Origin of the sequence: Nonomuraea sp. NPDC001636, assembly GCF_040298265.1 — a bacterium.
Classification (GTDB): Bacteria; Actinomycetota; Actinomycetes; order Streptosporangiales; family Streptosporangiaceae; genus Nonomuraea.
On the sequence record NZ_JBEOZT010000003.1, the window covers coordinates 506985 to 562939 of the forward strand.

General features: G+C 70.0%; 56 protein-coding genes (2 of these 56 cut by a window edge). 27 read left to right on the top strand and 29 right to left on the bottom strand.

The window, feature by feature from the left end; translation table 11 throughout:
- The 4 genes in view from ABT158_RS09420 to ABT158_RS09435 are tightly spaced (at most 16 nt apart) and all read right to left on the bottom strand, a layout consistent with a single transcriptional unit that may run on beyond the window.
- On the bottom strand, nucleotides 1-847 hold the 5' portion of the coding sequence (locus ABT158_RS09420) for a sugar ABC transporter substrate-binding protein (protein ID WP_352352285.1). It extends 194 nt beyond the left edge of the window; 847 of the gene's 1041 nt are visible here — the first part of the coding sequence; it begins with the start codon at nucleotides 845-847; the stop codon falls past the left edge of the window.
- A gap of 16 nt (nucleotides 848-863) precedes the next feature.
- Nucleotides 864-1598 carry an SDR family NAD(P)-dependent oxidoreductase gene (locus ABT158_RS09425; protein WP_352352286.1) on the bottom strand — a complete coding sequence of 245 codons (735 nt, stop codon included), beginning with the start codon at nucleotides 1596-1598 and terminating at the stop codon, nucleotides 864-866.
- Complete coding sequence (locus ABT158_RS09430) at nucleotides 1595-2884, bottom strand: L-fuconate dehydratase (RefSeq protein ID WP_352352287.1); 1290 nt, start codon at nucleotides 2882-2884, stop codon at nucleotides 1595-1597. Before ABT158_RS09430 ends, ABT158_RS09425 begins: the two co-directional genes overlap by 4 nt.
- A complete protein-coding gene (locus ABT158_RS09435) occupies nucleotides 2884-3729 on the bottom strand; it encodes a fumarylacetoacetate hydrolase family protein (RefSeq protein ID WP_352352288.1) in 846 nt (281 codons plus the stop codon). Before ABT158_RS09435 ends, ABT158_RS09430 begins: the two co-directional genes overlap by 1 nt.
- A 790-nt stretch (nucleotides 3730-4519) precedes the next feature.
- Here ABT158_RS09435 and ABT158_RS09440 point away from each other — a divergent pair.
- Nucleotides 4520-5704, top strand: a complete 1185-nt coding sequence (locus tag ABT158_RS09440; RefSeq protein ID WP_352352289.1) for a cytochrome P450 — start codon at nucleotides 4520-4522, stop codon at nucleotides 5702-5704.
- Between the two features lie 35 nt (nucleotides 5705-5739).
- On the opposite strand, the gene ABT158_RS09445 is transcribed toward ABT158_RS09440, so the two are convergent.
- The 3 genes from ABT158_RS09445 to ABT158_RS09455 form a co-directional block, all read right to left on the bottom strand.
- Nucleotides 5740-6561 (bottom strand): type IV toxin-antitoxin system AbiEi family antitoxin, encoded by an 822-nt coding sequence (locus tag ABT158_RS09445; protein WP_352352290.1) that lies wholly within the window; start codon nucleotides 6559-6561, stop codon nucleotides 5740-5742.
- 78 nt (nucleotides 6562-6639) lie between these two features.
- Complete coding sequence (locus ABT158_RS09450) at nucleotides 6640-6822, bottom strand: hypothetical protein (protein WP_352352291.1); 183 nt, start codon at nucleotides 6820-6822, stop codon at nucleotides 6640-6642.
- Nucleotides 6823-6920: 98 nt separating this feature from the next.
- On the bottom strand, nucleotides 6921-7784 hold the full coding sequence (locus tag ABT158_RS09455) for an LLM class flavin-dependent oxidoreductase (RefSeq protein ID WP_352352292.1): 864 nt from the start codon (nucleotides 7782-7784) through the stop codon (nucleotides 6921-6923).
- Between the two features lie 76 nt (nucleotides 7785-7860).
- Between ABT158_RS09455 and ABT158_RS09460 the strand changes: the two genes are divergently transcribed.
- Nucleotides 7861-8352, top strand: a complete 492-nt coding sequence (locus tag ABT158_RS09460) for a MarR family winged helix-turn-helix transcriptional regulator (protein ID WP_352352293.1) — start codon at nucleotides 7861-7863, stop codon at nucleotides 8350-8352.
- A gap of 10 nt (nucleotides 8353-8362) precedes the next feature.
- Here the strand turns inward: ABT158_RS09460 and ABT158_RS09465 are convergent, their stop codons facing one another.
- From ABT158_RS09465 to ABT158_RS09475, 3 genes are all read right to left on the bottom strand, one after another.
- Nucleotides 8363-9199 carry an SRPBCC family protein gene (locus ABT158_RS09465; RefSeq protein ID WP_352352294.1) on the bottom strand — a complete coding sequence of 279 codons (837 nt, stop codon included), beginning with the start codon at nucleotides 9197-9199 and terminating at the stop codon, nucleotides 8363-8365.
- On the bottom strand, nucleotides 9192-9749 hold the full coding sequence (locus ABT158_RS09470; protein ID WP_352324016.1) for a helix-turn-helix domain-containing protein: 558 nt from the start codon (nucleotides 9747-9749) through the stop codon (nucleotides 9192-9194). The genes ABT158_RS09465 and ABT158_RS09470 overlap by 8 nt, the downstream gene beginning before the upstream one ends.
- Before the next feature lie 114 nt (nucleotides 9750-9863).
- Nucleotides 9864-10892, bottom strand: coding sequence for a GDP-mannose 4,6-dehydratase (locus ABT158_RS09475; RefSeq protein ID WP_352352295.1), 1029 nt, complete (start codon nucleotides 10890-10892; stop codon nucleotides 9864-9866).
- A 266-nt stretch (nucleotides 10893-11158) separates the two neighbouring features.
- On the opposite strand from ABT158_RS09475, the gene ABT158_RS09480 reads away from it, so the two are divergent.
- From ABT158_RS09480 to ABT158_RS09495, 4 genes are all read left to right on the top strand, one after another.
- A complete protein-coding gene (locus tag ABT158_RS09480; RefSeq protein WP_352352296.1) occupies nucleotides 11159-12430 on the top strand; it encodes a glycosyltransferase family 4 protein in 1272 nt (423 codons plus the stop codon).
- A gap of 46 nt (nucleotides 12431-12476) precedes the next feature.
- Complete coding sequence (locus ABT158_RS09485) at nucleotides 12477-13187, top strand: class I SAM-dependent methyltransferase (protein WP_352352297.1); 711 nt, start codon at nucleotides 12477-12479, stop codon at nucleotides 13185-13187.
- Complete coding sequence (locus ABT158_RS09490) at nucleotides 13184-14239, top strand: prenyltransferase (RefSeq protein WP_352352298.1); 1056 nt, start codon at nucleotides 13184-13186, stop codon at nucleotides 14237-14239. The genes ABT158_RS09485 and ABT158_RS09490 overlap by 4 nt, the downstream gene beginning before the upstream one ends.
- A 155-nt stretch (nucleotides 14240-14394) precedes the next feature.
- On the top strand, nucleotides 14395-15363 hold the full coding sequence (locus tag ABT158_RS09495; RefSeq protein ID WP_352352299.1) for a DUF1702 family protein: 969 nt from the start codon (nucleotides 14395-14397) through the stop codon (nucleotides 15361-15363).
- Here ABT158_RS09495 and ABT158_RS09500 read toward each other — a convergent pair.
- Nucleotides 15360-15989, bottom strand: a complete 630-nt coding sequence (locus ABT158_RS09500) for a class I SAM-dependent methyltransferase (RefSeq protein ID WP_352352352.1) — start codon at nucleotides 15987-15989, stop codon at nucleotides 15360-15362. The genes ABT158_RS09495 and ABT158_RS09500 overlap by 4 nt on opposite strands.
- An 85-nt stretch (nucleotides 15990-16074) precedes the next feature.
- Between ABT158_RS09500 and ABT158_RS09505 the strand changes: the two genes are divergently transcribed.
- The 4 genes from ABT158_RS09505 (at nucleotide 16075) to ABT158_RS09520 (ending at nucleotide 18296) form a co-directional block, all read left to right on the top strand.
- On the top strand, nucleotides 16075-16527 hold the full coding sequence (locus ABT158_RS09505; RefSeq protein WP_352352300.1) for a pyridoxamine 5'-phosphate oxidase family protein: 453 nt from the start codon (nucleotides 16075-16077) through the stop codon (nucleotides 16525-16527).
- A complete protein-coding gene (locus ABT158_RS09510; RefSeq protein ID WP_352324009.1) occupies nucleotides 16524-16715 on the top strand; it encodes a ferredoxin in 192 nt (63 codons plus the stop codon). The genes ABT158_RS09505 and ABT158_RS09510 overlap by 4 nt, the downstream gene beginning before the upstream one ends.
- Before the next feature lie 22 nt (nucleotides 16716-16737).
- On the top strand, nucleotides 16738-17826 hold the full coding sequence (locus ABT158_RS09515; protein WP_352352301.1) for a Zn-dependent alcohol dehydrogenase: 1089 nt from the start codon (nucleotides 16738-16740) through the stop codon (nucleotides 17824-17826).
- 149 nt (nucleotides 17827-17975) lie between these two features.
- Entirely contained in the window at nucleotides 17976-18296 is a 321-nt protein-coding gene (locus ABT158_RS09520; RefSeq protein WP_352352302.1) for a hypothetical protein, read from the top strand.
- A 49-nt stretch (nucleotides 18297-18345) separates the two neighbouring features.
- Here the strand turns inward: ABT158_RS09520 and ABT158_RS09525 are convergent, their stop codons facing one another.
- Nucleotides 18346-19569, bottom strand: coding sequence for an NAD(P)/FAD-dependent oxidoreductase (locus ABT158_RS09525; RefSeq protein ID WP_352352303.1), 1224 nt, complete (start codon nucleotides 19567-19569; stop codon nucleotides 18346-18348).
- A 231-nt stretch (nucleotides 19570-19800) separates the two neighbouring features.
- Here ABT158_RS09525 and ABT158_RS09530 point away from each other — a divergent pair, with 231 nt between their 5' ends.
- The gene (locus ABT158_RS09530) at nucleotides 19801-20298 is read left to right on the top strand and encodes a hypothetical protein (RefSeq protein ID WP_352352304.1); all 498 of its coding nucleotides are present in this window, start codon (nucleotides 19801-19803) and stop codon (nucleotides 20296-20298) included.
- Between the two features lie 32 nt (nucleotides 20299-20330).
- On the opposite strand, the gene ABT158_RS09535 is transcribed toward ABT158_RS09530, so the two are convergent.
- The 8 genes from ABT158_RS09535 to ABT158_RS09570 all read right to left on the bottom strand — a co-directional run bounded on the left by ABT158_RS09535 (nucleotide 20331) and on the right by ABT158_RS09570 (nucleotide 29367).
- Entirely contained in the window at nucleotides 20331-21335 is a 1005-nt protein-coding gene (locus ABT158_RS09535; protein WP_352352305.1) for a sugar phosphate isomerase/epimerase family protein, read from the bottom strand.
- Complete coding sequence (locus ABT158_RS09540; RefSeq protein WP_352352306.1) at nucleotides 21332-22486, bottom strand: Gfo/Idh/MocA family protein; 1155 nt, start codon at nucleotides 22484-22486, stop codon at nucleotides 21332-21334. Before ABT158_RS09540 ends, ABT158_RS09535 begins: the two co-directional genes overlap by 4 nt.
- 11 nt (nucleotides 22487-22497) lie before the next feature.
- Nucleotides 22498-23544, bottom strand: a complete 1047-nt coding sequence (locus ABT158_RS09545) for an ABC transporter substrate-binding protein (RefSeq protein WP_352352307.1) — start codon at nucleotides 23542-23544, stop codon at nucleotides 22498-22500.
- Nucleotides 23541-24548, bottom strand: coding sequence for an ABC transporter permease (locus tag ABT158_RS09550; RefSeq protein WP_352352308.1), 1008 nt, complete (start codon nucleotides 24546-24548; stop codon nucleotides 23541-23543). Before ABT158_RS09550 ends, ABT158_RS09545 begins: the two co-directional genes overlap by 4 nt.
- On the bottom strand, nucleotides 24548-26032 hold the full coding sequence (locus ABT158_RS09555) for a sugar ABC transporter ATP-binding protein (RefSeq protein ID WP_352352309.1): 1485 nt from the start codon (nucleotides 26030-26032) through the stop codon (nucleotides 24548-24550). The genes ABT158_RS09550 and ABT158_RS09555 overlap by 1 nt, the downstream gene beginning before the upstream one ends.
- A 12-nt stretch (nucleotides 26033-26044) precedes the next feature.
- Entirely contained in the window at nucleotides 26045-27202 is a 1158-nt protein-coding gene (locus ABT158_RS09560; protein ID WP_352352310.1) for an ROK family transcriptional regulator, read from the bottom strand.
- 178 nt (nucleotides 27203-27380) lie between these two features.
- Nucleotides 27381-28253, bottom strand: coding sequence for an SDR family oxidoreductase (locus tag ABT158_RS09565; RefSeq protein WP_352352311.1), 873 nt, complete (start codon nucleotides 28251-28253; stop codon nucleotides 27381-27383).
- A gap of 55 nt (nucleotides 28254-28308) precedes the next feature.
- Entirely contained in the window at nucleotides 28309-29367 is a 1059-nt protein-coding gene (locus tag ABT158_RS09570) for an MBL fold metallo-hydrolase (RefSeq protein ID WP_352352312.1), read from the bottom strand.
- 46 nt (nucleotides 29368-29413) lie between these two features.
- Here ABT158_RS09570 and ABT158_RS09575 point away from each other — a divergent pair, with 46 nt between their 5' ends.
- The gene (locus tag ABT158_RS09575; RefSeq protein WP_352352313.1) at nucleotides 29414-30259 is read left to right on the top strand and encodes a glutathione S-transferase family protein; all 846 of its coding nucleotides are present in this window, start codon (nucleotides 29414-29416) and stop codon (nucleotides 30257-30259) included.
- Here the strand turns inward: ABT158_RS09575 and ABT158_RS09580 are convergent.
- Nucleotides 30207-31496, bottom strand: coding sequence for an MFS transporter (locus ABT158_RS09580; protein WP_352352314.1), 1290 nt, complete (start codon nucleotides 31494-31496; stop codon nucleotides 30207-30209). The genes ABT158_RS09575 and ABT158_RS09580 overlap by 53 nt on opposite strands.
- On the bottom strand, nucleotides 31493-32071 hold the full coding sequence (locus tag ABT158_RS09585; RefSeq protein WP_352352315.1) for a winged helix-turn-helix domain-containing protein: 579 nt from the start codon (nucleotides 32069-32071) through the stop codon (nucleotides 31493-31495). Before ABT158_RS09585 ends, ABT158_RS09580 begins: the two co-directional genes overlap by 4 nt.
- Nucleotides 32072-32146: 75 nt before the next feature.
- Between ABT158_RS09585 and ABT158_RS09590 the strand changes: the two genes are divergently transcribed.
- From ABT158_RS09590 to ABT158_RS09610, 5 genes are all read left to right on the top strand, one after another.
- Nucleotides 32147-32791 (top strand): B3/B4 domain-containing protein, encoded by a 645-nt coding sequence (locus ABT158_RS09590; RefSeq protein WP_352352316.1) that lies wholly within the window; start codon nucleotides 32147-32149, stop codon nucleotides 32789-32791.
- 204 nt (nucleotides 32792-32995) lie between these two features.
- Entirely contained in the window at nucleotides 32996-36634 is a 3639-nt protein-coding gene (locus ABT158_RS09595; protein WP_352352317.1) for a multifunctional oxoglutarate decarboxylase/oxoglutarate dehydrogenase thiamine pyrophosphate-binding subunit/dihydrolipoyllysine-residue succinyltransferase subunit, read from the top strand.
- A 91-nt stretch (nucleotides 36635-36725) separates the two neighbouring features.
- A complete protein-coding gene (locus ABT158_RS09600) occupies nucleotides 36726-36905 on the top strand; it encodes a DUF6104 family protein (protein ID WP_352323532.1) in 180 nt (59 codons plus the stop codon).
- Between the two features lie 99 nt (nucleotides 36906-37004).
- On the top strand, nucleotides 37005-37808 hold the full coding sequence (locus ABT158_RS09605; RefSeq protein WP_352352318.1) for a DUF4097 family beta strand repeat-containing protein: 804 nt from the start codon (nucleotides 37005-37007) through the stop codon (nucleotides 37806-37808).
- The gene (locus ABT158_RS09610) at nucleotides 37805-38533 is read left to right on the top strand and encodes a PadR family transcriptional regulator (protein WP_352352319.1); all 729 of its coding nucleotides are present in this window, start codon (nucleotides 37805-37807) and stop codon (nucleotides 38531-38533) included. The genes ABT158_RS09605 and ABT158_RS09610 overlap by 4 nt, the downstream gene beginning before the upstream one ends.
- Before the next feature lie 61 nt (nucleotides 38534-38594).
- Here ABT158_RS09610 and ABT158_RS09615 read toward each other — a convergent pair whose 3' ends face one another.
- The 4 genes from ABT158_RS09615 to ABT158_RS09630 form a co-directional block, all read right to left on the bottom strand.
- A complete protein-coding gene (locus ABT158_RS09615) occupies nucleotides 38595-39452 on the bottom strand; it encodes an oxygenase MpaB family protein (protein WP_352352320.1) in 858 nt (285 codons plus the stop codon).
- A gap of 76 nt (nucleotides 39453-39528) precedes the next feature.
- Nucleotides 39529-40485: a zinc-binding dehydrogenase gene (locus tag ABT158_RS09620; protein ID WP_352352321.1), complete on the bottom strand. Its 957-nt coding sequence runs from the start codon at nucleotides 40483-40485 to the stop codon at nucleotides 39529-39531.
- 67 nt (nucleotides 40486-40552) lie between these two features.
- Complete coding sequence (locus ABT158_RS09625) at nucleotides 40553-41431, bottom strand: hypothetical protein (protein ID WP_352352322.1); 879 nt, start codon at nucleotides 41429-41431, stop codon at nucleotides 40553-40555.
- Between the two features lie 130 nt (nucleotides 41432-41561).
- Nucleotides 41562-43001, bottom strand: coding sequence for an acetyl-CoA synthetase (locus ABT158_RS09630; RefSeq protein ID WP_352352323.1), 1440 nt, complete (start codon nucleotides 42999-43001; stop codon nucleotides 41562-41564).
- A 283-nt stretch (nucleotides 43002-43284) separates the two neighbouring features.
- Here ABT158_RS09630 and ABT158_RS09635 point away from each other — a divergent pair, with 283 nt between their 5' ends.
- Nucleotides 43285-44424 (top strand): trypsin-like serine peptidase, encoded by a 1140-nt coding sequence (locus ABT158_RS09635; protein ID WP_352352324.1) that lies wholly within the window; start codon nucleotides 43285-43287, stop codon nucleotides 44422-44424.
- A gap of 148 nt (nucleotides 44425-44572) precedes the next feature.
- Here the strand turns inward: ABT158_RS09635 and ABT158_RS09640 are convergent, their stop codons facing one another.
- The gene (locus tag ABT158_RS09640; protein ID WP_352323540.1) at nucleotides 44573-44815 is read right to left on the bottom strand and encodes an SSI family serine proteinase inhibitor; all 243 of its coding nucleotides are present in this window, start codon (nucleotides 44813-44815) and stop codon (nucleotides 44573-44575) included.
- Between the two features lie 346 nt (nucleotides 44816-45161).
- Here ABT158_RS09640 and ABT158_RS09645 point away from each other — a divergent pair, with 346 nt between their 5' ends.
- The 3 genes from ABT158_RS09645 to ABT158_RS09655 all read left to right on the top strand — a co-directional run bounded on the left by ABT158_RS09645 (nucleotide 45162) and on the right by ABT158_RS09655 (nucleotide 48091).
- Nucleotides 45162-46259: a trypsin-like serine peptidase gene (locus tag ABT158_RS09645; protein ID WP_352352325.1), complete on the top strand. Its 1098-nt coding sequence runs from the start codon at nucleotides 45162-45164 to the stop codon at nucleotides 46257-46259.
- Between the two features lie 198 nt (nucleotides 46260-46457).
- Nucleotides 46458-47618, top strand: a complete 1161-nt coding sequence (locus tag ABT158_RS09650) for a trypsin-like serine peptidase (protein ID WP_352352326.1) — start codon at nucleotides 46458-46460, stop codon at nucleotides 47616-47618.
- A 278-nt stretch (nucleotides 47619-47896) separates the two neighbouring features.
- A complete protein-coding gene (locus ABT158_RS09655; protein ID WP_352352327.1) occupies nucleotides 47897-48091 on the top strand; it encodes a hypothetical protein in 195 nt (64 codons plus the stop codon).
- 47 nt (nucleotides 48092-48138) lie between these two features.
- Here ABT158_RS09655 and ABT158_RS09660 read toward each other — a convergent pair whose 3' ends face one another.
- Entirely contained in the window at nucleotides 48139-49113 is a 975-nt protein-coding gene (locus ABT158_RS09660; protein ID WP_352352328.1) for a 5'-nucleotidase C-terminal domain-containing protein, read from the bottom strand.
- Nucleotides 49114-49261: 148 nt separating this feature from the next.
- Entirely contained in the window at nucleotides 49262-49522 is a 261-nt protein-coding gene (locus ABT158_RS09665; protein ID WP_352352329.1) for a GntR family transcriptional regulator, read from the bottom strand.
- A gap of 140 nt (nucleotides 49523-49662) precedes the next feature.
- Between ABT158_RS09665 and ABT158_RS09670 the strand changes: the two genes are divergently transcribed.
- The 6 genes from ABT158_RS09670 to ABT158_RS09695 all read left to right on the top strand — a co-directional run.
- A complete protein-coding gene (locus tag ABT158_RS09670) occupies nucleotides 49663-49878 on the top strand; it encodes a DUF397 domain-containing protein (RefSeq protein ID WP_352352330.1) in 216 nt (71 codons plus the stop codon).
- An 89-nt stretch (nucleotides 49879-49967) separates the two neighbouring features.
- A complete protein-coding gene (locus ABT158_RS09675) occupies nucleotides 49968-50408 on the top strand; it encodes a hypothetical protein (RefSeq protein ID WP_352352331.1) in 441 nt (146 codons plus the stop codon).
- 10 nt (nucleotides 50409-50418) lie between these two features.
- Nucleotides 50419-51213 (top strand): inositol monophosphatase family protein, encoded by a 795-nt coding sequence (locus tag ABT158_RS09680; RefSeq protein WP_352352332.1) that lies wholly within the window; start codon nucleotides 50419-50421, stop codon nucleotides 51211-51213.
- Between the two features lie 494 nt (nucleotides 51214-51707).
- Nucleotides 51708-53231 carry a trypsin-like serine peptidase gene (locus tag ABT158_RS09685; protein ID WP_352352333.1) on the top strand — a complete coding sequence of 508 codons (1524 nt, stop codon included), beginning with the start codon at nucleotides 51708-51710 and terminating at the stop codon, nucleotides 53229-53231.
- A 439-nt stretch (nucleotides 53232-53670) separates the two neighbouring features.
- A complete protein-coding gene (locus tag ABT158_RS09690; protein WP_352352334.1) occupies nucleotides 53671-55185 on the top strand; it encodes a trypsin-like serine peptidase in 1515 nt (504 codons plus the stop codon).
- A 181-nt stretch (nucleotides 55186-55366) separates the two neighbouring features.
- Nucleotides 55367-55955: the 5' end (the start) of a trypsin-like serine peptidase gene (locus tag ABT158_RS09695; RefSeq protein ID WP_352352335.1), read on the top strand. The gene runs 902 nt beyond the window's last position; 589 of the gene's 1491 nt are visible here — the first part of the coding sequence; the start codon lies at nucleotides 55367-55369; its stop codon lies off the right edge, out of view.

Genomic DNA, 55955 nt, shown 5'->3' on the forward strand with positions numbered 1-55955 from the left:
CCGGCTGCGACACCGTGGCGTCGATGTTGCCCTTGCGGATCTCCTCGAACTCCTGCGGGATGCCGTCGTTGGAGACCACGAAGACGTGCTTGGGGTCGGTCGGCGGGACCAGCAGGTTCTTCTGCTTGAGCACCTGCAGCGTCGGGGCCAGGTGCACGCCGCCGGCATGCATGTAGATGCCCTTGATGTCCGGGTTCTGCTCCAGGCGGGTCTGCAGCATGGACGCCGCCTTGCTGCCCTCCCACTCGGTCGGCTCGCTGAACACCGTGATGCCGGGGAACTTGCTCTTCATGCACTCGTTGAACGCCTCGGACCGGTCGCGGCCGTTGATCGAGCTGAGCGCGCCCTCCAGCTGCACGACCTTGCCCTTGCCGCCGAGCTTCTCGCCGAGGAACTCGCACGCCTTGGTGCCGTACGCGCGGTTGTCGGCGCGTACGACCATGTAGACCTTGCCCTTGTCGGGCCGGGTGTCCACGGTGACCACGGGGATCTTCTTGTTCTCCAGCTGCTGGAGCGTGTTGGCGATGGCGCCGGTGTCCTGGGGGGCCATGACGATCGCCTTGGCGCCCTGGCCGACCAGCGCCTGCACGTTGTTGACCAGCTTGGAGACGTCGTTCTGGGAGTTCGTGGCGGGCATCAGGTCGGCCTTGAGCTCGGTCGCCATCTGCGGGACGTACTTCATGTAGGAGTTCCAGAAGTCGGAGTCGGCGCGCGGGTGGTCGATGCCCACCTTGCCGCCGCCTCCTCCTTCCGCCGTGGAGCCGCTGGTGCCGTTCGTGCCGCTGGAACCGCAGGCGGCGACGACCGCCAGCAGGGCCGCGCTCGCGACCACCGGACCGATCTTCATGGGGGGGTTACCTTCCTTAATTGGTTGGCCGGAGCCGTAGCCCCTGCATGCCGCCGTCGACCGCGAGCGCGGTGCCGGTGGTCGCGGCGGACTCGGGACCTGCCAGATAGGCGATCGCGGCGGCGACCTCCTCGGCGCTGACCAGGCGGCCCATCGGCTGCCTGGCGTTCAGCGCCGCTCGTTCGGCCTCGGGATCGTCGGCCGAGTCGAGCAGCCGCCCCACCCACGGGGTGTCGGCGGTGCCCGGGTTGACGCAGTTGACGCGGATGCCCTCGCGGACGTGGTCGGCGGCCATGGCGAGGGTCAGCGACAACACCGCGCCCTTGGTCGCACTGTAGAGCGCCCGGTGCGGCAGCCCCGCGGTGGCCGCGATCGAGCAGGTGTTGACGATGGCCGGGTGCTCCGACCTGCGCAGGTACGGCAGCGCCGCCCGGCTCACCCGGACGATGCCGAACACGTTGACCTCGAAGACCTTCCGCCACTCCTCGTCCGGATTGTCCTCGACCGTGCCCTGGGCGCCGACGCCCGCGTTGTTGACCACGATGTCGATGCCGCCGAGCCGTTCCGCGGCCTCGGCCACCGCCGCGCGCACGGACGCGTCGTCGGCCACGTCCGCCTTGATCCCCACGAATGGGTCGCCGGGCGGGGCGAGGTCGAGGCAGGCGACCTGCATGCCGCGCGCCGCGAGCAGGGTGGCGGTGGCCAGGCCGATGCCTGAACCGCCGCCGGTCACGATGGCCTTGAGCGTCATGACGTGGCCCTCCATACCTGGCCGTCGGGGAAGGTGTGGGCGGCGATCGACGCCGCGTGCATCTCGGCGCTGAAGCCGGGCGCCATGGGGGCGGTGTAGCGGCCGTTGTCGATGACGACCGGGTGCACGAAGTGCTCGTGGAGGTGGTCGACGTACTCGATCACGCGGCCGTCCATCGTGCCGGTGATCGCCACGTAGTCGAACATCGACAGGTGCTGCACCAGCTCGCACAGCCCGACGCCGCCCGCGTGCGGGCAGACCGGCACGCCGAACTTGGCCGCGAGCAGCAGGATCGCCAGGTTCTCGTTGACCCCGCCGACCCTGGCCGCGTCGATCTGCAGGTAGGAGATCGCGCCGGCCTGGAGGAGCTGCTTGAAGACGATGCGGTTCTGGACGTGCTCGCCGGTGGCGACCGGGACCGGCCTGATGCCCTCGGCGATGGCGGCGTGGCCGAGCACGTCGTCGGGGCTGGTCGGCTCCTCCACCCAGTGCGGCCGGTACGGGCTCAGCGCGCTCACCCACTCGATGGCCGAGGCGACGTCCCAGCGCTGGTTGGCGTCGATCGCGATCGGGTAGTCGGGGCCGCAGACCTCGCGGGCCACGCGGAAGCGGCGCAGGTCGTCGTCGAGGTCGGCGCCGACCTTGAGCTTGATCTGGCCGAAGCCCTGGTCGAGGGCCTCCTTGCAGAGGCGTCGCAGCTTGTCGTCGTCGTAGCCGAGCCAGCCGGGAGAAGTGGTGTAGGCGGGGTAGCCGGTCTCGATGAGCCGCTGGATCCGCTCTTCCTTCCCCTCTTCCGCATTTTTCAGGATCTGGAGGGCTTCGTCCTGGGTGAGCGCGTCGCTCAGGTAGCGGAAGTCGATCAGTCCGACGATCTCCTCGGGCGACATCTCCGACAGCAGCCGCCACACCGGCTTGCCCACCCGCCTGGCCTTCAGGTCCCACAGGGCGTTGACCACGGCGGAGATCGCCATGTGCATGACGCCCTTCTCCGGGCCCAGCCAGCGCAGCTGCGAGTCGTTGACCAGCTCCTTGTACAGCGCGCCGAGGTCTTCGACGTCCCGGCCGAGCACGTAGGGCTCAAGCGCCCGGATCGCTCCGGTCTGCACGTCGTTGCCGCGGCCGATGGTGAACGCGAACCCGTGCCCCTCGACCCCGTCGTCGGTCTTCAGCACCACGTAGGCGGCGGAGTAGTCGGGGTCGGGGTTCATCGCGTCCGAGCCGTCCAGCTCCCGCGACGTGGGGAAACGCACGTCGTACGTCTCCAGCGCGACGATCCTGTACGCCATCAGGCCTGCCCCACCGTCTGCCGCTGGCGGCCGAGCCCGTCGATCTCCAGCTCCATCACGTCGCCCGCCCGCAGGTACGGCTGGCCGGGCATGCCCATCGCGACCCCGGCCGGGGTGCCGGTGTTGATCACGTCGCCGGGTTCGAGCACCATGAACCGGCTCAGGTACCGCACGATCTCGGCCACGTCGAAGATCATGTCTTTGGTGCCGCCGTCCTGGCGCGGCTCGCCGTTCACCCAGAGGCGCAGCCCCAGGCTCTGCGGGTCGCCGACCTCGTCCGCCGTCACCAGCCAGGGACCCAGCGGGTTGAACGTCTCGCACGACTTGCCCTTGTCCCACTGGCCGCCGCGTTCGAGCTGGAACTCCCGCTCGGAGACGTCGTTGGAGATCGCGTACCCGGCGATCACGTCGAGGGCCTCGTCCCGGCTGTCGAGGTAGCGGGCCCGCCGGCCGATCACGACCGCCAGCTCCACCTCCCAGTCGGTCTTCACACTGCCACGCGGCACCAGCACCTCGTCGTACGGGCCGATCACGGTGTTGGCGGCCTTCATGAACACCACGGGCTCGGCGGGCGGCTCCGCGCCGGACTCGGCGGCGTGGTCGCGGTAGTTCAGCCCGATGCAGACCACCTTGCCCGGCCGGGCGATCGGCGCGCCCACCCGCAGCCCGGCGGCATCGAGGACGGGCAGGTCGCCGCGCTCCAGCGCCTCACGCACGCGCGCCACTCCCCCGGAGGCGAGAAAAGCCCCGTCGATCTCGGGCTCCCCGATGTCGCGCAGGGTGCCGGAGGCGTCCATCACCACCGGCCGCTCCTGTCCGACAGGTCCCACTCGCAGCAGCTTCACACCGCACCCTTCACTTATTCATCGGATGTCTGTGCCTCAGATGCTGCTGCGATGGGGCGGCGCCTGTCAAGGGCGTCCAGCCGGATACTTCCGATCCGTGACCCGCAACGACACCTCGAACCCCAACCCACCACCTCCCTCAGCCCTCACAGCTCCGAAGACTCCCCTCCTTTGCCGATCCGCACCACCTTCCAAAACATCGGAGGTACCTCACGCTCCCTTTCTCCACTCGCGCACTCCCGCTGTCCGCGCGTTCGGCGTGACGCCCTTGACGCCGACCGAGATGGGCGTCGGCACGGTTGCCGCCAAGAGCCGCGCTGATGCCGGACTTGGGGGCCGAGCCCTGGGGGCGGGCTCGGCCCCAGGGGACCGGGCTCGGGGACCGGGCTCGGGGACCGGGCTCGGGGACCGGTATCGGGGACCGGGCTCGGGGACCGGGCTCGGGGACCGGTATCGGGGACCGGTATCGGGGACCGGTATCGGGGACCGGTATCGGGGACCGGTATCGGGGACCGGTATCGGTGGGAGTCGGGTTGGCGGTGGTGAGCGCGGGGGGCGGCACCGCTGGGGTGCTCGGCCCCAGGGCGTGGGTGAAGAAGCGTCGGCGGGGAGGGTTGTCCGCTGCCGGGTTATGGCGGGCGGGGAAGGGGTGTGCGCTGCGGGGTTATGGCGGGGGTGGCTGGCGGGTGGGGATGGTGGCGGGGTGGGGTTACTTGACGGGCGTACAGTGGCGTAATAGAACACGTTTCAGTACGAATAAACCAAGCGCTTGATCAAGAGGTGACCGCGCGTGCATATCGACCTCGTAGACAGGGACCGTTACGCGACTTCCGGCCCACCCCACGAACAGCTCGCCTGGCTCCGCGCCAACTCCCCCGTCCACTGGCACGACGGCGAGCCCGGGTTCTGGGCGGTCACCCGCTACGAGGACGTCGTGCACGTGTCCCGCCACTCCGACCTGTTCTCCTCGGCCAAGAAGCTCGCCCTCTTCGACGAGATGCCCGAGGACCAGATCGCCCTCCAGCGGCTGATGATGCTCAACCAGGACCCGCCCGAGCACACCAGGCGGCGTTCCCTGGTCAACCGCGGCTTCACCCCCCGGACGATCGGTGCCCTCGAACAGCACATCCGCGACATCTGCGACGACCTGCTCGACAAGTGCTCCGGCGAGGTGGACTTCGTCACCGAGGTCTCCGCCCCCCTCCCCCTGTACGTGATCTGCGAGCTGCTCGGCGCTCCCGCGACCGACCGCGACAAGCTGTTCTCCTGGTCGAACCGCATGATCGGCGCCCAGGACCCCGACTACGCGGCGACCCCCGAGGAGGGCTCCGGCGCCGCCATGGAGGTGTACGCCTACGCCAACGAGCTCGCGGCGCAGCGCAGAGCCGCCCCCAAGGACGACATCATCACCAAGCTCCTCCAGCCCGACGACAAGGGCGAAACCCTCGGCGAGGACGAGTTCGACCTGTTCGTCCTGCTGCTGATCGTCGCGGGCAACGAGACCACCCGCAACGCGGCCTCCGGCGGCATGCTCGCCCTCTTCGACCACCCCGACCAGTGGGACCGCCTGGTGGCCGACCCCACGCTGGCCAGGACGGCGGCCGACGAGATCGTCCGGTGGGTGTCGCCGGTCAACCTGTTCCGGCGCACGTCGATGGCGGACCAGGTGCTCGGCGGGCAGCCCATCAAGGACGGCGACAAGGTCGTGGTCTTCTACTCCTCCGCCAACCGGGACGCCTCCGTCTTCCCGGACCCGGAGGTCTTCGACATCGGGCGCACCCCCAACACGCACATCGGGTTCGGCGGCGGCGGCGCGCACTTCTGCCTCGGCAACCACCTCGCCAAGCTGGAACTGCGGGTCCTGTTCGAGCAGCTGGCCAGGCGCCGGCCGCGCATCCGCCAGGCCGGCCCGGCCCGCCGCCTGCGCTCGAACTTCATCAACGGCATCAAGGAGCTGCCGGTCACGATCGCCTGACCTGGCCGAAGCCCTCCGAGCCGCCGGGGACGCCCTCACGAGAACCGCCGGTGCCGGGGTGAGCGAGCGGTTCTGCGGCGGGCCGCGCGGATCTGGCGGAGGACGCGGACCGTGCCCTCCGGGCCGGGTTGCCAGCCGCGCTCGATCAACGCGTCGGCGACGTGCCGGAGGAGGCCGGCGATCTGGCCGGGGATGACGTCGCGGCGTACGGCGATCACCCGCCAGCCCAGCCGCCGCAGCTCCTCGCGGCGGGCCGCGTCACGCCGCCGGTCCGCCGGCGAGGTGTGGTGCTCCTGGCCGTCGTACTCGACCCCCACCTGGTACGGCTCCCACCCCAGGTCGAGGTAGGCGCGCCGGCCGCCGCCCAGGGGCACGGCGAGCTGCGTGGCGGGCCTGGGGAGGCCGCCGTCGACGAGGACGACCCGCAGCCAGCTCTCCCTGGGCGAGGCGGCGCCCTTGTCGGCCAGGCTCAGCGTGTCGCGCAGCCGCCAGGAGTTGAGCGGACGACGCCACAGCGCCTCCATGTCGACGCCCCGCCGCGCGAACTGGTCGAGCGCCGCCACCGCCTCCGGCCGCGGCAACGACCGTGCGCAGTCGAGGGCCGTGCGCGCCATGGTGGTGAGCCGGACGCCCCGGTGGACGGTGACGTCGTCGGCGGGCGGTTCGCCCACGTACGTGACGCAGCCGGGGATCGCCAGGTGAGCGGGCGCGATCACCTCCACCGGCCAGTCGGCCTCGGGGACGGAGAGCACGCTCAGGCCCCAGACGTGTGCGGCCGTCTGCCGGCAGACGACGGCCTGCTGGCAGGACCGGGTGATGCGCTCGGCCCGGCCGAGCAACGAGAGTGCGGCGTTCACAGGGTCCAGGCTGACGGCCTCACCCCGGCCCCCGCAGACCCGAACCGCGTTCTGTGGACAACTCGGCGATCCCCGGGCTCATCGCGGCGGCTCGTCGGTCCAGGCGGCGGTCACCCACACGAAGTGTCCGCCCCACGACAGGCTCCCGTCGTAGATGTCGTGGAAATGGCGATCGTGCACGAGGGTGAACAGCTCGGGGTCGCGCCGGTACCGGGCGGCCAGCTCGGCGTCGGTCAGCTGTTCGCCCGCTTCGGCGATCACGTTGTCGTCTCCGTCATCAGGCTGCCTTCACGAAGTGGTGGACGGTCACCCATGCTTCGCCGCAGGCCCGGATCGCCTTCCCGGCAGGCCCCCGCCGGTCAGGAGGCCGCCGCGCGCAGGGCGGGCAGGACGTCCTCGGCCAGGCGTTCGGCCTGGGCGCGCGGGCCTGGGCCGAGTGGCGTGAAGTTCATCGACGTGAACCCCAGGTCCACGAACGCCGCCAGGCGGTCGGTCACCTCCGCCGCCGAGCCGGCGACCACACCGTCGCCCATGCCGGCGACCACGCCGTCGACCTCTGCGGGGGAACCGATGCGGAAGGTGACGTTGTAGACGCACTCGACGGCACGACCGGCCGACAGGATCCGCTCCCGCATGGCCGCCGCCCGCTCCGGCGGCGCGAACCCCAGGGACGGGATCCAGCCGTCCGCCAGCCGGCCGGTGGCGTCGAGGGCGCGCGGCCCGTACGTGCCCAGCCAGATCGGGATGGGGCTGAGGGGCTTGGGCTCGATGGTGGCCCGATCGGTGTGATAGCGGGAGCCTTCGTAGGTGAAGTCCGACTCCGACCACAGGCCGCGGATGATCTGAACGGCCTCGACCATGCCGTCCACCTTCTCGCGGGGCGTCGGCACGCCGAGCCCGAACGCGCGGAACTCCTCGTCGGAGTAGCCGCCGCCGAGGCCGAGGATCAGCCGGCCGCCGGAGAGCCGGTGCAGCGTCTCGGCCATCTTGGCGACCATCGCGGGCGGCCGGTACGGCACCCCCAGCACCCGCGTCGCCACCCTGATCCGCGAGGTGGCGGCGGCCACCCAGGTCAGCATCGTCCACAGCTCGTACGTGGGCTCGGCCCCGCACGGGTGGTCCGACGCCGAGACGAAGTCGAAGCCCAGCTCCTCGGCCGCGCGGGCGTCGCCCACGGGATCGGCCCCCGGCGCCGCCGACGTCGATATGCCCAGTCCGAACACGACCCGCCTCCTCCACTTTGGTTTACATGTAAACCTAGAGCGGAGGTCGGTTACACGTCAACTAAACTTGCGGGTCATGGAGCCCAACTGGCTGGACGACGCCGAGTTCCGGGCCTGGATCGGCTACCGCAGGATGCGCCTGCTGCTGGACGCCCAGGTCAGCCGCGACCTCGCGAGCGACTCGGGGCTGTCGGCCCCCGACTACGACGTCCTGTCGGCGCTGAGCTCCACGCCCGGCCACCGGTGGCGGCTCACCGCGCTGGCCGACCGCATGCTCTGGTCGAAGAGCCGCCTCTCCCGGCACATCTCGCGGATGGAGCAGCGGGGGCTGGTCACCCGCGAGGGGTTCGAGGGGGACGGGCGCGGGGCCGTGGTCGTGCTGACCGACGGAGGGTTGCGGGCCATCCAGGAGGCGGCGCCCGCCCATGTGGCGTCGGTGCGCAGGCACTTCATCGACCTGCTCTCGCGGGAGCAGATCGAGGTGCTCGCCACGATCGCCGAGACCGTCCTCGACCACCTGCCGGACGGCGGTCAGGACACACCAGGCCGACGCGGCCGACCAGGCTGACCCGGCGCGGTCAGGCGACCCACATCGGACGCCAGTCCGGCACCTCGTGGTAACGCCGCAGCTCCGCCACCCCGGACAACATCCCGCCCCAGGCCGCGTACGGCGGGCGCTCGGCGTCGAAGCCGCTCTGCACGAGCGTCAGCCGCGTCCGGCCGGCGGATCCGGCCAGCTCCCAGGAGCTCACCCCGGCGCCGCCCCAGTCGACGGAGAACCGGCGCTCCGGCTCCAGCTCCAGCACCTTGGCCGGCGACGGGTCGTTCGCGAAACCGCCCATGGCGAACCGGCCGCCGGCGTACGGCTCGATCTCGATCGGCATCCCGAACCACTCGCTCACCTTCTCCGAGTCGACCAGCGACTCGAAGACCTGGGCGGGCGGCGCGTCGATGGTGACCTCGGCGCGCAGCTCGCGCGCGGTGAAGTCGGCGCGCGGGGTGAGCGGGCGGCCCTCGACGTGCTCGGCCAGGCTGGCCAGCACCTGGAACCAGTACGTCTGCAGCACGCCCCGGATGCTGGCGCCGGTGACGACGTCCTGGAAGTCGAAGTGCGACTGCGTCACCGAGACGATCGTCGCCGAGTCGCCGTCCTCCTCGACCGCGAGTTCGGCGGTCGTCTCGACGCCGTCCAGCAGCCAGGCGAACCGCACGCCGCGCTCGTCGGCCGACAGGACCCGCTGGTGCGGCGCGTCGCCCTCCGGCGTCGTACGGCCCCAGAACTCGAACCGGTCCGGCAGGTCCACCTCGACGTGCTCGGCCAGCCAGACCCGGGCCGCGGCCGGATCGGTGAGCGCGTGCCACACCTCCTTGACCGGCGCCTGGACGCGGACCTTCGCGATCATCGGCTCACTCATGCTCTTCTCCCTTGGGGTAACAGGCGACGGCGAGCTTGAAGGCGTCACCCTCTGCGCCGCCGTAACGAGTGAAAAGCTCCTGCAGCATGCCCTGCAGGTCGTTCAGGAACTGCTGGCGGCTCTCCGGACGTACGTGGATCTCTCCGGACAGGCCGATGGACGGCAGCTCGGGCGCGTCCCGGTCGAGCGCGGCGATGTCGGCCTGGACCTCCTCCATGAGGTCGAGCAGGTAGCCCAGGCTCAGCTCGTCGCGCGCCTTACGCAGCCCGATCCGGCCCACCAGCCGCGGCGACAACCAGTACGACCGGGCCCCGGCCTGGTAGATGCCCTCGTGGACGCCGCGCACCTTACGCTCGGACACCAGCTCCACGAGACCGGCCTCGACCAGCCGTTTGACGTGGTAGTAGACCCGCTGCGGCGTCTGTCCGAGGCGTTCGGCGACCTCCGAGCACGTACGCGGCTCGGCCAGCTGCCTCAGCACCTCGACCCGTTGCGGCTTGAGCAGCGCCTCGGCCTGCTCGATCTGTTCCAGATACAGGACATCTCTCATCGCAAAAACAATCTTTTACGTAAAAATCCTCTTTGTCAATGAGACAGACCAAGAACAGCCGTGAGCAGCGAAAAGGCCCGCACCGGACGGGGCGGGCCAAGGAGGGAACCGGCTCTAGGGCCAGGAGCTGTCCTGGTCGGGGTCGCCGCCGGCGGACAGCAGGCGCAGGTCGCTCTCGACCATCATCGCGACCAGCTCGTCGAACGACACCCGCGGCTCCCACCCCAGCTGCGCCCGCGCCTTCTTCGGGTCGGCGCACAGCAGGTCCACCTCCGCCGGGCGGTGCAGCCCCTGGTCGACCACCACGTGCCGCTCCCAGTCCAGCCCCGCGGCCGTGAAGGCGGCCTCCACCAGCTCCCGCACCGACTTCATCCGCCCGGTGCCGATCACGTAGTCCTCGGGGTTGGCGGCCTGGAGCATCAGGTGCATCGCCTTGACGTAGTCGCCCGCGTAGCCCCAGTCGCGGCGCGCCTCCAGGTTGCCCAGCCGCAGCTCCGTGGCCAGGCCGAGCTTGATCCGGGCCACCCCGAGGGTGACCTTCCTGGTCACGAACTCCGCGCCGCGCCGCGGCGACTCGTGGTTGAACAGGATGCCCGACACCGCGTACATCCCGTACGACTCGCGGTAGTTCTGCGTGAGGAAGTGCCCGTACGCCTTGGCCACCCCGTACGGCGAGCGCGGATGGAAGGCGGTGCGCTCGTTCTGCGGGGTCTCGGTGACCTGCCCGAACATCTCCGAGGACGAGGCCTGGTAGAAGCGGATCTGCCCCGGGGACGACGATCCCCCGCCCCGCGACACGCCCGAACACACCCGGATGGCCTCAAGCATCCGCAGGACGCCCATACCGGTCACCTCGGCGGTCAGCTCGGCCTGCTCCCACGACATGGGCACGAACGAGATCGCCCCCAGGTTGTACACCTCGTCAGGCTGAACGCGTTCCACCGCGGAGATCAGCGACCCCTGGTCCAGCAGGTCGCCCCGCACCACCTGGACGTCGGCCAGCAGCTTGCGCATGCGCGAGACGCGCGGGTTCGCCTGCCCGCGGGCCAGCCCCCACACCTCGTACCCCTGGTCGAGCAGGTGCTCGGCCAAGTAGGAACCGTCCTGGCCGGTGATGCCGGTGATCAGAGCGCGCCTGGCCAAGGGGTCCTCCAACTATCACGTAGGTACGGTGGCCCGCACCGCGTCCCTTTGGGACGGGAATGTACAGCTAAGCGCCTGGACGCAGCACCAAAGCCAACTAGAACCTGTTCCACCGAACCACGCTCGGTTACCTTAATGTCGCAGTTCGCACGGCCTGTGGAGACTGTTGTGAACAATTCCAGGTGACCTACCGAATGGTAGCCTTCTCGGACTAAGGTCATCTTTCACGGTACACGCCCGCCTCTTGGGGCCTTACCGCAGAAAACATGGGCCTACCGGCGGAGAAAGGGGTGTCCGTGAGCGAGGCGCTGCGGATCGCGCTGCTGTCCTATCGCAGCAAGCCCACCTGCGGCGGGCAGGGCGTCTACCTCCGGCACCTGAGCCGTGAGCTGGTCGCGCTCGGCCACCACGTCGAGGTGTTCTCCGGACCGCCCTACCCCGAGCTGGACGAGGGCGTCGTCCTGCGCGAGGTGCCCAGCCTCGACCTCTACCGGGACGAGGACCCGTTCAGGACCCCCAAGCTGGCCGAGTACCGCGACTGGATCGACCTCCTGGAGGTCGGCACCATGTGGACGGCCGGCTTCCCCGAGCCGCTCACCTTCACCCTGCGCGCCTACCGCGAGCTGAAGAAGCGCGTCGGCGACTTCGACGTCGTCCAGGACAACCAGACCCTCGGCTACGGCCTGCTCGGAATCCAGAAGCTGTTCCCCGTGGTCGGGACGATCCACCACCCGATCAGCGTCGACCGGCGGATCGAGCTGGAGGCGGCCACGGGCTACAAGAAGCTCACCATGCGCCGCTGGTACGGGTTCGTGAAGATGCAGTCCCGCGTCGCCCCCAGGCTCAGCCCGATCCTCACCGTCAGCGAGTCGTCGCTGGCCGACATCCACCGGGACTTCAACGTCCCGCAGGCCAACATGCGGCTGATCCCGCTCGGCGTGGACACCCGCTACTTCCACCCGCGCCCGGACAAGCCCCGCCGCAAGGGCTCGATCGTCGCGGTGGCCAGCGCGGACTCGCCGATGAAGGGCGTGGCCACGCTGCTGCGCGCGGTCGCCAAGCTCGCCACCGAACGCGACGTGAACCTGACCGTGGTCAGCAAGCCGACCCCCGGCGGCCCGACCGAGCGGCTCGTCCAGGAGCTGTCGCTGCAGGACCGCGTGCGCTTCGTGCACGGCATCTCCGACGACGAGCTGGGCGAGCTGATCGCCACCTCCGAGATCTCCGTGGTCCCCTCGCTGTACGAGGGCTTCTCGCTGCCCGCCGTCGAGCACATGGCCTGCGGCACGCCCCTGGTGGCCAGCCGTACGGGCGCGCTGCCCGAGGTCGTGGGCGACGCGGCCGTCCAGGTCCCGCCGGGCGACGCCGAGGAGCTGGCGGCCGTGCTGCGCCGCCTGCACGACTCCCCCGAGGAGCGCGAGCGGGTGGGCAAGGCCGGCTACGACCGGGTCATGGAGCGCTACACCTGGCACGTCGTCGCCAAGCGGACGGTCGAGGCGTACCGCGAGGCGATGGCGGCGCACAAGGCCCGCCGCTGACCCCCGAACGCAAAGCCCCAAGAGCTGATCAAGGAGAAGCGACAAAGTGCTGACCGTGGACTTCGACCGGCTCCCCGTGGGCCCCGGCGTGCGCGTGCTCGACCTGGGCTGCGGCGGCGGCAGGCACGCCTTCGAGGTGCTGCGCCAGGGCGCCGACGTCGTCGCCTTCGACATGGACCAGGCCGAGCTGGACAACGTGGCGGCCATGTTCGTGGCGATGGACAAGGCGGGCGAGGTGCCGCTGGGCGCGACCGGCGAGACCGTCCAGGGCACGGCGCTGGACATGCCGTTCGAGGACGGCGGCTTCGACCGGGTCATCGCGGCCGAGGTGCTGGAGCACATCCCCGACGACATGGCCGCCATGCGGGAGATCTTCCGCGTGCTCAAGCCGGGCGGCACCGCGGCGATCACCGTGCCGAGCTTCCTGCCCGAGCGCATCTGCTGGGCCCTGGACGAGGACTACCACACCGCCCCCGGCGGCCACGTGCGGATCTACACGCTGGCCGAGCTGTCGGCCAAGCTCAAGTCAGTCGGCTTCGAGATCGGCCCGCACCACCACGCCCACGGCCTGCACGCGCCCTACTGGTGGATCAAGTGCGCGGTGGGCGTCAACAACGACGACCACCCGGTCGCCAAGGCGTACCACGAGCTGCTGGTGTGGGACATCATGAAGCGCCCGGCCGCCACCAGGATCGCCGAGGCGCTGCTCAACCCGCTCATCGGCAAGAGCGTGGTCCTCTACGTCAAGAAGCCATGATCTCCCGCGAGGAGGTCGTCCGCACGGCCCTCAGCATCGCGGCCATTCAAACGGACGACGGCGGCGTGCCCTGGCCCGAGGGGCACGTGGACGCGTGGAACCACGTCGAGTGCCTGATGGGCATGGCCGTGGCCGGGCTGACCGAGCCGGTGCGGCGCGGCTGGGAGTGGCTGGCCCGCCACCAGCGCCCCGACGGCTCCTGGCCGATGAAGCTGCTGGACGGCGTGGCCACCGAGGCGGGCGGCGAGTCCAACCACGCCGCCTACGTCGCCGCCGGCGTCTGGCACCACCTTCTCGTCACCGGCGACCGCGAGCACGCCGAGCGCCACTGGCCCATGGTCAAGGCCGCGCTCGACTACGTGGTGGGCCTGCAGACCGAGCGGGGCGAGATCGTCTGGGAGCGGGACGCCCACGGCCGGGCGGCGGCGTACGCGCTGCTGACCGGGTGCTCCTCGATCCACCAGGGCCTGCGCTGCGGCGTGCTGCTCGCCGACCACCTGGGCGACCCGCAGCCGCACTGGGAGCTGGCCGCCGACCGGCTGGCCCACGTGTTGTCGGCGCACCCGGAGGCGTTCGCCGACAAGAGCCGGTTCTCGATGGACTGGTACTACCCGGTGCTGGGCGGCGCGGTGCGCGGGCGGCAGGCGGTCGAGCTGCTGGAGCGCGAGTGGTCCACGTTCGTGGTGCCGGGGCTCGGCATCCGGTGCGTGTCCGACCAGCCGTGGGTGACCGGGGCCGAGACGTGCGAGCTGGTGCTGGCCCTGGACGCCATGGGCGACCGTACGCGGGCCGCCGCGCTCTTCGCCGACGTGCAGCACCTGCGCCACGAGGACGGCTCGTACTGGACCGGCTGGCAGTTCGTCAACCGCAAGCACTTCCCGCACGAGCGCTCCGGCTACACCGCGGCCGCAGCCATCCTCGCCGCGGACGCGTTGCAGCGCCTGTCCCCCGGTTCCGGGCTGTTCCGCGACATCGCGGGCACGTCGGTGTCGGATCCGGAGGCGTGCGGGTGCGTGGAGCGTCAGTCGTTCCGGTCGGCGCCTCCCGGCTGATCCCGCACGGCGTCGGCGCAAGGGCTTTTGCGGGTTCTTTGCCGGGGACATCCGGTGCGCCGCCGGTGAACGGCGCAATGGGGTTACTAGCTTCGTGTCTGGCCGTAGGAGGCGTCTTCGGGGGAAGCGTGGGCGACACGGGCACAACAGCGTTCTTGGACCAGGTCAGGATCGAGCCGACACTGTCCCCGGCGAGGGGGCTGCGGAGGTTTCTGGCCAAGGATCCTTCGGAGTCCGATCTGGGCCGGCGCAGGTTCCGGCTGCGCCCCGGCGCTCCCCGGACGGTCTTCACGGATTCCGAGCAGTCGTACGTGTTCGGCTTCAACGCGGTCATGTCGCGGGAAGTCGAGAAGATCGAAGACCTCTCACCCGAGCAGCGGCCGTTCGGCCACGAGGGCGCGGCGGCCGCCTGCACCGTGCTCGACCTGCTCACCTTGACCCGGGGCCGGCGCCTTCACGAGCTACTGGCCGGCCCCGCCCAGCATCACCGCCACGCCGCGTACGTCGGCGCCGGACGCGGCTACGCGCTGCTGCGGCTGCGTCCGGTCTGGGGCGCGCGGCGGGCGCACCCGCTGATGCGCTGGCTGGCCGTGGACGGGTTCGGCTTCCAGTGGAGCCTGTCGCGCGCGGACCGCATGGTGGGCCGCAGGAGCATGCCGGACCTGCTCACCCGCGCCCACTGCGCGGTCTTCGACCAGGGCCTCGGCCGGCTGCTGTGGTACCACGACTGCGCCTCGCCGGACGACGTCGGCGCGCGCATCGCGGCCTTCCCGGCGAGCCGGCGGGCCGACCTGTGGAGCGGCGTGGGGTTCGCGGCCACGTACACGGGCGGCGCCGACAGCGACGAGCTGTGGTGGCTGACCGAGCACGCCGGCGCCGACGGCTTCCGCGCCCACCTGGCCCAGGGCTGCGCCTTCGCGGTCGCGGCGCGGCTGCGGTCGGGGGCGCTGCCGGACCACGCGCGGCTGGCCGTGCCGATCCTGGCCGACGCCGCGCCCGACGAGGCGGCCGCCTGGACCGACCAGGCGCTGCTGGCCCTCGGCCACGACGCCCACACCCACGAGGACTTCCAGCGCTGGCAGGCCCACACCCGCCGGTCGTGGAACCGCCGCCACCGGCGCTAGACGCCCCGGCCGACGCGTTCGAGCACGCGCAGCGAGCCCTCGGCCGACACCTCGCGGAAGGCGCCCGACTCAAGGGCGCGCAGGTAGACCCGGTACGGCGCCTGCCCGCCGTCGGCCGGGTCGGGATAGATGTCGTGGAAGACCAGCGCGCCGCCCTCCATGACGTGCGGCGCCCAGCCCTCGTAGTCGCGGGTCACCGGCTCCTCGGAGTGGCCGCCGTCGATGAAGAGCAGGCCGAGCGGCGTGTTCCACAACGCGGCCACCCGGTCGGACCGCCCGACGACGGCGATCACCTCCTCCTCCAGCCCGGCGGCGGCGACGGCGGCGCGGAAGAAGGGCAGGGAGTCCATCCGCCCGAAGCGCGGGTCCATCAGGGCCGGGTCGTGGTGGGCCCAGCCGGGCTGGATCTCCTCCGAGCCCCGGTGGTGGTCGACGGTGACGACCACCGAGCCGGTGTGCCGGGCCGCCGCGCCGAGGTAGATCGCCGACTTGCCGCAGTAGGTGCCGATCTCGCAGAGCGGCCCCAGGCCGCCGTACCGGCAGGCCGCCTCGAACAGGGCCAGACCCTCCTTCGGCGGCATGAAACCCTTGGCGTGCTCCGCTGCCTGCAGCAGCTCCGGCGGCATCGTCATAGGCATGCACCCTAGCCGAACCGAACAACATTCCAGCGACCTCTTGCCGTGCTTCTTTGCAACCTGTTCTACTTGGCACGTGAATCAGCGCGCTCGCATCGCGATGTCCGACGACGAGGTCACGGCGTTCCTGGAGGGTTCGCGCAAGGTCCAGCTCGCGACCATCAACCCCGACGGGACACCCCACCTGGTGACCATGTTCTACGGGCTGGACGAGGGCCGCATCGCCTTCTGGACGTACGGCAAGGCGCAGAAGGCCCGCAACCTGTCCCGCGACCCGCGGGTGAGCTGCCTGGTCGAGGCGGGCGACGACTACGACCAGCTCCGCGGCGTCCTGGTGTACGGCGTGGCCGAGCAGGTGGACGACCGGGACCGGGTGCTCGCCATCGGCATGACGATCGCGCGCAGGATGACGCCGGGCGTGCCGGACGACCTGCTCACCCCCTACGTCGAGCAGACCGGCAGAAAACGCATCGCCTACGTCGTCGAGCGCACCAAAGTGGTCTCATGGGATCACAGGAGGCTCACATGAAGGTCAAGGTCGATGAACTGGTCTGCGAGGCCAACGCCGTGTGCATGGGGCTCGCGCCCGAGGTCTTCGAGGTGGACGACGACGACCAGCTGCACATCCTGCTCCCCGAACCACCCCCCGAGATGCAGGACCGCGTCCGCAGCGCGGTCAGGTCCTGCCCGAAAGCCGCCCTGTCGCTAGAGGACTAGCCGTAGCCGGAGGAGAAACCCCATGCGCGCCGCGATCCTGCACGCCGTAGGCAACGACAAGCTGGACATCCGCGACGACATCACCCTGGCCCCCGTCGGGCCGACCGATGTCCGCGTACGGATCAGAGCCACGGGCGTGTGCCACTCGGACCTGTCGGCCATGTCCGGCGTGCTTCCGCAGCCGGTGCCGCTGATCCCGGGCCACGAGGGCGCGGGCGAGGTGGTCGAGGTGGGCGAGCACGTCACGTCGGTCGCGCCGGGCGACCACGTCGTGATCAGCTGGCGCCCGGCCTGCCAGTCCTGCGACCTGTGCGTGGGCGGGCAGCCGTACATGTGCATGAAGTACGTCATCGAGTCCTTCAGCAAGGGCAACTTCCGCTTCGGCGGCGACAACGCGACGGCGTTCGGCATGGCGGGCTGCGGCACCTGGGCCGAGGAGGTCATCGTGCCCTGGCAGGGCGCGATCAAGATCGACGACGACGTGTCGTGGGAGGCGGCGGCGCTGATCGGCTGCGGCATCACGACCGGCGTGGGCGCCGCGATCAACACCGCCAAGGTGCGTCCCGGCTCCACGGTCGTGGTGATCGGCTGCGGCGGCGTCGGCCTGTCGGTCATCCAGGGCGCCCGCGTCTCCGGCGCCAGGACGATCCTCGCCGTCGACCCCCTGGAGTCCAAGCACGCCCTGGCCAAGAAGGTCGGCGCGACGCACGCGATCACGCCCGAGCAGGTCCCCGAGGCCCTGAACGAGCTGACCGGCGGCAGCGGCTTCGACTACGGCTTCGAGGTCGTCGGCAAGGCGGCGACCATCCAGAGCGCCTGGCAGCTCACCCGGGCGGGCGGCGACGTCATCGTGGTGGGCGCCGGCGCGGTGGACGACATGGTCTCCATCTCCGCCTTCAGCCTGCTGTTCGAGGGCAAGAAGCTGCTGTCCAGCCTGTACGGCGAGGCCGACGTGCGGCACGACTTCCCCTACTTCGCCAAGCTCCACAAGGCGGGACAGCTCGACCTGGAGTCGCTGATCAGCGCCCGCATCCGGCTCGGCGACCTGAACGACGCCGTCGCGGCCCTGCGCGGCGGCGAGGTGCTCCGCCAGATCGTCATCATGGACTGACCCCGGCCTCGGGGCCGGAGACCAGGCTTTCGCTCTCCGGCCCCGGGCAGGTCGGGCCGTGATCGGCCGAACCGGTCGCACCCATTGCTAAGGAAAGTTTCCTAACGGATACTCCGGGGTGAGTGCCCACCACCCCCCAAGGAGTATCCATGCTTCGTCGCGGCCTCGCCCTGCTCTCCCTCGCCGTCGCCGGCCTGCTCGCCCTCGCCGCGCCCGCCCAGGCGGCCGTCGTGGACGTGACCTTCGGGCCGCTCTCGATCGGCGACTACTGTCACGCCAAGGTCAGCTCGTCCTCGTGGATCGGCTTCTACGAGTCCGGCGGCCTGCGCTGCTACACCGGCGGCCCCGGCCCGATGACGTACGCGGGCTCCGGTGACCCGTACCTGGCCTGCAAGTTCCTCACCACGGACGTGGTGATGTCCGCGCTGCGCGGCACCTCCGACGCCCTGGTCTGCCGCGTCGTGCGCTGACCCTCCTCCGGTGCGGCACGGGACGGACCGTCCCGTGCCGCTCCCGGCGTCAGGAGGGCAGGAGCTGGTCGAGCGGGGTGCCGGGGTCGGCGAGCGCGGCCCGGTCCACCGGCTTGCGGGACCGGATGAGGGCCTGGGTGTGGTCGGTGACGTCCCAGATGTTGACGTTCATCGCGGCCAGCACCCTGTCCTGCTCGTCCAGCCAGAAGGCGATGAACTCGCGGGCGTCCAGGTCGCCGCGGACCACGACGTCGGGCGTGCGGCCGGGCGGGACGTGGCCGACGTACTCCATGCCCAGGTCGTACTGGTCGGTAAAGAAGTAGGGCAGGTTGTCGTAGTCGCCGGCCCGGCCGAGCATCGCGCGGGCGGCGGTGGCGGGCTGGTTGAGCGCGTTCGCCCAGTGCTCGACCCGGACGTGGTGGCCCAGCAGCGGGTGGTAGGCGTTGGCGATGTCGCCGGCCGCGAAGATGTCGGGGTCGGAGGTGCGCAGGTCGGCCCCCACCTTGACGCCGTCCTCGACGGTCAGCCCGGCGGCCCGCGCGAGGTCGGTGTCCGGCTCGGCGCCCACGCCGGCCACGACGACGTCCGCCTCGACGTGGGCGCCGTCGGCGAGCAGGACCCCGGAGCCGGTGATCTCGGCGGGACGGGCGTCGAAGAGGAAGCGCACGCCGTGCTCGCGGTGCAGCGCGGTGAACACCTGGGCGACGTGCGGCCCCAGCACGCGCAGCAGCGGCGCGGACGCCGTCTCGATCACGGTGACCTCGGCCCCCGCGGCGCGGGCGGCGGCGGCCACCTCCAGGCCGATCCAGCCGGCCCCGAGGATCGCGACGCGGCCGGCGCCGGCCAGGGTGGCGCGCAGGCGTTCGCTGTCGTCGACGGTACGCAGGTACAGCACCTCGGGCCGGTCGGCGCCGGGGATGTCCGGGCGGCGCGGACGGGAGCCGGTGGCCAGCAGCAGCCGGTCGTAGCCGAGCTGCTCGCCGTCGCTCAGGGTGACCCGGTGGCCGGCCGGGTCGATGCCGGTGACCTCGACGCCCAGCCGCAGCTCGACGTCGTGCTCGTCGTACCAGGAACGGTCGTGGACGAAGATCTTGTCGCGTTCGCCGGCGCCCTGGAGGTAGTCCTTGGACAGCGGCGGCCGCTCGTACGGCAGGTGCGTCTCCCTGCCGACCAGCACGAGCCGGCCGTCGAAGCCCTCGCCGCGCAGGGCCTCTGCGGCCTTGGCCGCGGCGAGGCCGCCGCCGGCGATCACGATGGTCGCGGGTGCAGGCATGGTCGGATCTCCTCTGTCTGTCCTGTTCCTGGGCGAACGGCGAGATGATCGCGGCGCACGCGATCTCCACGATCCTCCTTGTTTCCAGATGAGCCGTTCGTATGTCAGAAGACGGGGTCCGAAGGCGGCCTGACCGGTTACGGCAAGGGTTTCCCATACGCCCGGCCACCGCCCGCCGGGCGCTCTACCGTGGGATCGCCGGAGCGGTGACGTGACAGGGGAAGGCGTCCGATGATCGCAGCCATCGCCAGGGTCCAGGGCCTGCCAGCGGCGCTCGCGCCGGGCGCGTACGGGGCCGCGGTGCTGACGCTGACCTGGCTCACCCAGGACGGCCGCCTGGGCGACGGCCTGTACGGCGACCTGGCCATGGTCGTCATGGCCTTCCCGCTCTACCTCGCCGCCGGCCCGCTGAACGGCGCGCTCCGCGCCCACGCGCCGGGGCCCGCCCACGTCTGGGACTTCGTCCTCATGGCCTGGCCGGGGATCGTCCTGGCGATCCTGCTGGCGTCGCTGCGCGCCCGCGTGGCCGGGCGGGCGCTCGGGTGGCTCGCGGCGGCGGCCGTGACCCTGGTGGGGGTGGCGACCACGTTCGACGGCTGGGCGCCACGACGGCCGTACGGCTGGCCGTTCCTCGTCTGCGGGCTCATCATGATCGTCGGGCTGATGACCGCGCGCCGGCCCGCCCCGGACGTCCGGCACGGGCCGGACGCGCGATCGCCCGGCCCGTGACCCTAGATGGCCCTACATGGTCCTACGTGGTCCTACGTGGTGGAGAAGGCCGCGTCGAAGGCCGTGGCGGGCGGCGTGATGGAGTTCAGCCGCCGGATGTACCCCAGCGCCTCCCGGGCGCCGTCCAGCCGGTCCATCCCCGCGTCCTCCCACTCGATCGAGATCGGCCCGTCGTACCCGATCGAGTTGAGCGCCCGGAAGCAGTCCTCCCACGGCACGTCACCGCGCCCGGTGGAGACGAAGTCCCATCCCCGCCGCATGTCCGCCCAGGGCAGGTGCGACGACAGCCGCCCCTTGCGCCCGTCACCGACCCGGACCCGGGTGTCCTTGCAGTCGACGTGGTAGATCCGGTCCTTGAAGTCGAGGATGAACGCCACCGGGTCGAGGTCCTGCCACACCATGTGCGACGGGTCCCAGTTCAGCCCGAACGCCGGACGATGCCCGATCGCCTCCAGCGTCCGCTGCGTCGTGTAGTAGTCGTAGGCGATCTCGCTCGGGTGGATCTCGTGCGCGAAGCGCACCCCCACCTCGTCGAACACGTCGAGGATCGGGTTCCAGCGGTCGGCGAAGTCCTGGTAGCCGGCCTCCACCATCGACGCCGGCACCGGCGGGAACATGGCCACGGTGTGCCAGATCGACGACCCGGTGAACCCCACCACCGTGTCCACGCCGAGCGCCGCCGCCGCCCGCGCGGTGTCCTTCATGTCCTCGGCCGCGGCCCGCCGCACCGACTCCGGATCGCCCGAGCCCCAGATGCGGGCCGGCAGGATCGCCTTGTGCCGCTCGTCGATCGGATGGTCGCAGACGGCCTGGCCGACGAGGTGGTTGGAGATCGTCCACACCTTCAGGCCGTGCTTGTCGAGCTGGGCGCGCTTCTGCTCCACGTACGACGGGTCCGCCACCGCCTGCGCCACGTCGAAGTGGTCACCCGAGCAGGCGATCTCCAGGCCGTCGTAGCCCCATTCGGCCGCCAGCCTGCACACCTCCTCGAACGGCAGGTCCGCCCACTGCCCGGTGAACAGCGTTACTGGTCTCATCGATCCTCCACAGGGGTGTACCGGCTGCCGTCGGCCGCGCTCGCCTCCACCGCCGCCAGCACGCGCTGCACCCGCAGCCCGTCGGCGAACGACGGCGAAGGGTCGGTGCCGGCCGCGACGGCCTCCAGGAAGTCCTTGATCTCGTGGGTGAAGGTGTGCTCGTAGCCGAGCCCGTGCCCCGGCGGCCACCACGCCCCCACGTAGGGATGGTCGGGCTCGGTCACCAGGATCCGCTCGAACCCGCCCCCGCCCTCGCTGAACCACAGCTCGTTCATGGACTCGAAGTCGAACGCCAGGCTGCCGAGCTGCCCGTTGACCTCGATGCGCATCGCGTTCTTGCGCCCGGTCGCGAACCTGGTGGCCTCGAAGGAGGCCAGCGCGCCGCCCGACATCCGGCCGATGAACAGCGCGGCGTCGTCGACGGTGACCGTCCCCCTCTCCTCCGTACGGGACCCGCCCAGCCCCGCCGACTCCCCCGCCAGCGGACGCTCCTTGACGAACGTCTCGGTCAGCCCCGACACGCCCACCACGCGCTGGCCGGTGACGAACTCGGCGGCGTCCACGATGTGCGAGCCGATGTCGCCGAGCGCCCCGGCGCCCGCCTTGTCCTTCTGCAACCGCCACACCAGCGGGAACTCCGGGTCCACGATCCAGTCCTGGAGGTACTGGGCGCGTACGTGCCGGATCTCGCCGAGCCTGCCCTCCTCGACGTACCGGCGGGCCAGGGCGACCGCCGGGACCCGCCGGTAGTTGAAGGCCACCATGCTCCTGCCCGGCGCCGCGGCCGCCGCCGCGACCATGGCCTCGGCCTCGGCGACGGTGTTGGCCAGCGGTTTCTCACAGATCACGTGCTTGCCGGCGCGCAACGCGGCGATCGCGATCTCGGCGTGCGAGTCGCCCGGCGTGCAGATGTCGACGATCTGCACGTCGTCCCGCCGGACGAGCTCCCGCCAGTCCGTCTCGACGTCGGCCCAGCCGAGCCGGGCCGCCGCGGCGGCGGTCTGCTCCTTCGACCGGCCCGCCAGCACCGCCATGCGCGGCGCGAGCGGCAGGTCGAAGAACGCGCCGACGCTCCGCCAGGCCTGGGAGTGGACGCGGCCCATGAACGCGTAGCCGATCATGCCCACGCCGATGGTGGTCTTGTCTGACATGCAACCCCCGATCAGGATTCGAATCCGAGCGCCAGATACTTGTCGACGTTCTCCTTGGTGATCGTCTCCGACGCGAGGGTGATCGACTGGGGAACCTGATTCTCCACGAGGTCACTCATGCCCTTGCCCTGCGCGATCAACCTGGCGAGCCGGACGGCCGAGGAGGCCATCGTCGGGCTGTAGGTGACGGTGGCCTTGAGCACCGACGTGCCGGCCTGGATCTCCTTCATCGCGTTCAGCGAGCCGGCGCCGCCGACCATGATGAACTCGTCGCGGTTGGCCTCCTTGATGGCGGCCAGCACGCCGACACCCTGGTCGTCGTCGTGGTTCCACAGGGCGTCGATCTTCTTGTGCGCCTGCAGCAGCGAGGTCGCCACCTGGTTGCCGGTCTCGACGGTGAACTTGGCGTCCTGCTTGGCCGTCACGCTGAACCCGTACGTCTTCAGCGCGTCGGCGAAGCCCTTGCTGCGGTCCTGGGTCAGCGGCAGCGTGGCGATGCCCTGGATCTCGACGATCACCGGGTTCGCGACGCCCTTGTCCTTGAGCTGCTTGCCGATGTAGTGCCCGGCCGCGACGCCCATACCGTAGTTGTCGCCGCCGATCCACGTCCGGTAGGCCAGCTTGTCGGGGAACACCCGGTCGAGGTTGATGACCGGGATGCCCGCCTGCGTCGCCTGCAGCGCGACCTGGTTCAGCTGCTGGCCGTCGTTCGGCAGGATGACCAGGGCGTTCACCTTGGCCGCGATCAGCGACTCGACGGCGGAGATCTGCTGGTTGATGTCGTTGGTCGGCTCGACGGCCTTGAAGTCGACGTCGCTGTACTGCTTGGCCGCGCTCTCGGCGTTCTTGGCGATGGCCGCGATCCAGCCGTGGTCGGCGGCCGGCGCGGAGAAGCCGATCGTCACCTTCTGGCCGGGTTCGTCGTTGCCGCTCGCGGCGGGGGCGGGCGCGGGCGCCGCCGACGAGGGAGCGGCCGCCGGCTCGTTGCTGGTGCAACCCGCCGCTAACAGCACAGCCCCGCCGACGAGGAATCCCCTGCGCGCGACGTTCTCACTCATGTTGCTCTCGCTTTCAGGTTCCGCCGCTGGAGAAGGACGGCGACGACGATGATCAGGCCCTTGGCGATCAGCTGGTCGCTGGTGTTGAGCCCGTTGAGGATGAACAGGTTCGTGATGAGGGTGAAGATCAGCAGGCCCAGGATCGAGCCGATGATCGTGCCCCGGCCGCCGGTGAGCAGGGTGCCGCCGATGATGACGGCGGCGATGGCGTCGAGCTCGTACAGGTCGCCGTGGGTGGACGAGCCTGTCGTCGTGCGGGCCATGATGAGGATCGCGGCGACGCCGCAGCAGAAGCCGGACAGGGCGTACAGGAGCATCGTGTGCCTGCGTACGTCGATGCCGGCCAGCCTGGCCGCCTCGGGGTTGCCTCCGACCGCGTACGTGCGGCGGCCGAACGTGGTGCGGTTGAGTACGATCCACCCCAGCACCACGACCAGGGCGAACACGTAGACCAGCAGCGGGATGCCGAGCAGCCGCGTGGTGGACAGCTGCACGATGCCCTCGACCTGGATGAGCTGCGTCTTCCTGTCGGACATGCGCTGGGCCAGGCCGCGGGCGGCCACCAGCATGGCCAGGGTGGCGATGAACGGCACCATCCGCCCGTAGGCGATCAGCAGCCCGTTGACCAGCCCTGCCCCGGTGCCGACGAGGATCGCGCAGACGGCCATCACCACCGGCCCGTACGACTGGGTGGCCAGCGTGGTGGCCCAGACCGAGGCGAGGGCCATGACGGCGCCGACGGACAGGTCGATGCCGCCGCCGATGATCACGAAGGTGGCCCCGACGGTGATCACGCCGATGGTGGCGGCCAGGGCCAGGATGCTGACCAGGTTGGAGGTGGTGGCGAAGTTGTCGAAGCGGGTGACCAGGCCGACGACCACGAGCAGCGCCAGCGCGCCCAGCAGGCCGAGGTGGCGGATCTCGGCGACCCCGTTCAACAGGGACGGTCTCGGCCGGGCGACCCCGGCGGCGGGTCGTTCGGGCGCCTCTATGGGCTCGCTCATCACGCGGCCCTCCCATCCATGATCATGTCCAGTACGCGGTGCTCGTCCAGGCCGGCCGCCTCGCCCTCGTGGATGACGGCGCCCTCGCGCAGCACGAGCACCCGGTCGGCGAGCCCCAGCACCTCGGGGACCTCGCTGGAGACCAGCAGCACGCCGATGCCCTGGTCGGCCAGGTCGCGGATGACGGCGTACAGCTCGGCGCGGGCGCCGACGTCGACGCCGCGGGTGGGCTCGTCGAGCAGCAGCAGTCTGCGTCCGCCGAGCAGCCAGCGGGCGAGCACGGCCTTTTGCTGGTTGCCGCCCGACAGGGTCCTGATCGGGCGTTCTGGGTCGGGCGGGCGGATGTCGAGGAGCTGGGCCAGGCGGGCGGCCTCGGCCCGCTCGCGTCCGCGGTCGATCCAGCCGAACCTGGCGAACTGCGGCAGGGTGCCGAGCGTGATGTTCGCGGTGACGCTCTGGTCGAGCAGCAGGGCCTGGGCCTTGCGTTCCTCGGGGGCCAGGCCCATGCCCTGCCGGACGGCGCCGGTCACGCGGCGGCCGGCCGGGCGGCCGGCGAGGGTGACGCGGCCGGCGGCGGGCCGGGCTCCGTAGACGGCCTCCAGGATCTCGGAGCGTCCGCTGCCGACGAGCCCGGCCAGTCCGACGATCTCCCCGGCGCGTACGGAGAAGGAGACGTCGGCGAAGACGCCGGGCGCGGTCAGGTTCTCCACGCGCAGCACCTCCTCGCCGGGCGGCCGGGTGGGGCGGGGCGGGAAGACGTACTCGACGTTGCGGCCGGTCATGAGGGAGACGATGCGGGCGGTGGGCGTGTCGCGGGCGGGCAGGCCGACGGCGACGGTGCGCCCGTCCTTGAGCACGGTGACGCGGTCGCCGATCTCGCGGATCTCCTCCAGCCGATGGGAGATGTAGACGACGGCCACGCCCTGGGCGGTGAGCTCGCGGATGATGCGGAACAGGTTGGCGACCTCGTCGTGGGCCAGGGCGGCCGACGGCTCGTCCATGATGATCAGGCGGGCGTCGTGGGAGAGGGCGCGGGCCATCGAGACGACCTGTTTGGCGGCCGGGGAGAGCCGTCCGACCTCGGTGGAGGGGCGGATCTCGCCGTGGCCGAGGCGTTCCAGCACCTCGCGGGCGGCCCGGCGGCCGGCCTGGCGGTTGACGAACCCGAAGCGGGCGTGCTCGTGGCCGAGGAAGATGTTCTCGGCGACGCTGAGGCCGTCGACCAGGTCGAGTTCCTGGTAGATGGTGGCGAAGCCGAGCCGGATGGCGTCGATGGGGCTGGTGGGCCGGACGGGTGCGTCGTTGAAGACGATGGTGCCCTCGTCGGGCTGGTGGACGCCGGCCAGCACCTTGATCAGGGTGGATTTGCCGGCGCCGTTCTGGCCGAGCAGGCAGTGGACCTCGCCCGCCCGTACGTCGAGGTCGACCCCGTCGAGCGCGCGCACGCCGGGGAACTGCTTGACGATGCCCTTCATGACCAGCATCGGGGGTCCCCTTCAGGCGTTGACGATGCGGTTGATGTTGTCCGGTGCCAGGTAGTGCTCGATGGCGAGCAGGCCCGCGCCGAGAGCGGCGGCGTTGATCCCGGTGCGGCTCGGGGTGATGGACAGGTGGTGGGTGGCCAGCGGCAGCGACCGGCGGTAGATGGTCTCCCTGACGCCGGCCAGGAGGTGCTCGTGGACGCGGGACAGCGCGCCGCCGATGACGATGACCTCGGGGTTGAAGAAGTTGACCAGGCCGGCCAGCACCTCGCCGATGAGCCGGCCGGCCTCCCTGACCAGCCGCAGCGCCTGGGTGTTGCCCGCCTGGACGAGCGCGACGACGTCGGCGCCGGTCTCGGCGGCCAGCCCGAGCTCGGCGAGCCGGCGGGCGATGGCGGCGCCGCCGGCCACGGCCTCCAGGCAGGCGCTGTTGCCGCAGCGGCAGCCGGCGTCGTCGTGGCCGCTGACGCGGATGTGCCCGATGTCGCCGGCCGAGCCCTGGGCTCCTCTGTGGAGCTTGCCGTCGGCCACGATGCCGCAGCCGATGCCGGTGCCGACCTTGACGAACAGCAGGTGGCTGGTGCCGGCGAAGGCGTTGCGGTGCTCGCCGAGCGCCATGACGTTGACGTCGTTGTCGACCAGCACCTGGATGCCGTCGAAGTATTCGGGGACGGGGTAGTCGTTCCAGCCGGGCATGATCGGCGGGTTGTTGGGGCGGCCGGTGGCGAACTCCACCGGGCCGGGCACGCCGATGCCGATGGCGCGCAGGGCGGCGCGGGGTCGTCCGGCCTCGCCGAGCAGCCGGTCGAGCCGCTGGTCGACGTGGGCGAGCACTTTGTCGGGGCCCTCGCCGATCTCCAGCGGGTCTTCGCACTCGGCCAGCAGGCCGCCGGTCAGGTCCATGAGCGCGACCCGGCAGTGGGTGGCGCCGAGGTCGACGCCGGCGAAGGCGTGCTCCTCGGTGTGCAGGCGGAGCTGGCGCGGGGGACGGCCGCCGGTGGACTCGCCGCTCTCGGTCTCCTCGACGAGGCCGCGCTCGATGAGCGCGTCGACCCGCTGGGAGATCGTGGATCTGGCCAGTCCGGTGAGGCGCGCGAGATCGGAACGGGTGGTCGCCGATCCGGCGCTGATGAGCGTCAGGACGTCGGCAGCCGAGCCCGGCTGGGGGGTCATGCGGGAACAATAAGATCACTCATGCGGCAAATCAAGAGTCTGATTCGACCGAACCTCGCGGACTTATGCCGAAGATCGAACAAAGCCTGGCATGAGACGTTCGCCGGAACCCTCCCGAACGCACGGAAGCCGGCCACCGCCCCGGCGGGCGATGACCGGCTTCCGGCAGGCTCCGGCGCTAGAGCATGGCCTTCATCGAGTCGCCGGCCGTCAGCACGTACGGCTGCTCGGCCATCACCGAGCCCCAGTTGTCGGCGATCGCCTCGGGGGTGAGGTCGTCGGCCTTCCAGCCGGGCCCCTCGGCCACGAACACGCGGGCCACCCGCCCGCCGCCGACGGTGAACACCTCCCCGCTCGACTCGCACGAGTCGTGCACGAGGTAGGCGACCAGCGCGCTCACCCGCTCGGGCGTGAACTTGGCCTCGAACTCGGCCGGCAGCAGCGCCTCGGTCATCCTGGTCCAGGCGATGGGGGCGATGGCGTTGGCCTTGATGCCGTTGCGCGCGCCCTCGATGGCCAGCGTCTTGGTCAGCCCGACCAGGCCCATCTTGGCCGTGGAGTAGTTGGCCTGGCCGAAGTTGCCGAACAGGCCGGCCGGGCTGGAGGTGTTGACGATGCGGCCGTAACCGGCCTCCTTCATCAGCGGGTAGGCGGCCTGGCTGACCAGGTACGACCCGCGTACGTGCACGGCCAGCACGCCGTCGAAGTCCTCGACGGTCATCTTCCCGAACGACTTGTCCCGCAGGATGCCCGCGTTGTTGACGACGATGTCGACCCGGCCGAACGCGTCGACGGCCGTCTGCACGAGCGCCCTCGCGCCCTCGGGGGTGGCGACGTTGTCGGCGTTGGCGACGGCCTGGCCGCCGTTCTTGGTGATGAGCTCGACCACCTCGGCGGCGGGGCCGGTGGAGGCGCCGGTGCCGTCGAGCGCGCCGCCGAGGTCGTTGACCACGACCTTGGCGCCCCGCTCGGCGAGCAGGAGCGCGTGCGCCCTGCCGAGGCCGTGCCCGGCGCCCGTGATGATCGCGACCCTGTCATCGAACCGAAGCATCGAACCTCCAGAGCAAGAGAACAACATTCTGGTAGGAGTACGATAACCGACCGGCTCAGGCGCGTCTCCAGAGCTCGGGCTCGCCCTCCTCCCGGCGTACCCTGCCCCGTCCGGCCAGCCATACCAGGTGGGCCAGCGTCTCGTTGTTGGCCGCCCGGCGCATGAACGGCGGGATCGTCTCCCAGGGGCGCGACCAGCTCAGCCGGGTGGCCACGTCCCAGCAGGTCACGCCGTCGTCCTCGCCGACGACCCGTTCGATCTCGGCCAGCCGCTCGTCGTGGTGCGCCAGCACGTGGTCGACGCGTCCGGCCAGCTCCAGGAAGCGGTACTCGTGGCCGGGCAGCACCTCGTCCACCTCCAGCTCGCGGACGGCGGCCAGCGAGCCGAGGTAGTCGGCCAGCGGGTCGGGGCCCGACTGGGGGTGCACGGCCACGATCGGGGTGATCTTCGCCAGCACGTGGTCACCGGAGAGCAGCAGCCTGCGCTCCGGCGAGACGAAGCACAGGTGGCCGGGCGTGTGGCCGGGGGTCCAGACGGCCCGCAGGTCCCAGCCGGGCAGGCCGAGCTCCTCGCCGTCCTCGATCAGCCGGTCGGGACGGGCCATCGTGACCATGTGCCTGATCATCATGGAGGCCCCGGCCAGCTCGTCCAGGCTCAGGTCGGGCACGCCGGAGCGCCGGAGCAGGGCCCGCTCCCGCTGGACGAGCGAGTCGATGGCGTCGTCGTCGTACCGCTCGCGCACGAGGTTCGCGTCGGCCGGGTGCAGCCCGATCCAGGCGCCCGACGCCTCGCGGACGCGTCCGGCCAGGCCGTAGTGGTCGGGGTGCAGGTGGGTGACCAGGACGGCCCTGACGTCGGCGATCCCGTAGCCGGCCACGGCCAGCCCGGCGGCGAGGGCGTCGTAGGCCTCGTCGGTGTTCCATCCGGCGTCCACGATGGCCACGCCGTCGGGCAGTTCGAGGGCGTAGACCAGCACGTACCGCAGCGGGTTGACCGGGATGGGCACCGGGATCGACCACAGCCCCGGCCGGACCCGCTCGACCCCGGGAACCGCCCCGCTCATCCATGCCTCACGCTGCGCCACGCTGGAAGGAGTCACCACGAACTTTGCCATGGCCCCGAATATAGTTCTGGTCCCGAATCATGTTCTACTAGGGGTCATGAAGCTGAGCCGCGAGATCTCGGACGATGGCCGCTTCGTCCGGCAGCCGAACCGCTTCACCGAACGGCTCGGGCCGCCCGAGCCCGGCCGCTACCGGCTCTACGCCTCCTACGCCTGCCCGTGGGCACAGCGCGTGCTGATCGTCCGCGCCCTGCTCCGCCTGGAGGACCTGCTGGACGTCACGATCGTCGACCCCATCCGCGACGAGAAGGGCTGGCGGATCCCCGACGGCGACCCGCCGTACCTGTCGGAGCTCTACCACGCGACCGAACCGGGCTACACGGGCCGCTACACCGTGCCGTGCATCTGGGACATCCAGGAAGAACGCCTGGTCACCAACGACTTCCCGCAGATCACCCTCGATCTGGAGACGTCGTGGGGCAGCGCGCCCGACCTGTACCCCGAACGCCTGCGCCCGGACATCGACATCATGAACGACCGCCTCTACCACGGCCTCAACAACGCGGTCTACGAGGCCGGCTTCGCCCGCGGGCAGCAGGCGTACGAGGAGGCGGTCGCCCGCGTGTTCACCACGCTCGACCTGCTGGAGGTGCGCCTGGCCGAGTCGGAGTTCCTCTTCGGCACGCTCACCGACAGCGACGTGCGGCTGTTCACCACGCTGGTCAGGTTCGACACGGTCTACCACGGACACTTCAAGTGCTCGATCAGGCGGCTGACCGACTATCCGGCGTTGTGGGCGTACACCCGCAGGCTCTACGCGATCCCCGCCTTCCGCGACACCACGGACTTCGACCACATCAGACGCCACTACTACATGACCCAGACGAACATCAACCCGAGCAGGATCGTTCCGGTAGGGCCGGAACTCGACTGGAGCCTGTGACCCCCGGCCTCGGCATCGCCACGAACAGCAGCGCCGAGGCCAGCACCACCCCCGAGGCCACCCACCAGGCGGCCGACGCGCCCGCCTGCGCGGCCAGGACGCCGAGCGTGGAGTTGGCCAGCACCCCGCCCGCCTGGAGCGAGAGCGAGGACGTCGAGGTGACCGTGGTGCGCTCGGCGGCGGAGACCGCGTTGTGCTGCATCTCCAGGCAGAGCAGCCCGGTCACCGACAGCCCGGCGAACATGACGAGGTAGGCCAGCCCGGCCGTCACCAGGCCGGGCACGCCGTCCAGCCCGGCGGTGGCGGCCAGCGAGCCGACCGACAGCGCGCAGAGCACCGCGCCCACCATGGCCCCCCTGGCCGAGCTCCCGGCCAGGCGCGCCGCGCGGGGCGCGATCGCGCTGCCCGTGGCGCTGGCGGCGTATCCCAGGGCCGCCACGACGGCGTAGGCCAGGCTGCCGCGCTCGGACGTGCCGGCCAGCTCGGCCAGGCGGCCGGGGGTCAGCAGCTCGATCGTCATCAGCAGCACGCCGGACGCGGCGGCGGCGAGCATCAGGCGGCGCAGCACCGCTCCCCCGGCGGCCAGCCGGATCCCGCCGACCACCGTCGAGGGCACCTCGCGCAGCACGCTCCCCAGCGACCGCCGCGCGTGGGCCGGCTCGGGCAGCGCGAACACCACCACGACCAGCAGGACGACGGCCGCGACGGCCCCCAGCAGCGGCGGCACGGCCAGTGGCGTGATCGTCCCGGGCGGCACCAGCAGCGGCACGGCGCCGCCGACCAGCACCCCGGCGCACATGGCCACCGACTCCAGCGCGCCGCCGCGTGCCAGGCCCGGCTTGAGGTCGGCGTCCCCGCCTTCGAGCTCGTGCAGGGTGTCGACGTACCAGGAGGTGGCCGGGCCGCTGGACAGCGCCCTGGCCACGCCCTTGATCACGCAGGTGACGAGGAACATCCCGAACGTCGTCGAGACGCTCATCAGCGCGAGCGCCGCCGCGGTGAACACCGCCGAGGCGGCCAGCACCATCCGCCGTCCGATGACGTCGGCCAGGCCGCCCGTGGGCAGCTCCAGGCTGACGGTGACGACCGAGAACACGGTCACCGCCAGGCCGATCTGGGTCAGGCTGAGCCCTCTCTCGGTCATCAGCAGCACCATGACGGCGGCCATCAGGCCCAGCGGCAGCCAGGTCAGGAAGCTGACGAGCATGTAGCGCCGTAACGCGGAACGAGCGGTCATCGGTCCTGCTCCTCTTCCTCGGTACGGGGACGGGGGAAGCCGCCTCTCCAGATGTGCACCTGCCGGGTGTCGGGATCTCCGGCGTGCCGTGCCGCGAGCTCGCGGAGCAGCTCGTCGACCCGCTCGTCGAACTCCCTGAGCCCGGCCGGCGGCAGCTCGACGAAGTCGTCGCTCATCCCCGCCGCCCGCACCCACTCGGGGGACCAGCGGCGCTCGTCGTAGTCCTGGGCGACGCGGGCGAGCGCCTCGACCTGGCGCATCCGCATGATCCGGACCGCCTCGCGGCCCTCCTCGGTGCCGGACAGCTGGCCGCTGTCCCACGAGGTGTAGCGGTGGCGGGCCCGCCAGCGGCGCTCGCGGCCGTCGCGCCGGTCGGAGTCCTCCTCGATGAATCCGTACTTGAACAGCTCGCGCAGGTGGTAGCTGGTCGAGCCGGAGCTCTCGCCGACCTTGCGGCCCAGCTCGCTGGCGGTGGCCGGGCCGTCGCTGCGCAGCAGCCCGAGCAGCCGCACCCGCAAGGGGTGGGCGACCACTTTGAGCACCTGCGGGTCACTGATCCTGTACTGCTCCTCCATGAGCACGACCCTAGACCGCAAAGGCTTTTTTGCAAAGTGATTTTTGCGAATTCGCCGGCCTTCTAAACTGGGCGGATGCTCGACGACATCCGCGTGGACGACGCCGTCCTCGCCCTGCGCCCCGACTTCGCCGTGCTGGTGATGCTGGCCCACGGCCTGCGGAACGGCCCCACCGACGACCGCACCCGCGCCTGGCTGGCCGAGGCGTCGGCGTGCGAGGTCCAGGCCGACAAGATCGACGCCTGGAAGGACGCCTACCGCGCCTTCGGCGCCAAGCCGCAGCGCACCAGGCCCTCGGTCGACGCCCTGACCCGGCGCATGCCGCTGCCGGAGATCAACCGGGTGGTCGACGCGTACAACACGATCAGCGTCAAACACGCGCTGCCCATCGGCGGCGAGGACCTCGACCGCTACCAGGGCCCGGCCCGGCTGGTGCGGGCGACCGGCGACGAGCACTCGGAGGAGGCGCTCGGGCAGCCCGAGCCCGGCGAGGTGATCTGGCGCGACGACGCCGGCGTGACCTGCCGCCGGTGGAACTGGCGTCAGGTGGCGCGCACCCGGCTCACCGAGGAGACGACCAACGCGATCTTCCTCCTCGAACGGCTGGAGCCCATGTCGATGGAGGAGCTTCAGCAGGCCGGCAAGGAGCTGGCGGCCCTGCTGGCGGAGCTGTCACCCGGGGTGCGGATCACCAGCAGAATCGTGCCCGGAGGGAAATAAACCTGCCGGCCATACGTTGATACCAAACAGTAACAATGGCGGCTCTCCCTGGATTGACTAGGCGGGCGTGACCTCTTCGGCGTGTCCTGAGAGGATCGTTCGAGGCGGCGCGTGCTCTTCGGCGCGCGCTGCCGGTCCGGGCGAGTAGCCTTGGACAGGTTCTCTAACATCAACGCCGATCTGCGGAAGAGGGCGATTTCCGCCGTGTCGTCTGAGTCGTCGCGGACAAACCCGCTGGCAAGCTTTGGTCAGAACGAGTGGCTTGTCGACGAGCTGTACCAGAAGTACCTTCAAGATCCAGAGTCTGTCGACAAGGCCTGGTGGAACTTCTTCGCTGACTACAACCCTGATTACGGACCGGGCCGGACCCCGGTCAGGGAGGCGGCGAACGGCACTGCGACCGCGCCCGCACCTCCCAAGGCGCCCCCGAAGGCGCCTCCGGCAGCCGAGAAGCCGAAGCAGCCGGCCACCCCGGTGCCCAAGGGCGCCGAGGAGGTGAAGCTGCGCGGCGCCGCCGCGCGCACGGCCGCCAACATGGACCTGTCCCTGACTGTCCCCACGGCGACCAGCGTCCGGGCCATCCCGGCCAAGCTGCTCATCGACAACCGCATCGTGATCAACAATCACCTCAAGCGGGGGCGTGGCGGCAAGATCTCCTTCACCCACCTGATCGGCTTCGCGATCGTCAAGGCGCTGAAGGCGATGCCGGAGATGAACTACTCCTACACGGAGGTCGACGGCAAGCCCACGCTGGTCAAGCCCGAGCACGTCGGGTTCGGCCTGGCGATCGACGTCCAGAAGAGCAACGGTGAGCGCCAGCTCCTCGTGCCCTCGATCAAGGGCGCCGAGGAGATGGACTTCCGGCAGTTCTGGGTGGCCTACGAAGAGGTCGTCCGCAAGGCCCGCGCGGGCAAGCTGGGCGTCGACGACTTCTCCGGCACCACGATCTCGCTGACCAACCCCGGCACGATCGGCACCGTCCACTCCGTTCCGCGCCTGATGCCCGGCCAGGGCACGATCATCGGCGTCGGCGCGATGGAGTACCCGGCCGAGTACCAGGGCGCCTCGCCGGACACGCTGTCGCGCCTGGCCGTCTCCAAGGTCATGACGCTGACCAGCACCTACGACCACCGGATCATCCAGGGCGCCCAGTCGGGCGACTTCCTGCGCCAGATCCACCGGCTGCTGCTCGGCGAGGACGGCTTCTACGACGAGATCTTCGAGGCGCTGCGCATCCCGTACGAGCCGGTGCGCTGGGTCCAGGACATCTCGGCCTCGCACGACGACGACGTGGCCAAGTCGGCCCGGGTCATCGAGCTGATCCACGCCTACCGCGTGCGCGGCCACCTGATGGCCGAGACCGACCCGCTGGAGTACAAGCAGCGCAAGCACCCCGACCTCGACATCCAGTCCCACGGGCTGACCCTGTGGGACCTCGAGCGCGAGTTCGCCACGGGCGGTTTCGGCGGCCGTCCGCTGATGAAGCTCCGCGAGATCCTGGGCGTGCTGCGCGACTCCTACTGCCGCACGGTCGGCATCGAGTACATGCACATCCAGAACCCCGAGGAGCGGGCCTGGATCCAGGCCCGGGTGGAGAAGCCGCACGCCTCGCCCGAGCGCGACGAGCAGCTCAACATCCTGTCCCGGCTCAACACCGCCGAGGCGTTCGAGACGTTCCTGCAGACGAAGTTCGTCGGCCAGAAGCGCTTCTCGCTGGAGGGCGGCGAGTCCCTGATCCCGCTGCTCGACTCGGTGATCAGCGACGCCGCCGACGAGGGCCTCGACGAGGTCGTCATCGGCATGGCCCACCGCGGCCGGCTCAACGTGCTGGCCAACATCGTGGGCAAGTCCTACGCGCAGATCTTCGGCGAGTTCGAGGGCAACATCGACCCGCGCACCGCCCACGGCTCCGGCGACGTCAAGTACCACCTGGGCGCGAGCGGCGAGTTCACCGCCCCGAGCGGCAAGACGATCACGGCGTCCGTGGTGGCCAACCCCTCCCACCTGGAGGCGGTCGACCCGGTGCTGGAGGGCGTCGTCCGCGCCAAGCAGGACCTCCTGGAGCGCGGCGAGGAGGGCTTCACCGTCCTTCCCGTCCTCGTCCACGGCGACGCGGCCTTCGCCGGCCAGGGCGTGGTGGCCGAGACGCTCAACCTGTCGCAGCTGCGCGGCTACCGCACCGGCGGCACCGTGCACGTGGTGGTCAACAACCAGGTGGGCTTCACCACCTCGCCGGCCTCCTCCCGCTCGTCGGTCTACGCGACCGACGTCGCGCGGATGATCCAGGCGCCGATCTTCCACGTCAACGGCGACGACCCCGAGGCCGTGGTGCGCGTGGGCCAGCTGGCCTACGAATACCGCCAGGCGTTCCGCAAGGACGTCGTCATCGACCTCATCTGCTACCGCCGCCGCGGCCACAACGAGGGCGACAACCCCGCCTTCACCCAGCCGCTGATGTACGACCTGATCGACGCCAAGCGCTCCACGCGCAAGCTCTACACCGAGGCGCTGATCGGCCGGGGCGACATCACGGTCGAGGAGGCCGAGTCGGCGCTGCGCGACTACCAGGCCAAGCTGGAGCAGGCGTTCACCGAGACGCGCGAGGCGGCCAAGAAGCCCAAGGAGGCGGCCGCCATGCGGGTGCCCCCGGCCGAGGTCGTCAAGTGGTCCCACGCCGACACGCCGACGGCGATCAGCGACGAGACGCTCAAGCGCATCGTCGACACCCAGCTCAACCTGCCCGAGGGCTTCACGCCGCACCCGCGCCTGGCGCCGGTGCTGCAGCGCCGCGGCCAGATGGTCGAGACCGACTCGATCGACTGGGCGATGGGCGAGACGCTGGCGTTCGGCTCGCTGCTGATCGACGGCCACCCGGTGCGCCTGGTCGGCCAGGACTCCCGGCGCGGCACGTTCACCCAGCGGCACGCGGTGCTGGTCGACCGGATGACCGGCGCCGACCACACGCCGCTGAAGCAGTTCAACGAGGGCACCACGAAGTTCTACGTCTACGACTCGCTGCTCAGCGAGTTCGCGGCGCTCGGCTTCGAGTACGGCTACAGCGTCGTGCGTCCCGATGCCCTGGTGGCCTGGGAGGCGCAGTTCGGCGACTTCGTCAACGGCGCCCAGACGATCATCGACGAGTTCATCTCGTCCGGTGAGCAGAAGTGGGGCCAGCGCTCCTCCGTCGTGCTGCTGCTGCCGCACGGCTACGAGGGCCAGGGCCCCGACCACTCCTCGGCCAGGATCGAACGGTTCCTGCAGGTCTGCGCGCTCGACAACATGACGGTCGCGCAGCCGTCCACGCCGGCCAACTACTTCCACCTGCTGCGCTGGCAGGTGGAGTCCAACCGGCACAAGCCGATGGTGGTCTTCACGCCCAAGTCGCTGCTGCGGCACAAGGCGGCCACGTCGAAGGCGTCCGACTTCACCACCGGCACCTTCCAGCCGGTCATCGGCGACACCACGGTCGATCCGGCCAAGGTCACCCGGGTCGTCCTGGTATCGGGCAAGCTCTACTACGACCTGGCCGCGCAGCGCGACAAGACGGGCCGCGACGACGTCGCGATCGTCCGGCTTGAGCGGCTCTACCCGTTCCCCACCGAGGAGCTCACCGCCGAGCTGGCCCGCTACGGGCAGCAGGCCGAGCTGGTGTGGGCCCAGGACGAGCCGGTGAACATGGGCCCGTGGCCCTACCTGACGCTGAAGCTGGCCGAAGACCCGCAGGCGCTCGGCGGCCGGTCGCTGCGCCGGGTCTCGCGGACCCCGAACAGCTCGCCCGCGACGGGTTCGCACAACTCGCACGACACCGAGCTGGAGGAGATCCTCCACCAGCTCTTCGGCTGAGCAGGCCGCCAGTGAGCCCCCGGCCGTCCGGCCGGGGGCTTCTGCGTTGACCGGCAGGGTGAGGCCCCTGCCTGCACGAAGGAGAGAACCCATGTACTTCACCGATCGAGGGATCGAGGAGCTGGTCGATCGGCGGGGCGAGGAAGAGGTCAGCGTGCTCTGGCTGGGCGAGCGGCTGCGCGAGTTCGTCGATCTCAACCCCGAGTTCGAGACCCCGATCGAGCGGCTGGCCACCTGGCTGGCCCGCCTCGACGACGAGGACGACGACTGACGGGATTCCGCCGCCAAGACGCGATACATCTTGAGTTTTCGAGTAACGCGACATATCGTGTTCTCGTAGGAGACGTACTCGTCAAGGAGGCATACGTTCATGGAGAAGTGGACGCTGGACGCTCCCGAGCAGCTCACGTTCGGGCCGGTTGAGTCACTTGACGTGCGGATCGTCGCCGGCAGGCTGGCCGTCCTGGCCAGCGAGGGCCCGCCCACGCTGGAGCTGACGGAGATCGAGTCGGCCGCGCCGCTGCTGGTCAGCTACGACCCGCTGACCAAGGAGCTGGTCGTCACCTACGAGGGCCTGACCCTGGACGGGCTGCTCGGCTGGCTGCGACGCGACAAGCGCAGGACCAACCTCACGCTCACCGTGCCCAAGGGCTGCCGGGTGAACACGGAGGTGGTCTCGGCGTCCACGGTGCTGGCCGGGTTCGAGCGGTCCACCCGGGTCAAGAGCGTGTCCTCCGAGGTCGTCCTCGACGGCGTGAGCGGCGAGGTGAGCGCCACCACGGTCTCCGGCTCGATCGAGAGCCGGGCCATGGAGGGCGACCTGGCGCTGAAGACCGTCTCGGGCGAGCTGACCCTCGCCGACGGCAGCCCGCGCCGGCTCAAGGCCAGCACGGTGTCCGGCCGCATCACCGCCGACCTGACGCTCCGGCCCACGAGTCATGTGACGCTCAACAGCGTCTCGGGTGCCATCCTGGTGCGGGTGCCGGAGAACGTCGAGTCCGACGTCAGCATGAGGTCCACCTCCGGCAGGCTGAGCTCGACGTTCGACGGACTGTCGGCGAACAACAGCCCCGGCTCCAAGTCGCTGTCCGGACGGCTGGGAGGCGGCATGGCCTCACTGTCGGCGTACACCGTCTCGGGCGAGGTCGCGCTGCTCAAGGGAGAGAAGGAATGAGCCCTGTCTTCGGTCACGGCCGGCTCCGGCTGTACCTGCTCAAGCTGCTGGAGGAGAGCCCGCGGCACGGGTACGAGGTCATCCGGCTGCTCCAGGACCGCTTCCTCGGCGTCTACTCGCCCTCGCCCGGCACGATCTACCCGCGGCTGGCCCGCCTGGAGGAGGAGGGCCTGGTCACGCACGAGGTGATCGAGGGCAAGAAGGTGTTCTCCATCACCGACAAGGGCCGCGAGGAGCTCAACGCCCGGCTCGACGAGCTCGACGACCTGGAGCAGGAGATCTCCGCCTCCGTGCGCGACATCGCCCGCGAGGTCAAGGAGGACGTCCGCGACACGGTGAAGTCGCTGCGCGACGAGCTGACCCGGATGGCCAAGGACGTGCGCACCGGCGCCCGCGACGACGCCAAGGCGCGGGCCGAGGAGCTCAAGCGGCTCAAGGAGCAGCAGAAGCGGCAGTGGATGGCGCACGCCAACCAGTGGCAGGTGGAGAGCGACCGGCTGGCCGGCGAGTGGCGCCGGATCTGGTCGGACATCTGGACCACGCTCGGCGGCGACACCGTGCGCCGGACCGAGCTCGACAGCGAGCTGGGCGAGCTGCTGGCCGACTTCGTGGCCCAGGCCCGCACGGAGGCCGCCGACGCCGCCCTGACCACGCAGAAGCTGCACGAGCTGCACACCGTGCTCGACGAGGCGTCCGCCCGCATCCGCGACATCCTCCAGCGCTGAGCCGTCGCTGAACCGTCCCGGGCCGTCGCTGGGCCGTCGCTGGGCCGTCGCTGGGCCGTCGTCAGGCTGAGCGCAAGGAGCGTTGCGGGCGTCCGTGGCCGCGGGCCGCTCTGCGGGCGTGGTAGGCGACCGGCATGTAGCGCAGGCGCTCGGGCAGGCGTGCGGTCAGCATCGCCACGGCGTGCCCCAGGTGCCGCAGCCGCCGCTCGTCCCGGGCCGTCCAGCGCAGGCCGAGCTTCCTGCGCGCGGCCGGCGGCAGGGTCCCGACGGTGACGAAATGGTTGAACTCCCCCGATCCCAGCCCCACCGGCGTCCACAGCCGGCGCAGCGGCCTCGGCAGGCCGGGCGGGGCGGGCGTGCCGCGCATGACGGCGAGCACCTCCAGCGCGGTCGGGTGCGGCTCCAGCCGTTCGGCGATCATCGTGTCGAAGTAGCGCCAGAACGCCTCCAGGTCCGCCGGCATCTCCCGCTCCGGCACCCGCAGGATCGCGCCGAGCTGCCGCGACTCGGCGTACATGCGGCGCTGCTGCTCCTCGGTGTACGGGGTGCCGAAGTAGCGGTTGAGCGTGACGAAACGCTCGAACAGTGACAGGTGCACCCAGGCCCACGCCTCGCCGTTCAGGGCGTGGTAGGCGCGGCCGTGCTCGTCCACGCCGCTGATGGAGCGGTGCAGCTCGCGCAGCCGCCGCCCCTCGGCCAGGCCGCCCTCACCGCCGTAGACCCACTTCTGGACGGAGGCGAGCGTGCGGTTGAGCCGCCCCCACGGGTCGTCCTTGTACGTCGAGTGCTCGGCCACGGCCGCGCCGACCGCCGGATGCATGGTCTGGAGGACCAGCGCGCTGCCGGCCACGAGCAGGTTGCGGTATTCGCCCGCGGTGTCCCAGTGCATCGAACCCGGGCCGAACGGCTCAACGTTCATGGCGAACGCCTCCAGGGTGATACGACGTCATTCTTCCTGTATCACCCGGAAGGCGGACAAGTAACCCTTCACTTATTCAGCTGGTAAAGACGATTTTTCCGAAGATCTCCCCCTCGGCCATGGCGGCGAAGCCGTCCCTGGCCTCGGTCATCGGCAGCGTCCGGTCGATCACCGGCCGCACGCCCGTCTGCTCCAGGAACACCGCCAGCCGCCGGAGCTGGTCGCGGGTGCCCATGGTGGTGCCGACCACGGACAGCTGCAGGAAGAAGACCCGGTTGAGGTCGGCGGACGGGACCGCGCCGCTGGTGGCCCCGGAGACCACGATGCGACCGCCCGGCCTGAGCGACTTGAGCGAATGATCCCAGGTGGCCTGGCCGACCGTCTCCATGACGGCGTCCACCCGCTCGGGCAGCCGCGCGCCCGTCTCGAAGACCTGGTCGGCGCCGAGCTCGCGGGCCCGCTCGCGCTTGTCCTCCGACCGGCTGGTCGCCCAGACCCGGAAACCGCCCGCGCGGCCGAGCGCGATCAGCGCGGTCGCGACGCCGCCGCCGGCGCCCTGCACCAGCACGGTCGAGCCCGGTTCGAGCCCGGCCTTGTCGAACAGCATGCGGTACGCGGTCAGCCAGGCCGTGGGCAGGCAGGCGGCCTCCTCGAAGCTGAGCGCGGCCGGCTTGGGCACGAGGTTGCGCCGCGGCACGGCCACCCGCTCGGCGAACGTCCCGTCGTGCACCTCCGACAGCAGCGAGCGCCTGGGGTCGAGCGTCTCGTCCGCGCCCGTGCCGATGACGGCGTGCACGATGACGTCGTTGCCGTCCTCGTCCACGCCGGAGGCGTCGCAGCCGAGCACGATCGGCAGCCGGTCCTGCCTGATGCCCACGCCCTTGAGCGTCCACAGGTCGTGGTGGTTGAGGGCGGCGGCGCGTACCGAGACGGTCGTCCAGCCGTCGGGCGCCTTCGGGTCGGGGTGCTCACCGAGCGTCAGCCCGGCGAGCGGATTGTCGGGATCGGTCTGTGTGGCGGTTACGGCGAACATGGCCGCACCCTACTAACCGACCCGCCGCCACCCCCGACACCGCCCCGCCCGAGCGAGCCGCCGGGACTCAGTGCTTGACCGTCACCCGGATTCCGGCGAGGGCGCGGCGCCGGAACTCCTCGGGGCCGGCGACGGCGACCTCCACGTCCCCCCGGCACGTCCACTCCCCCGGACGCCCGCGCCCCTCGATCACCTTCGGCAGCCGGGCCTTCCTGACGCAGTCGGGCGTGGGCGCCAGCACGACCATCTCCCGCACTCCCCCGCCGAACCAGAGCTGCGGCCCGGCCGGCCCCTCCTGGGTCACGGTTCCCGGACGGGCCAGCCGCACCGATCCCTCGCCCGACAGCACCAAGTAACCGTCCCTGGTCACCTTGCCGTGCAGTTCCCGCGCCAGGGCCGTGCGCTGGTCGAAGGTCAGCCCCTCGCCCCTGTCCTGCATCGCCACCCGCCAGCGTCCGAACGCGAAGAGCAGCACCTGCCCGCTGCCGCCACCGGGCTGGCGCGGCCACAGGGTGACGCCGGGGCCGTAGCTCCTGATCGGCCGGCCGCCGCCGGTCACCTCGGCGACCCCGTTGTACGGGACGCTGAACTGCCGGAACCGCCCGTCTATCCACGCGCCCTGGAACGGCCGCACCCCCAGCTCGTTGAGGTCGAGGTCGGCCGGGTAGCGCACCTCGGCCTTCAGCCCGTCGGGGAAGACGACGTCGATGATCTCGTCGTGGCCCTTGGTCCTGGCCGGGATCCGCAGGGCGTTGGGGCCGTTCTCGATCGTGGTGAGCGAGCGGATGGGCGTGGCGGCGGACGGCGAGGGCGGCTCCGGCCCCGGGTCGCGGCTGAGCAGCAGGCTGACGGCCGGGATCACCAGCAGAGCCAGCACCACCGCGAGCCCGATCCACCGGCGGCGGCCACGCGCCCCTGCCTCGATGACGTCGAACTGGTCGGACACGACGTGCCTCGCCGGGTTAGTGCGGGTTGCGCCCTTCACCTCCAGTTCAGTTGAGCGACATCCGCCCGCGCAAGCCCTCCAACCCGGCGAAGTCGCCGTACGAGGTCACAACTTCACAACCTCGGCGGGATCACCAGGTGGCCACGTTGGGCCCGTCGCCCGCGACCAGGCCGACCCGCTGCCCCACGAGCTCCCGGGACATGGCGTCGGCCAGCAGCTCCGGCTCCAGCACGTGCGCGTGCGCCCGCCCGCCGGCCGGCAGGTCGACGACGAGGATGCCCTTGTCCGGCTCGCCGTCCGGGCCGTGCGCGACCGTGTAGCCGACCACGGTGGCGGGCCCGGCGTACGAGCCCACGACGGGCACCCCGGCCGCCGTGAACACCGGGACGGCGTCCCCGGGCGGCCCGCCGGGCTCGCTGGACCACACCGCGTACGTGTGCTTCGTCAGGTGCATCCCCACGCCGGTCACCAGCCCGTGGCCCGACTGCGCGCGCAGCAGCCCGGCCATCGTGGCCGTCGAGTGCAGCACGTAGTCGCTGGCCGGGCCGCCCGCGTACGGCAGGCCGCCGGTGACCGTCAGGCCGCGCCGGTCGTACGGGTCGAGCCCGGTCGCGTCGCACGCCTGCCGCAGCGCGACGGCGAAGCAGCTGTACAGGTCGAGGGCGTCCATGTCGGCGAGGCCGAGCCCGGCGCGCCGGAAGGCGGCCTCGGCGGCGGCCCCGATGGCCTGCGACGAGCCGAGCGCGGGCCGCGCCGCCACCTCCCAGGTGTCCTCGGCGTACGCCCAGCCACGCAGGTAGACCCGCCGCTCGTCCGGCACCCCCAGCCGGTCGGCCAGCTCCGCGCAGGCCAGGACGACGGCCGCCGCCTGGTCGACCTCCATGACCGCCACGGTGTTCCTGGTGTACGGCCAGCCGACGAACCGGTTGCCCTTCACCAGCTCCTCGGGCGTGCGCACGGCCCGCCGCCACGCATGCGGGTTGGCCGCGGCCACCTCCGTCATCGGCGCCATCATCCGGCCCCGGTCGAGCATCTCCTCCTCGACCGTCATCCCGGCCGCCGCCCGCCGCGCGGTCTCCATGATCGCGTACGTGTGCACGGGCAGGAACAGGTCGTGCGCCAGCTCGGTGGGGTGCGGGGGCCGTTCCCAGCCGTAGGGCGGCTTGGGATCGGCGGCGTGGCTCCACGGCACACGCTCGCCCGCCCGCCGGTAGGCCCGCCGGGTGGCCAGCGCCTCGGCCCCGGTGATCAGCGCGCAGTCCAGGTCGCCCGCCGCGATCCGGGCCACGGCCGCGCCGATGAGGAGCTGCGGAGCCGTGCCGCTGACCTTGGAGTAGGCGGTGTGGCGTGGCGTGGCGCCCAGGCGCTCGGCCAGCCGCCCGGTGGGCGAGTCGTACTGCCAGGAGTCGGTGTGGACGATCTGGATCGAGTCGAGCCGCCCGGCGGGCAGCCGGGCGTCGTCGGCCGCCTCGCGGGCGACCGATTCCCACAGATCGAGCGGTTCCGGGCCGGGCTGTTCGCGCACGGTGCGTTGTGCGATGCCGATGAGACAGGGGGTGCGTGGATCCATGCCGACATCTAACCAGAACAACATTCGGTTGATAAGTGGTGGCGTTTGATAATCAGCGTTACCACTGTTGCCCCAGACTTGTTGTTGCGCTTGTGACCTGCGGAGATGCCTTTTCTGAATACATGTAATTTCGCTATTTCCGTAACGAAACGGAACCGGAGCCGACCTTTTCATGCCGCTTTCTGGCTGGCGGGTTGCGCCATTCATTAGCGTTCTCGACGTTTTCCTGGCCCACCGGGGCGCAGCACCCCGCTCTGGGCCGCCGAGAACCGAGAGGAGTTCCATGTATTCCCGAGCAAGGCGCATCGCGATCCCCCTCGCCGCGCTGGTGACCGCCGCTCTGGCCGCCGGCACGACCACCGGCGCCGCGGCGGAGGCGACCTCGGCCCCCGACGTCGTGTCCAGGAACGCGGCGACCCCCGCCGAGCAGGCCGTGCAGTTCTGGACGCCCGACCGCATCAGGCGCGCCACCGACCACGACGGCGCGCTCGACGTGTCGTCCAGCTACGTCAGGGGCGTCAGGGGCGTCAGGGGCGGTGACCAGACCCCCGACGGGCCGCCCGGATCGGTCCCGCCGATCGGCGGCGAGCAGGCCAAAGCGGGTAAGAGCCGGCAGGTCAACCTGCCCAACACGGTCGGCCGGGTGTTCTTCACGCCGCCCCGGACCGACCCGCGCGACCCGAAGAACTGGCGGTACTGCTCGGCCACCTCCGTACAGGGCAAGTACCGCAATCTGGTGGCGACCTCCGCCCACTGTGTCTACGACCCCCAGAAGAACACCTTCTACGACAACTGGATCTTCATCCCGTCGTACTGGGACGGCGGCAACGTATGGGAGGGCAAGGCGCCGTACGGCATCTACGCCGCCAAGACGTTCAACGCGCACGACGACTTCGTGGTGAAGGAGGACTACGACTTCGACTACGCGTTCGTCAACGTCTACAACGGCATCAAGGTGAGCTGGGAGAAGACCGGCGACCGGTGGCACCGGACCGTCAAGAACGCCGGCCGCCTCGGCGACAACGTCGGCGGACAGGGCTTCACCTGGAACCGCAGCACCAAGCTGAACGTGTTCTCCTTCGGCTACCCGGCCGGCGGGCACCCCGACGGCGACAAGCCGTACACCGGCCGCACCATGAAGTGGTGCTACGGCAGGACGGCTCCGATGCCCGAGGCCAGGAAGCACGACCTGCAGGAGCAGATCGGCTTCAGCTGCTCCTTCACCGCCGGCGCCGGCGGCGGCCCGTTCATCTACGACTACCGGAACTCCACACGCACCGGCTACCTGGTGGGCGTGAACAGCGTCGCGTGGGACACCGACGGCAACGACCGCTACGACCACATCTCGTCGCCGTACTTCGACACCGACACCTACGACGTCTACAAGGCCGCCGCCAACCGCTGGACCGGCGACATGCCGTGATCCGGCCCGGCAGTCGAGGCCCCGGATCCTCCTCGGCGGGATCCGGGGCCTTCCCCCGCCTTCGATGGCCCGGACGTACACCTCGGACCCGCGCCACGGACCCCACGCTTCGGACCCGCGCTTCGGACCCGCGCTTCGGACCCGCGCTTCAGACGCGGAAGACCGGGCCCGTGGCGACGGCGAGGGCGCAGGCGTTGGGGAAGGTCTGCGAGTAGCGGTAGCGGTCGCCGTCCCAGACGCCCTCCGCCCGTACGTCCACCGGCTCGTAGTCGGCGGTGCAGGAGACCCCCGTACGGCCGCTCAGACGGGCCGGGTTCCCGCCCACCTGTTCGAGAGCGGAACAGGCCGCGACCTGCCCCGGGGCGACCCGGCCCGGGGTGCACTCCAGCACGCCCTGCCGATCTCCGACGCTGATCCGGAAAAGCCTTTGGTCCTTGTGCGACGTCCGGACATCGGGCGGTCCGGTCGTGGCGTTCGCCACTGGAGCGGCGGCGAATGCGGCGCAGGAAAGCGCGGTGATGCAGAGAATTCGGTGCATAGGCGCAGCCTCTATCAGCCCTCTGACCTGCGGCAACGACCGACACGCGTGATCATTTACGCGTATCGGGAGGGATCGGCTGATGGTGTCCTTATCGCACACGGTGCACTCTTGATCAGGTAACGAATCTCTATCCGGGCTGCAATACAGGCAGTTGATCTGGAAAAATCCACCCTTACGACCCCAAGAAAGGCATTTCATGATCTCCCGGGCCAGGCAACTGGCGGCGGCCGCCCTGGGCGGCGCGCTGCTGTTGCTGCCTGCCTTCACGGGGATCGCGAACGCCGCGCCGGCGAGCCGGGTCTTCGGCGTCACGCTGGCCAAGACCGCCGCCGACATGAAGAAGGTCGCCGACTACTGGCGTCCCGACCAGCTCAAGCAGGCCGACAGTTACAGCCCCGCCACGCCGGGCGCGCAGGCCGCCCCGACGTCCTCGGCCGGCGCCGTCTCCGGGCCCGCCTCGCCCGTGACGACGGCGCGGCGGACGTCCGCGACGCAGGGCATGGCGCCCGTGCCGCCCAAGCAGGGGGGCGCCGGCAAGACCATGGGCAAGGTCTTCTTCAAGTTCGGCGCCAAGCAGTACTGGTGCTCGGCCAGCGCGGTCGCCGCCCGGAACCGCAGCGTCGTGGCCACGGCCGGCCACTGCGCGTACGACTCCCGCCAGGCCAAGGCCGCCGAATACTGGATCTTCGTCCCCAACCCCGGCCCCAACGGCGAGACGCCCGACGGCATCTACGTGGGCGCCGCGCTCAGCATGCACGAGGACTGGTCCGGCAAGGGCGACTACGACTTCGACTACGCGTTCGTGACCGTGCACCGCGGGTTCGTCTGGGAGCAGGCCAAGGACGGCACGTACACGATGAAGGACGTCGGGCGGCTCCAGGACAACGTGGGCGGCCAGGGGCTGGAGATCAACAGGAAGCCGGCGGCCGCCACCATGACGGCGTTCGGCTTCCCGGCCGGGGTGCAGCCCGACGGCACCCGTCCGTTCGACGGCAAGACGCTGCGGACCTGCCAGGGCAGCGTCACGTACTGGACCGTGGCTCCCGCGCTCGACCTGCAGAAGGGCGTCCGGCTCCAGCCGTGCGCCTTCAGCCCCGGCGCCAGCGGCGGCCCCTGGCTGGTCGACTACGACGCGGCCCGCGGGCTCGGCAACCTGAACGGCGTCAACAGCCTGACCTGGAACGTAGACGCCAAGGGCGCCTACGACGCGGTGTCGTCGCCGTACTTCGACGCGACCACCGCGGAGGTCTACCGACGCGCCGCCGCGCTCACCACGCCGGGAAATGTGGCGTAAGTCACATGCAACCATGTGATCACGGGACGTGATCAGCCGATCCATTGATCTCGGTACGGTAACGGGGCCGCCTGGGAGCGCTGACATGATCTACCGAAAATTTCCATTCGCCTTGTCAGCGGTATAGGTTCCGGGTCGTCCGTTTGCTGAATTTCGGGGTGCAAGAGGCGCCTCCTGTCAGCGCAACCTGGAGTTACCTTGAAGCGAATCCTCCTCCCCGTCGGCGGCGCGGTCGTGGCGACCGGCCTTCTGGCCGCCGGGCTCTCCGCCACCGCCCAGGCCGACGGCGGTGTCTCCAACGACCCGATGGCCGGCAGCAACTCCCAGGCCGCCTCGATCGCCTCCTTCTGGATCGCCTCCAACGGCGCCGCCCTCCGCCAGGCCACGCAGTACACCTGGGACTCCAAGGAAGTGCGGAAGGTCGTCTCCAAGGGCGGCTACGACCCCGACGGCCGTCCCGGCATGACCGCGCCGACCGGCGCCCAGAAGGCCGGCGCGTCCCAGAACGTGAACCTGCCCAAGAGCATCGGCAAGGTCTTCTTCGTCGACGGCTCCGGCAAGTTCCGCTGGTGCTCGGCCACCTCGATCCAGTCGGGCAACCGCAACCTGGTCGCCACCGCCGGCCACTGCGTGTACGACACGGACAGCAACAGCGACACGCTGTCCAACTGGGTCTTCGTCCCGGGCTACTACCAGGGCAAGGCCCCCTGGGGCATCTACGTGGGCAAGCAGGCCTTCACCCACTACGACTTCGACAACTACGAGGACTACGACCGCGACTACGCGTTCGTCACCGTCTACAACGGCATCCAGTTCGACGGCGTGAAGCAGGTGGACCGCAAGGACTTCGAGCGCTTCAGCGGCCCGAAGCGCGCCTGGGGCGGCCACTACTACATCCTGCTGTCCAAGGACGCCGGCCGGCTCGGCGACGCCGTGGGCGGCCAGGGCTTCGCCTGGAACCAGCCGACGGGCAAGTTCGTCCGCACCTTCGGCTACCCGGCGGCCCCGCACCCCGACGGCAACAAGCCGTACAGCGGCGTCACGCCGAAGCACTGCTACGGCAAGACGACGGCCAAGACCGTGGGCGCGTCCTGGCTCAAGATCGAGGAGCACGTCGGCCTGAAGTGCGCCGTCACCCCCGGCTACGACGGCGGCCCGTGGCTGCTGAACTACAGCAATGCCAAGCGCCTCGGCTACGTGAACGGTGTCACCAGCACCTTCGCGGACCAGGACGGCAACGACCGCATCGACTACATCACCTCGCCCTACTTCGACGGCGAGACGGCGGCCGTGTACAAGGCGGCCACCAACTTCCCGTCCGGGAAGATCGTGGGGCCGAACGGAGAGCTCTACAAGTAAGCCCTCACCAGGGGAGAGAGGGCCCCGGCGTTGCTCCTTGCCGCCGGGGCCCTCACCTGTCCCCACCCCGAAGGCCGCTCGCCCAGAGCCGCCCCACCCGCGTTCCTGACATCAAGCCGTGCCCACTGGAAGCTCACTGGCCCCCGTCACCGGCAGGGCTTCCTGGGAGCCCATGCCCGACGAATCCCGATCCGGGCCACAACGGTCCTCATGCTGTCTCTCGAATCCGCAGCGTTTCGGGGCGTGATTCGCCAGCCCTTGTGGCGCAAGATGTCGGTATGACCGAGGACCAGGACGAGCCCGCGACCGCTCCCGCCACGACGGCCCCGGAGGTCACGATCACCCTCGACCCCCACGTCAAGGCGTACGTCGACCGCGCGGTCGAGGACGGTGAGTTCGCATCCGTGTCCGCGGCCTTCAACGAGGCGATGCTGGAACGCATGCGCCGCCGCCACCGCGTCCGCAGCTGGTGACCACCCGAGGCAGACTGAACGGACCGCACGCACGGCCGGCCCGCTGACTACCGGACGGCGACGCGGTCGCCCGCCGGCGCCGTCACCGGCGAATGAGCGACCAGATAGCTCGCCAGCGCCCCTGTGTCGTCCGGCCCGCCGGTGTACGTGGTCGTCCCCTCCCAGCGCGGCCAGCCGTCGAAGCCCGCGATGAGACTCCAGGCGCCCGCGACCTTGATCTCCTGGGTGGCATTCACCGGCACCCCATCGAGGGTCATCGACACGACCTTCCCGCCGCCGAGCGTGTAGCGCAGCCCGGCGGACGGGGTCAGCACCCATCCGGCCGGATTGGGCACGGCCAGCAGAGCCTTGAGCTGCCCGCCGGTCATGGTCTGGACGTCGATGGCCTTCCCCGCGGGATGCACGTTCCACAGTTGCTCGAATCCGATCGGACCGGCCGGCAGGTCCGCCTTGACGTCGTACCGATTGACGAGCGCGACCTGCGCGCCGGAGCGCGCCCGCACCGACTCCAGCTGCGCATCGGCCGCCAGTTCGGCCATCGGGCCACCACTGGCCGTACGGGTGACGGCCTCGGCGGCCTCGCCGAACATCTCCCCGGACGGCGGGGTGTTGCACTTGAAGTAGTAGAGGACGTTGGACCGCAGGCCGTCGGGCTGGTTGATCTCAATCTGGACCGAGTAGTCACGCGAGTCCGGCGCCGACTCCCACGTGACGGTCTCCAGCAACGCCCGGTGGACGATCAGACGCTTGGCGGGCACGACGAGCGTCTTCCACTCCCCGGCGCCGACGAGGCGGTACTGGATCGTCTGCTCGCCCGGCGGCAGCCCCTGGAAGTACCCGTGGACGTCGAAGCTGACCGGGCATTTCGACGCGGTGATGCGCTCGAAGGCGATGGTCAGCTCGCCGACGTTCGCGCTGGCGTCCGAGGCGGCCTGCGCCCCCGTGGCGAGCACCCCCAGCGAGAGGGCCACGACGCCGATCAGTCCCCCGAGGCGGCGTGCTGCCGAAGTCCATAAACCCACAGAGGTCTCCGTTCCTGGATCTCCAGGATCACGCCCCCGGCCAGCCATCCGAACACAGTTTCACTTCATGGAAGGAATGTCGGGATCCGGCGGCGATGATCACCGCTGGATTCGAACGCTATATCGACATCTCTTCTCGCGCCAGCCCTCACGCGGAACCACGCGACACGAACGTCCCCCGCCCATGGACGACGACCAGCAGGCCCCGCTCCGCCAGATCCTTGACCGCGCGCCGGACCGTCACCCGGGAGACGCCGTACTGGCTCGCCAGCTCCAGTTCGGCGGGCAGTTTGGCGCCGGGCACCAGCAGGCCGGAGGCGATGTCGGCCTCGACGTCCTCGGCCAGTTGCCGCCACACCAGGTTCGGCCCGACATGGTCGATGCGGTCGCTTTTGTCCACCAAGGCCATAGAAAAACGCTAAGGGACGCAGAACCTACGAGGACAAGTGCCTACCTCATCCAAGGTATGGAGAGGTCCTATCATGTCTAGTGCTTGTATCTTTCAGGCGATCCCCCCGCGGGCCGCTGACGAGACGAAAGGAAGCACTCATGACAGACCTGTACGGCAGCAGCCTCGATGACGTGCCCTTCACCCAGCTGCACGGCGGCGGCCCACCGGGCGAGCACACGGAGACCTGCGTCCTGATCGCGCAGATCCCCGGCATCGACGACGCCTACGCACTGCGCGACTCCAAGAACCCCGACGCCGGGACGCTCCGCTTCACCGGCACCGAGCTGCGCGCCGCCGGAATCGCCACCATCTAGCCGAGACCGAGACAGCCGGCCCCTGCCCGAAATCACGGTCCAAGGACCGAAACGAGCAGGGGCGGCCCCGCCGACCACGGGGGAGCACCATGCACTGGCACGCCTACCTGTGGACCGGCAACGGCGCCGAGCGCGGGAGAGAGGCCGAACGCCGCCCCGGTTCCCCCGATTTCTCCACCTCGCCGCTTCCCCCGATGCGTACGGGCGACTGGCTGGCCAAGCCGGCGGCGCGCGTCGCGGCCACGTTCGAGGTCCCCGAACCGGCGACCGGGTGGCTGGCGGCCGAGTACGGGAAGACCAGCGACCAGCTCCGGCCGCCCGAGGGGATCCCCCTCGGGGAACGACTGGCGACGGCCCTCGACCTGCTGCCCCGAGGCGTCGACGTGCAGTGGGGGGAATGGCTCCAGAGCGCCCGCTTCCTCACGATCGGCGTGATCTGCTGCCCGAACCGGCACGTCGCCCATCCATGCCCGATCAACCGCCCCCCACGGACGAAGGTCCCCTTCAGCCCCAAAGCACTCGATGTCTAGCATGTGACCCATGCTGATCGACGCGGTGACCGAGATCCTTCGCGAGACCGCCGAGATCGCGATCCTCCCCCGGTTCCGCGCCCTCGCCGCCGGCGACGTCTCGGAGAAGACACCGGGCGAAGTGGTCACCGTGGCCGACCGCGAGGCCGAGGAGCTGATCAGCCGCCGCCTCCGCGATCTCCTGGACGCCCCCGTCGTCGGCGAGGAGGCGGCCTCCGCCGACCCCGCGCTCCTGTCCGCCCTGCGCGACGCCCCCACCGCCTGGCTGGTCGACCCCCTGGACGGCACGGCCAACTTCGTCGCGGGCCGCCCCGAGTACGCGGTGATGGCAGCCCTGGTCCGGTCGGGCGAGACGGTCGCGTCCTGGATCGTGCGCCCGGCCGAGGACGACGTCTACGTCGCCGAGCTCGGCTCCGGCGCCTGGCGGAACGGCATCCCCGTCCACCGCGCCGCGCCTCTCGCCGACCCAGCCCGGCTGCGCGGCGCCGTCCTCACCCGCTTCCTGGACGACGACGCCAAGGCCCACGTGGCGGCGGCCGAACCCCGCTTCGCCGCCCTCACTCCTGGGACGAAGTGCGCCGGCGTGGACTATCCCCGCCTCCTGAACGGCGACCAGGACTTCCTGCTGTTCCACCGGACGCTGCCCTGGGACCACGCGCCGGGCGTCCTGCTGCTGACGGAGGCCGGCGGCGCCGCCCGCCACCTCGACGCGACCGCGTACAGCCCGTCCGTCCCCAAACCGGGCCTGCTCAACGCAGCCGACGCAGCCTCCTGGCAGACGGTCCGCACCATCCTTCTCCCCTGACGCTTCAGGGCCGCGACTGCTCGACCCTCGCTTCGCCACGCCCAAAAGCGACAAACACCCCAAACGTCCACACGGCAGGCAGGGTGCGTTAGGCCCGCGACCCCTGCCAAATCGGACAGATTGTCGAAACCTGAGGGACCCTGACACGAACCTGAAGATCACCTGTGAGTGGCGGGCTGATTTAGACGGATGGGACCCCAATCTGGTTCCTGTGATCTGGATCACATTCATCCGGTCACACAGCGCAACGCCCCGCTAACGGAACTTTCGTCCCGACCGTCCAATCCCCCACAGGGCCAGCGAAAACATCACCTTCCGGTAACGTCACGCCAAAGCCTCTGACAGATAACAGCACGATAACGGCGAAAACGCCCCTTACCGATCGCCTCAGAACGGCTTTCACCTGCGGAGATCACTGGCTATGTTCCTTGCTATCCCTTTACTGACGCATGGGACGCATGTTGCGACCCACGACAGACCAAGGAGCAGTTCCCTTGAAGCGCATCCTCATCCCCGCCGGTGGCGCCATCCTGGCTACCGGCCTCCTGGCCGCCGGCCTCGCCGGTACGGCCTCGGCCGACAGCGACATCTCCACCGACGCGATGGCGGCGAGCGCGGCCAACGCGAAGGCGATCGCCAGTTTCTGGGCCGAGAACAACGGTGCCGCCCTCCGGGCCGCCACCGAGTCCAACGTCTGGGACAAGGCCGACGTCGCCAAGCTGCAGAGCAAGGGCGGCTACAGCGCCGACACCAAGCCGGGCACCACTGCCCCGATTGGTGAGGAGAAGAAGACCACCGCCAAGACGCAGAACGTCAACATGCCGAAGACCATCGGCAAGGTGTTCTTCGTCAACGGCAAGGGCGAGAAGAAGTGGTGCTCCGCCACCTCGCTCCAGTCGAAGTACCGCAACCTGGTCGCCACGGCCGGTCACTGCGTCTACGACACCGGCGCCAACGCCGACGTCATGTCCAAGTGGGTCTTCGTCCCCGGTTACTACCAGGGCAAGGCTCCGTGGGGCATCTACGTGGGCAAGCAGGCCTTCACCCACTACGACTTCGACGTGTACGAGGACTACGACCGCGACTACGCGTTCGTGACCGTGTACAACGGCGTCCAGCTCGGTGCCGGCACCGCCACCAAGGTCACCTTCAACGAGTACAAGGCTGCTCAGGCGAAGAACCAGGCGACCGACATCAAGGCGTCGGAGATCAAGAAGGAAGAGTACGAGTCGGCCATCAAGGACCCGACCAAGCTCCCCTACTACGACACCAAGCCCGGCACCGACAAGAAGATCGTCGGCCCGGACTACTCCGGCGCCGTGGTGGACAAGAAGGAAGTCAGCAAGTCTGACTACGAGGCCGCCAAGTCCAAGGGCACCGGCCGTGGCGTGGGCTTCATCTACGGCGAGCCCCTCACGGAGCAGGTCGACAAGGCCACGTACGACAAGTACGACGGCCTTGGCACCAAGAACCCGGTCGACGCCGCCGGCAACTACTCCATCACGCACTACTACGTGCAGGAGTGGTTCGTTCCGGGCACGGACACCAAGTACTACCGCCTCGACTACTTCGTGATCGAGGGCTTCGCCAAGGACGCCGGTCGCCTCGGCGACAACGTCGGTGGCCAGGGCTTCGCGTGGAACCAGCCCACCGGCAAGTACGTCCGCGTGTTCGGCTACCCGGCCGCGCCGCACCCCGACGGCCACAAGAACTACACCGGCATCACGCCGAAGTGGTGCTACGGCAAGACCACCAAGAAGCTGGTCGGTTCGGCCGCCAAGAAGATCGAGGAGCACGTAGCGCTCAAGTGCGCCATGACCGAGGGCGCCGACGGTGGTCCTTGGCTCCTCAAGTACAGCAACGCCAAGCGCCTGGGCTACCTGAACGGTGTCACCAGCACCTTCAACGACCAGGACGGCAACAACCGAGTGGACTACATCTCCTCGCCGTACTTCGACGGTGAGACGAACGTCGTCTACAAGGCCGCTGCCAACGTTTGGTCCGGCAAGATCGTCTGATTGACGGCTTCCGACGGGCGGTCCTGACCGCTCGTACGAACCGTCAGCAACCGAAGGGCTCGGCATCCGCCGGGCCCTTCGGCCTTTCCGGGCCGGAAAGTGAAGGCGTTTGGACGCATGCGACGCCGAATCGGTGCCATCAGGTCGATGTGATCTGCGTCACACCTCTCGGGCGGATCGGATCAAGCCCGAGTGGCGACCCCGCGAACGCCGCCCATCCCTCCTTCATGTTGATCAGGCCAAACGCCCTCAAGCCCGACTTCCCCTGACTCCTGCGCCACAACGACCTAAACATCACAGAACGATAACGCCCGGCTTGTCGCATCTTTTCCTCTCAAAGCGGCTACCGGATTTCAAGATCGACACTGTATGTTCCTGGCTATCCCTTTACTGACGCATGGGACGCAAGAGGCGTTCCACGACAGCGCAAGGAGTTACCTTGAAGCGCATCCTCCTCCCCGCCGGTGGCGCCATTCTGGCCACCGGTCTGCTGGCCGCCGGCCTCGCCGGTGCCGCCCAGGCCGACAACGACCCCGAGGCTGCTGCCCTGGCTGCCAGCCAGGAAAAGGCCGCCGAGGTCCTCAACTTCTGGACGAAGTCCAACAACGCTGCCCTGCGGCAGGCCACGGCCTACTACTGGGACAACAAGGACGTCAAGAAGATCGTGCAGAAGGGCGGGTACGTCGCTGACGGCAAGCCCGGCTCCACCCCGCCGATCGGCGCCGAGAAGACCACCACGGTCAAGTCGCAGAACGTGAACCTGCCGAAGTCCATCGGCAAGGTGTTCTTCGAGGGCCGTGACGGCAACCTGTACTGGTGCTCCGGCACTTCGATCCAGGCGAAGTACCGCAACCTGGTCGCGACTGCCGGTCACTGCGTGTACGACATCGCCGGCAACGACGAGGTCGTCTCCCGCTGGGTGTTCGTCCCCGGTTACTACCAGGGCAAGACCCCGTGGGGCATCTACGTGGGCAAGCAGGCCTTCACGCACTACGACTTCTCGAACTACGAGGACTTCGACCGCGACTACGCCTTCGTCACCGTCTACAACGGTGTCGGCGGCGCGCAGGAGAAGGCCACCAAGGTCACCCGCGACGAGTACAACGCGCACAAGGGTGCCAAGGACGTCAAGTACGTGCAGGTCCCCAAGGCCGAGTACGACAAGGGCATCCTCGACCCGAAGACCTTCCCCGACTACAAGGCGGTCGACGCCACGCTGGAGAAGGAAGTCGGTCCGGACGCCCCTGGCGCCGTCGTGACTCAGAAGGAAGTTTCTGAGTCGACCTACAACGACGCCAAGACCGGCCGTGGCCAGAACTTCAAGTACGGCGAGCCGGTGACCGAGAGCGTCGACAAGGCCACGTACGACAAGTACGAGGGCCTGGGCAAGAAGACCACGGACACCGCTGGCAACTACCTCATCACGCACTTCTACGTGCAGAAGTGGTACGTGCCGGGCTCGGAGACCAAGTACTTCCGCGCCGACTACTACGTGTTCGAGTTCCTGCTGACCGACGCCGGCCGCCTCGGCGACAACGTCGGTGGCCAGGGCTTCGCGTGGAACCAGCCCACCGGTAAGTACGTCCGTACCTTCGGCTACCCCTACGCCAAGCACCCCGACGGCTCGAAGCCCTACTCCGGCGTTACGCCGAAGTGGTGCTACGGCAAGACCGGCGCGAAGGCGACCAAGGTCCCGAGCCTGAAGATCGAAGAGCACATCTCGCTGAAGTGCGCCGTCACCGGCGGCTACAACGGCGCCCCGTGGCTCCTCAAGTACAGCAACGCCAAGCGCATGGGCTACGTCAACGGCGTGACCAGCGTTCTGTACGACACGGACAACAACGACCGCTGGGACTACATGTCCTCGCCGTACTTCGACGGTGAGACCAACTCGGTCTACACCGCCGCGGCGAACGTGTGGTCGGGCACCATCCTCCCCAAGGTCGGCAGCTGATCTAGGGAGATCCGGACTGGGGGTCCAAACCTCGGTTCGAACCAGCTTCATCCGAAGGGCTCGGCGTTTCGCCGGGCCCTTCGGCCTTTTCCCGAGAAATCTGATAACTAGCCTTATCAGAGTGACTAATGGGTCGATAGGGTCTTTTACGTTCCTCTTGACAACCCGTGTGGAGTCTTCCTTGAAGCGCCTGCTCATCCCCCTCGCTGCTGCCAGCTTGAGCGCGGCCGCTCTTGCCCTGCCCGCCGACGCCGCCCCCGACTGGGTCACCGACAACCTCGCTCCCAAGCCCGCCGACGCTTACGGAGTCGCGAATTTCTGGCTGGACGCCGACGGCGCGGCTCTGCGCAAGGCGACGCAGTACCACTGGGACGCCAAAGACGTCTCGAAGCTCGTCGCGACGCAGAGCAAAGACGGTTCCCCTGACGGCAAGCCGGGCCTCACAGCTCCGACCGGAACGACCGGTAAGCCCGCCAGGGCCCAGAACGTCAACCTGCCCAAGACCATTGGCAAGGTCTTCTTCCTGGACCACGCCGGCAACTACCGCTGGTGCTCGGCGACCTCGATCCAGTCCCGCCACCGCAACCTTGTCGCCACCGCAGGCCACTGTGTCTATGAGACCGGCAAGGACGTCTACGACAAATGGGTCTTCGTCCCGGGCTACTACCAGGGCAAGACGCCCTGGGGCATCTACCCCGGCGCTTATGCCTTCACTGCCTACGATCTCGACACGTATGACGACTACGACGGCGACTTCGCCTTCGTGGCCG

Bases quoted from the DNA above. Each gene is read 5' to 3' on its own strand.
- ABT158_RS09425 (WP_352352286.1), bottom strand. From the start codon at position 1,598: ATGACGCTCAAGGCCATCGTGACCGGCGGCGGTTCAGGCATCGGCCTG.
- ABT158_RS09430 (WP_352352287.1), bottom strand. From the start codon at position 2,884: ATGGCGTACAGGATCGTCGCGCTGGAGACGTACGACGTGCGTTTCCCC.
- ABT158_RS09460 (WP_352352293.1), top strand. From the start codon at position 7,861: ATGGAGCCCAACTGGCTGGACGACGCCGAGTTCCGGGCCTGGATCGGC.
- ABT158_RS09465 (WP_352352294.1), bottom strand. From the start codon at position 9,199: ATGAGTGAGCCGATGATCGCGAAGGTCCGCGTCCAGGCGCCGGTCAAG.
- ABT158_RS09470 (WP_352324016.1), bottom strand. From the start codon at position 9,749: ATGAGAGATGTCCTGTATCTGGAACAGATCGAGCAGGCCGAGGCGCTG.
- ABT158_RS09480 (WP_352352296.1), top strand. From the start codon at position 11,159: ATGGGCCTACCGGCGGAGAAAGGGGTGTCCGTGAGCGAGGCGCTGCGG.
- ABT158_RS09490 (WP_352352298.1), top strand. From the start codon at position 13,184: ATGATCTCCCGCGAGGAGGTCGTCCGCACGGCCCTCAGCATCGCGGCC.
- ABT158_RS09500 (WP_352352352.1), bottom strand. From the start codon at position 15,989: ATGCCGCCGGAGCTGCTGCAGGCAGCGGAGCACGCCAAGGGTTTCATG.
- ABT158_RS09510 (WP_352324009.1), top strand. From the start codon at position 16,524: ATGAAGGTCAAGGTCGATGAACTGGTCTGCGAGGCCAACGCCGTGTGC.
- ABT158_RS09515 (WP_352352301.1), top strand. From the start codon at position 16,738: ATGCGCGCCGCGATCCTGCACGCCGTAGGCAACGACAAGCTGGACATC.
- ABT158_RS09520 (WP_352352302.1), top strand. From the start codon at position 17,976: ATGCTTCGTCGCGGCCTCGCCCTGCTCTCCCTCGCCGTCGCCGGCCTG.
- ABT158_RS09525 (WP_352352303.1), bottom strand. From the start codon at position 19,569: ATGCCTGCACCCGCGACCATCGTGATCGCCGGCGGCGGCCTCGCCGCG.
- ABT158_RS09530 (WP_352352304.1), top strand. From the start codon at position 19,801: ATGATCGCAGCCATCGCCAGGGTCCAGGGCCTGCCAGCGGCGCTCGCG.
- ABT158_RS09535 (WP_352352305.1), bottom strand. From the start codon at position 21,335: ATGAGACCAGTAACGCTGTTCACCGGGCAGTGGGCGGACCTGCCGTTC.
- ABT158_RS09540 (WP_352352306.1), bottom strand. From the start codon at position 22,486: ATGTCAGACAAGACCACCATCGGCGTGGGCATGATCGGCTACGCGTTC.
- ABT158_RS09545 (WP_352352307.1), bottom strand. From the start codon at position 23,544: ATGAGTGAGAACGTCGCGCGCAGGGGATTCCTCGTCGGCGGGGCTGTG.
- ABT158_RS09550 (WP_352352308.1), bottom strand. From the start codon at position 24,548: ATGAGCGAGCCCATAGAGGCGCCCGAACGACCCGCCGCCGGGGTCGCC.
- ABT158_RS09555 (WP_352352309.1), bottom strand. From the start codon at position 26,032: ATGCTGGTCATGAAGGGCATCGTCAAGCAGTTCCCCGGCGTGCGCGCG.
- ABT158_RS09560 (WP_352352310.1), bottom strand. From the start codon at position 27,202: ATGACCCCCCAGCCGGGCTCGGCTGCCGACGTCCTGACGCTCATCAGC.
- ABT158_RS09565 (WP_352352311.1), bottom strand. From the start codon at position 28,253: ATGCTTCGGTTCGATGACAGGGTCGCGATCATCACGGGCGCCGGGCAC.
- ABT158_RS09570 (WP_352352312.1), bottom strand. From the start codon at position 29,367: ATGGCAAAGTTCGTGGTGACTCCTTCCAGCGTGGCGCAGCGTGAGGCA.
- ABT158_RS09575 (WP_352352313.1), top strand. From the start codon at position 29,414: ATGAAGCTGAGCCGCGAGATCTCGGACGATGGCCGCTTCGTCCGGCAG.
- ABT158_RS09580 (WP_352352314.1), bottom strand. From the start codon at position 31,496: ATGACCGCTCGTTCCGCGTTACGGCGCTACATGCTCGTCAGCTTCCTG.
- ABT158_RS09585 (WP_352352315.1), bottom strand. From the start codon at position 32,071: ATGGAGGAGCAGTACAGGATCAGTGACCCGCAGGTGCTCAAAGTGGTC.
- ABT158_RS09590 (WP_352352316.1), top strand. From the start codon at position 32,147: ATGCTCGACGACATCCGCGTGGACGACGCCGTCCTCGCCCTGCGCCCC.
- ABT158_RS09600 (WP_352323532.1), top strand. From the start codon at position 36,726: ATGTACTTCACCGATCGAGGGATCGAGGAGCTGGTCGATCGGCGGGGC.
- ABT158_RS09605 (WP_352352318.1), top strand. From the start codon at position 37,005: ATGGAGAAGTGGACGCTGGACGCTCCCGAGCAGCTCACGTTCGGGCCG.
- ABT158_RS09610 (WP_352352319.1), top strand. From the start codon at position 37,805: ATGAGCCCTGTCTTCGGTCACGGCCGGCTCCGGCTGTACCTGCTCAAG.
- ABT158_RS09615 (WP_352352320.1), bottom strand. From the start codon at position 39,452: ATGAACGTTGAGCCGTTCGGCCCGGGTTCGATGCACTGGGACACCGCG.
- ABT158_RS09620 (WP_352352321.1), bottom strand. From the start codon at position 40,485: ATGTTCGCCGTAACCGCCACACAGACCGATCCCGACAATCCGCTCGCC.
- ABT158_RS09630 (WP_352352323.1), bottom strand. From the start codon at position 43,001: ATGGATCCACGCACCCCCTGTCTCATCGGCATCGCACAACGCACCGTG.
- ABT158_RS09635 (WP_352352324.1), top strand. From the start codon at position 43,285: ATGTATTCCCGAGCAAGGCGCATCGCGATCCCCCTCGCCGCGCTGGTG.
- ABT158_RS09645 (WP_352352325.1), top strand. From the start codon at position 45,162: ATGATCTCCCGGGCCAGGCAACTGGCGGCGGCCGCCCTGGGCGGCGCG.
- ABT158_RS09655 (WP_352352327.1), top strand. From the start codon at position 47,897: ATGACCGAGGACCAGGACGAGCCCGCGACCGCTCCCGCCACGACGGCC.
- ABT158_RS09665 (WP_352352329.1), bottom strand. From the start codon at position 49,522: ATGGCCTTGGTGGACAAAAGCGACCGCATCGACCATGTCGGGCCGAAC.
- ABT158_RS09670 (WP_352352330.1), top strand. From the start codon at position 49,663: ATGACAGACCTGTACGGCAGCAGCCTCGATGACGTGCCCTTCACCCAG.
- ABT158_RS09675 (WP_352352331.1), top strand. From the start codon at position 49,968: ATGCACTGGCACGCCTACCTGTGGACCGGCAACGGCGCCGAGCGCGGG.
- ABT158_RS09680 (WP_352352332.1), top strand. From the start codon at position 50,419: ATGCTGATCGACGCGGTGACCGAGATCCTTCGCGAGACCGCCGAGATC.